Below are 45,952 nucleotides of genomic sequence, written 5' to 3' on the forward strand. Positions count from 1 at the left end.
ATCGGTTCGGCGACGAAGGAACGCAGGGGGGCGATGGATTTTTCAAAAGACGGGCCGGTGCGCAGCCCGTCGGCCGCAGGCCCCAGACGGTTGGAGAATTCCTCCCAGAACCGGTCATCGGACCAGTCCTCCACCCGATCCGACAGATCGCATTGCACATAATAGCGCGAGCGCGTCTGCGAGCGCATGGAGGCCAGCGCGAAGCCGCGCGCATGGTTGGCATAGATCAGTTCATGCGCGACGGGGGGCTGATCGACCAGGATCCCCAGCCAGCCGAACGGGTAGACACGCTCGTAGGTCTTGAGAATATCGGCCGGGATCGCCTGCCGCGAGACACCATGATAGCCATCACAGCCCGCGATGAAATCACAAGAGACCTCATATCGGTTGCCGTTCTGTGTGAAGCCGACACTGGGGTCGCCGCTTTTGAGCCCGTCGAGGGTCACATCCTCCACATTATAATAAAAAATCTGCCCCTCTTCGGTCCGCTTGTCGAAGAGATCCCTGGTGATTTCGGTCTGGCCATAGACCATGACCTGCTGACCGGTCAGCCCCTTCAGGTCGATCCGGTGACGCTCACCCTCGAAGGCCAGCTCGAACCCGTCATGGGCGATGCCCTCGCGGTGGAGCCGCTCGGCTACGCCCGCCTCCTCGAGTGTGGTCACCGTGCCCCATTCAAGGATACCGGCACGAATGCGGCCCTCGATATAGGCGCGGTCCTTGCGGTCGAGAACCATGGTATCGACGCCCGCATTGGCCAGAAGCTGGGCCAGCAGAAGGCCACTCGGCCCCGCGCCGATGATGCAGATTTGGGTTTTGATCGTGTTCATGGGGAGACCTCAGAATAGTCGGGTCAGCGCCAGCGACAGGCCGGGCACAAGCACCAGCAGGCCGACACGGACCAGTTCGATGGCGAAGAAAGGCGCGACACCTGCAAAAATGCGGGTGATTGGCGTCTGCGGAGAGAAGGATTTTATGACAAACACATTCATGCCAACGGGCGGGGTAATCAGCCCCAGCTCGACGACAATCAGCGCAAGGATGCCGAACCATATCTTCAGATCGGCATTGCCCATGCCGAAGGCGGCGGTTTCGGCGGTGATGTAATCTCCGCCATTCAGCTCGACGAGCACCGGCCAGAAGAAAGGCACCACCACGAGGATCATCGACAGGCTCTCCATGAAACAGCCGAGGATGATCAGCGCCACCAGCATCGCCACGAGGATCACATAGGGATCGAGCGTGGAGGCCGCCGCCCAGTCCGAGAGCGCCGATGGCAGCCCCGTGCGGGCAAAAAAGCCCTTCAGGATATCCGCCGAGAAGAGGATGAAATAGATCATCGCGGCGGTTTTGGCTGTGGCGAGTAGCGCGTCCTTCAGCCGTGCCCATGTCAGCCCGTCCTCGTCCGAGAACCGCCGCAACACGAGCCCGTAGACAAGGATCAGGAACACCCCGATCGCGGCCGCCGGTGTCGGCGTGAAGAGCCCCATGCCGAGGCCGAGAATGATCGTGCCGAAGATCGCGGCCACAGGGGCCAGTCTGTGGATCGCGTGGCGCACCTGCGCGGCAGGGATCTCGGTCAGTGGGGGCACAAGCGCGGGGTTGCGGGCGATGCGCAGGCGGATCACCACCAGAAACAGCACCACTGCCATAAGACCCGGCAGGATCGCTGCGCGGAACATCTCGAGGATCGACGCCTCGACCACGATGGCATAGATTACCAGCGCCACCGAGGGCGGGATCAGGATGCCCAGCGTGCCGCCGGCCGCCAGAACGCCGGTCGCCAGACCCTCGTCATATTTCAGCCGCCGCAATTCCGGCAGGGCTACGCGTGACATGGTCGAGGCGGTGGCGATGGAGGAGCCGCTGACTGCGCCGAAGCCGCCACAGGCAAGGATCGTGGCCATTGCGACCCCGCCACGGATCCGGCGGGTGAGCACCGCCAACCCTTGGAACAGATCACGCGACAGGCCGGTTTCGGCGGCGAGATAGCCCATCAGCACGAAGAGCGGCACGACCGAGAGATCGTAATTGGCCACCGAGTTCCACAGCGCGGTCTTGAACTGTTTCAGATAGGGCGCGAATTTTACAAAGGGTGAGGCGAGGCTCAGTGCATAGGTGCCGATGATGCCCGTCAGCAGCATAGCCAGCGCCACCGGAATGCGGAGCAGGATCAGGGCGAACAGCCCGCCAAGCCCCAGAAGGCCGATCAATTCAGGCGCCATGGGGCATCTCCGGTGCAAAGGTTTCCATCAAAGCCGCCAGTGCCCAGAGCAGGCAGGAGATCACGGCCGTGGGCATGAAGATCCAGACAGGCCAGCCCAAAACGGCGGTTTCCACATTGTCGCTGCGGGTTTCCAGCGTGCCCAGCACCAGCATATAGGCCATCCAGAGTGCGATGGCCGTAACCACCAGCCCCGAGAAAAGCGTGACCAGCCGGTTGGCCCAGCGGGGCGCCTTGTCCATGAAGACATCGACCGCCGCATGGCCGTGATGGAGCTGGCAATAGGGGAACATTGCAAGCCCTGCGACGCCGGCCAGCATGCTCACGCCATCCTCGTAGCCCGACAGTCCCGCGACATCGCCGCCCCAGAGCCCCGCGATCATATCGGCCAGAAAACCGGCTGCATTGAGAGCCGTCGCGCCAACAATGACGAGCAGCACGAGGCCGCCCGTCACTGCCCAAGCCGCGATGACCCCGTGGAAAAGGGATCTCTTGGTCATGGGTTACTCGCTATGGCTTGCAACGGCAGTTCTGGCTTTTTCGATCAGCGCGTCACCGTCGATCCCCAGCCCGTCGGCCTCCTTGGTCCAGCGGGCGGCGACGGCGGAGAAGGGGGCGTCGAACTCGGACGAGGCTTCGGGCGAGAGCGCGATGACGCTGTTGCCAGCCTCTTCGGCCATCTTCACGCCAACCGGCTCGATCTCGTTCCATGCCGCGCCCATCTCCTCGGCCAGTGCCGCGCCGGAATGGTCATCAATCACTTTCTGCAGATCGGGCGGGAGCGATGCCCATGCGTCCTTGTTCATCGCGAAAAGGAAAGTCGATGTGCCGAAACGGTGCCCCTGATCCAGCTCGATCGTGGTCTCGGTCAGCTCCGACAGGCCCAGCGGAATGGCCACCTCGAAGGGCACCAGCGCGCCATCCACAACCTTTTTCGAGAGGGCTTGCGGCAGGGCGGGCACGGGCATCGCCACCGGTTCGGCGCCCAGCTCCTCGAGCACCCAGGCTCCGGTGCGCGAGGGGCTGCGGACCTTCAGCCCCTTGAACCCCGCGACCCCGTCGATGGAACCACTTGCCAGATGCAGCGCGTTGCCGGCATGCACATGCACGAGGATCGGATGCACATCTTTGAAATCCTCGGCCAGATCGCCCATCATGTCCTGAATGGCCAGATTGGTCGCGCGGGCATCGCCGCCATGGACATCGGGTAGCTCGAAGACCTCGAGACGCGGGAAGGTGCCGGGCGTATAGCCGGGCAGGGTCCATGCCAGATCGACCACCCCGTCACGCACCTGCGAATAAAGCTCGGGCGGCGCCCCTCCAAGCGCCATCGACGGAAAGATCTCGAAATGGATGCGCCCGCCGGAGGCCTCTTCCACCGATTTCGCCCATGGCTCGAGCAGGAGCGTCTGCACGGGGGCCTTGGGGCTCAGGAAATGGTGGATCGAAAACTGGAAATCCTGCGCCTGCGCTCCGGCGGCCATCAGCGCGCCAAAAGCCGTCGCCAGACCCAATGCGGGTAGACGTGTTAGTTTCATGGTTCTCCTCCCATAAATATGGATCGAGGATCACCTTTTTCAGGGCTGGCGTGGAATGGACGTGGCGAACAAAAATTTGTATTATTCGATCAATCTGGTCCGGAGGAGCGAAAAAGGGGATGTCATGTCGCGGATGATCCCGATCTACGAACTCTATGGCGAACTGCTCTCGGGGGCGTTTACCGACCCGATCCATCACGAGACGATCTTCGAGCGTTCGAGCAAGAATGACTGGACGATCCGGCTCCACCGCCATGCGAAACTCGTGCAGGTCTTTTTGTTCCGCACGGCGGGAGTGCGGCTGCGGATTGGCGAGCTGGAGTATCACAGTAGCACGCCGCTGGTGCTGCTGGTGCCGCCCGAGACGCCGCACGGGTTCCGCTTCCCCGAGGCGATCGACGGGGATGTGCTTTCCATCCCCGTGGCCGAGATCGCGCCGCCAGTGCTCGACAAGCTCCGGCAGGTTATGCAGGTCTCGGGCGGGATCCTGACCGGCCCCGCTGCGCAGCGTTTCGAGGCGATCGATATGTTGTTGCGCCAGATCAGGGATGTCTACCACTCGATGGGCAGCGAGCGGGCGGCGCTTCTGGGGGCATTGACCCAAGCAACGCTCCTGTCGCTGATCGGGGAGTTGCGCCGGATCGCGCCGGTCGGCGGCACCGCGTTCCATAGCGAGATGAACCGTCACGAGCTGCAGGCGCAGGCATTTTGCGAGCTGGTCGAGGCGCATTTTACCCAGAGCATGCCGATCCCCGACTACGCCCGCGCCATGGCCGTCTCGCCGCCGCATCTGACACGCGTATGCCGGCGTATCCTCGGCACCTCGCCCAACGAGCTGATCCGCAAGCGCCGGATGCTGGAGGCCAAGCGCCTCTTGGCCTATACGCGGCTCTCGGTGCAGGATGTGGCGCAGCGTTCGGGCTTTGCCGATATCACCTATTTCAGCCGCACATTCACCAAGACCATAGGGATGACCCCGAATGCGTTCCGGCGCAGTGGCGAGGGGCGCCCCTGATGGATCGGGGCGGGTGGCGGCCCGATGGGCCACCACTTATCCGGGGTAGTCAGCACTGATCCTGCGCCTGCGCGGAGGTCGTGCACAGTGTGTCCTCGAACCAGTCACACAGATCCCCCACGACCTCTTCCGAGATCCAGTGACCCAGACCCTCATAGATCCGCAGACCGGCGTTCGGAATGCGCGAGGCCGCCTGCTGGCCCAGCTGCAAGGGAAGGCAGGGATCGGTTGTCCCATGGACCACAAGCGCCGGCAGGTCGAGCCGGCCCAGACCGCTCACCCAATCGGGGCTGTCGGTGATGGCCATGGCCTGTCGCAGGTAGCCGCCGCCATCGCCCCCGCCCAGATCGGACCGGTCGAGCAGCGCCTTCGCCCCCGCCCGCGTCCGCGGATCATCGGCAAGCATCGTTCCGCCCGAGTAATATTCGGCGCTCTCGCAATAGGTCTGCATCTGGCCCGCGCGATCGGGGGGCAGCAGGAAGAAGCGCTCGATCATCACGGTGTTCTCGGGGGTGCCTTCGGCCACCGGCTCGCCATCCGCGCTCGACAGCGACACAAGCGCCGTCACCCGCTCAGGCGCCCGCATCGCGACATGCTGCGCGATCATGCCGCCCATCGAGAAACCTGCACAGGCAAAGCGCCCGATGCCCAGATGATCGGCCAGCGCCAGCACATCATCGGCCATATCGCTAAGGTGATAGGGGGCAGCTATGGCATGGCGGCTGATCCAGCGAAACCCCTCGGGCACCTGCGCAAAGGGCTGTCCCATCCGCTGCGAGAGGCCCATATCGCGATTGTCGGGCCGGATCACGCGGAAGTTCCGGGCCAAACCTGCGACCAGTGTTTCGGGCCATTCCGTCAGTTGCATCCCGAGGCCGGTGACCAGAAAGATGGCAGGCGCATCGGCAGGGCCGTCCATGCGGTAGCACAGACGGACCCCGTTGACCTGCGCGAAACGGTCTGCCGCCTCGCTCACAGCCCGAGCCCTTCCCTGACGGCCGGCAATGCGGGGTTGCCGTCGCGGGTGGTTACGCCCGCCAGCCAGCCCTCCAGCATATCGCTATGCTCGCCGAGCAGCTTGCGGGCCGCCTCGGTCGGTGACATGCCGTCATTGAGGATATAGCCCATGCCGATATTCTCCATATCGACCGTGAACTTGAGCTGCGAGAGCAGCTTGCCGGTATTGGGGCATTCCTCCGCATAGTCTTTGCGGAACTGTGTATGAACAGTGGCACCACCAAAATCGGGGCCGTAGAACTTGTCACCGCCCGTCAGGTAGCGCATGTCGAACTCCGCATTCATCGGATGCGGCGCCCAGCCCATGAACACGATCCATTTGCCGCGTTTCACATCGCTTTCCACCTGCGCGAGCATGCCCTGCTCGGAGCTTTCGACGATCTGCCAGTCCTCAAGACCGAAGCCACCATTGTCGCGCGCGTCGATCATGCTGTCATTCGATCCCGGCGAGAGGCCGTAGAGCTTGTGGTCGAATTCGTCGCCATGCGCGGCGATATCGGCGAAATCATGCACGCCCGCCTCATAGACATAGGATGGCACGGCCCAGGTATATTTGGCGCCCTCGAGATTCTGGGTGACCGTCACGACCGAGCCATCTTCCTTGAACGGCTTGTAATACTGCACCATCGCCGGATCCCAGTATCCGAGGAAGGCATCGACATCCTTCTTGGCCATGAACTGGTAGATGATCGGGATGCTCAGCAGCTCGACATTGGCACTATAGCCCAGCTGTTCGAGAAGAACCTGCGCGATGCCCGAGGTCAGGGCCGTATCGGTCCAGCCCGGCTCGGCGAGCTGGACCTTGCTGCAATCGGCTTGTGCAAAGGTGGCGGAGGCAAGGAAAGCGCTGGCAGCGAGCGCCGCTCTGGCGGTCATCATATTCGTATATCCTATCCTGTGGTCTATAAGATGACTCTGCGGTCAATATACGCATTGTTAAGATAAGTTGACCTCGCGGTCAATCTACTCTACCGAAAACGTCCCGATATAAGAAGGAGGGCTGCTTTTGGGACGCAGACCGTTATCGCAGATCCGGCGCCGCGAATTTGCCCGAGCCGCGCATCAATGCCTTGCGCGTTACGGCATGGCGGGCACGACGCTTGCGCGCGTGGCCGAGGAGGCGGGGGTCTCGAAAGCCAGTGTGCTGCATTATTTCGGCAATAAGGACGATCTGCTTGAGGCGGCCTTGCGTCATGGCAACAGCGCCCTGCGTGACGAGGTTTCGGCGCTGATGAAAGTGGCGCGAAATCCGTGGCAGCGGATCTATGCGGTGGTCGAAGCCAACCTCTCGCCTCGTGCGTTCCGCCCCTCGATCGCGCAGGGCTGGATGTCGCTCAGCGCGGCCGTGCCCTATAACCGGCAATATCAGCGTATCCAGACGGTGATCTATGCCCGCACCCGCAGCAATCTGATCGGCCCCCTGCGCAGCCTGTCCGAGGCGCAGACCGCCGAAGGCATGACCGATGCGCTGATTTCCGTAATAGATGGTGTCTGGATGCGGTGCGGATTGAGCCTCGGCGGGATGACGGTAAAGGACGCCCGTGACCAGATCGAACTTCTTCTCGATGCGCGCTTTGCGGATACGCCCGAGCGCCGTGCCGCGCGCCAGAGCATGGCCGAGGCCTGCCGTGTGCTAATGCTGTCCAAGGGGATCACGGACTGATGGGGGCGGTTCTGCCGCCCGTCAGCTTCTGAACCGCAGCCGGTCGATCAGCAGCCTCAGGGCCGAGCTGAGGTTGTGCCGGCCCATATAGCACAGGTGATAGCCCGCAAAGGCCGGACAGAACTCCGCGAGCACACGCCGCAGCTCTCCGGTCGCGAGATCGGCGCGGACCTCCGGAAGCGGCAGGAAGCCGATGCCGTGGCCGGCGCGCACGGCCTCGCGCACCAGAGCCGGATCGTTGAGGATGAATGGGCCGGTCAGCTTTTTCACGATCTCGGTGCCATCCGCCTCGAATTCCCAGTCATAGACAGGGCCATCGGCACGGTGACGCATCAGAAGGCAGTCATGCCCTTCCAGATCGTCGGGATGGAGGGGGGTGCCGCGGCGTGAAAGATAATCGGACGCGGCCACGGCGGCCATTTCCAGCGGGGGCCCGACCGGCACCGCGATCATATCGGGGCTCAGATGCTCGCCCAGCCGGATTGCGCAATCGAAGCGGTCCTCGGCCAGATCGGAGAGCCGTCCGTCGCTGCTGATCTCGATCCGCACCTCGGGATAGTCGCGCACCAGCTGCGAGACCACCGGCCAGAGGTAATCGCGCGTGGCAGGCGCGCTCGAGGTCACGCGCACCAGCCCCGAGGGGCGCTCGCCCAAGGTGCGGATCTCCTCGATCCGGTTGCCCAGCTGCGCGAAGCTTGGCGCAAGCGCCGCCAGAAGCTGCGCCCCCGCATCGGTGGGTGTCACCTTGCGCGCGCTGCGGTTCAGGAGCCGGACGCCGATCCGGTCCTCGAGCCGCCGGATCGTATGGCTGACAGCGGATTGCGAGATGCCCAGCCGGTGTCCGGCGCGGGTGAAATTGCCCTCCTCGCTGACGGCCAGAAGGGTCGAGAGATCTCCGAGCAGTTCGCGGTCCATGAATATCTCCTGAAGTTCGGTCGTGCTGTGACCAGTTTGTCAGATGTTCTAGCGCAAATCTTGCACGAATTCATGAATCCAATTCATGGGACAGATGCCTGATGGCGGTCTTATCCAGCGGTCCGGATCGCGCCAGATTGGGGGCAGAGCGAATATGATGATGGAGTTTCCCATGACCGAGCACACAGATCCCGCAGATCCCGCCCGTCGCGACCTTCTTCTGGGGGCGGGCCTCGGGGCCGCAGCCCTGGGTATGCTCCCCCTGAGTGCCGAGGCCCTGCTGGCGCAGGCCACGCCCGAATGGGACAAGACCTTCCCCCGAAGCGCGCGTGTCGATCACCGCAAGGTCGCCTTTACCAACCGCTACGGCATCGCGTTGGTGGGCGATCTCTACCTGCCAAAGGAGCACCGTGGGGCGCTGCCCGCCCTTGCCATCGCCGGCCCTTTCGGCGCGGTCAAGGAACAGGCGGCAGGCCTTTACGCGCAGGAGATGGCCGAGCGCGGCTTTGCGGCGCTGGCCTTCGACCCGTCCTATATCGGCGAGAGCGGCGGTGTGCCGCGCTATGTGGCCTCGCCCGATATCAATACCGAGGATTTCATGGCGGCGGTCGACTTCCTTGGCCTTGCGCCGGAAATCGACCGCGAGCGGATCGGCCTCATCGGCATTTGCGGCTTTGGCGGCATGGCGCTGAATGCGGCCGCCCCCGACAAGCGGGTAAAGGCGGTGGCGGTGACCTCCATGTATGACATGAGCCGCGTGATGGCGCATGGTTATAACGATGCGATGAGCGGCGAGGCGCGTCAGGCCGCCCTCGAGGCGATGAGCCGCCAGCGCTGGGAGGATGCGGCCTCGGAGGCGGCGCCGGAACGGGCGGGCGGATTGCCCGACAGTCTGGAAGGGATCGATAATCCGGTCATCGCCATGTACCATGGCTATTACAAGACGGATCGGGGCTATCATCCGCGCGCGCTCAACTCGAATGGCGGCTGGAACACCACCTCGCCCCTGTCCTTCATGAATATGCCACAGCTGACCTATCTCGACGAGATCTCGCCGCGTCCGGCGCTGATCATCGCGGGCTCGGAGGCGCATTCGCGCTATTTCAGCGCAGATGCCTATGCGCGGGCGGCCGAACCGAAGGAATTGGTGATCATCGAGGGCGCAGATCACGTCGACCTCTATGACCGCAAGGAGATCATTCCCTTCGACCGGCTTCAGGGTTTCTTCGAGACCCATCTGGCCTGAGCGCCCTCCGCTTGCCTTCCCCGCAGGCTGGCCGCAACTATGCAGGGCACGCCCCGCCGCAACACAGCGGGCAGCCCTATCCGGTGGAGCGGTTTTCCGCGCCATCCAACCCGAGGAGACAACCATGAAAATCATCCGCGCAGGCAGCACGCCCTCCGCTCCGGGCCCCGAGGCCTATTTCACCGGCACCGTGCGCATCGACCCGATGTTCCAAGCCGACGCACCGGGCCGCACGAGCGGTGCCCATGTCACGTTCGAGCCCGGCGCGCGAACCGCATGGCACACCCATCCCGCAGGCCAGACCATCATCATCACCTTCGGGCGCGGGCGGGTCCAGCGCGAGGGCGGGCCGGTCGAGGAGGTGAGCACCGGCGATGTGGTCTTTTTCCCAGCAGGGGAGAAACACTGGCATGGGGCAGCACCGCAAACCGCCATGTCCCATATTGCCGTGCAGGAGAGTATCGACGGCTCCCCCGTGACATGGCTCGAGAAGGTGAGCGATACCGATTACGGTGCCTGATCGCGGTAGGCACGGGGAGCGCGGATTTCGGGTGGCTGTTCCTTGTCATCCACCCGCGCCGCGCGGGCATCTTCCATCCGGCAAAAGCTGAGGACCGCCTCCCCGAGGTGGAAGACGGGCACGGTTATGCGGCGCCTTGCGGAAAAGAATGCGAGCAGTTCTGCGGAGGGCGCGAAGACGAGCGCCCCCCCCGAGGGCCGCGCGGCGAGCCGGATCGCATCGAATTCAAGCACCCGCCCGACACTTGGATAGACCGCCTTGTAGACGCTTTCCTTGGCCGAGAAGACCGCAGCCGCCTGCCAGAGCAATGCATCGCTGCCATGATCGAGGAGCGCACGTTCGGACGGGCCCAACGCGACCGAGAGGATGTCTTGCGCGGTCTGCCACTCCGGCACGCCTTCGATATCGACCCCCCAATGGCAGCCGGTCCCGCGATGGAGCAGACAGAGCGTGAATGGCCCCCAATGGCTGAGGCTGCCCCGCGTGCCCGGAGGCCAGTCGCGGGGCGCGCGGGGCCGGCAGGGCACGCGGCTCGCGGGCAGGCCGAGTGCCTGTTGGCCCTGCGCCACGAGCCTGTCGGCACGCAGATGCGCGGGACCGTCATCATGGCCTGTCAGTAGAATGGTCATGGAATCGGGGCGGCACAGGAGCCTGTCGGCATGTCGCGGCAGGCGCATGGGTCAATGCTCCGGCCGCTGCGGCTCGAGCACGTCCTGTAGCTGGGCATGGACACGGGCGATGATCGCATTGATGCGGGCGGGCGAAAGACCCTCGCGCGTGGCCAGATCGCGCTGTCGTATCCCGCCCAGCCTGTGGTCCAGAAAGATGCTCCGGTCGCGGTCCGGCACGCGGGCCAAACCTTGCTCCAGGAGATCCAGGCGCTGACGGTCGAGCAATAACCGCTCGGGATCGGCCTGCGGGCAGGGCAGTTCGGTGACCGGCTCCGCTCCCGGTTGGCGCTTCGTGCGGCGATACTGGTCGATGGCGAGATTGCGGACCATGCAGCCAAGCCATGCTTGCGGACGGGCGATCTGCTCGCGCCGCAACGGACAGTCGAGGCAGCGCAGCGCCGCTTCCTGCAGGACATCCTCGGCCTGATCGCGGTTTCCCAGCACGCGCATGGCCTGACATAGAAGCCGTTCGCGTCGTGACTGTAGCGTATCGAGCAGATCCGCCCGCAGGGCGGTATCGGGCAAGGAAGGGGGAGCAGCAACGGGCATGGCATCACCTGACAAGGGGAGGGGTCATCTGCCGGGCGCGTCGCTGAGTAGATGGGCCAGACCTAGCACGGGCGGTGTTTTACAGACAAGGCTCTCCACAAGTCAGGCGGCGCTCTGACGCTGCGGCATGGGCAGGAGGCCGCCGGATGCGGCCTCCCCTCCCGCTCACTCGGCGGCGAGGCTGTGGCGGCGCGCCTGCGCCAGCCCGATCAGGCTCTGTGCCAGCTCGTCCGCGCGCAGCGCCAGCACCGACAGGAGCGTATCGCTCAGGCCATGGGTGCTCTCGCTGAACCCCTGCACGAAAATGCCGGGGGCAAAGCCGTTTTCCATCGGTAGGCGATAGCTCCGGTCGGGCAGATCGCCCGTCCAATGCGGCGCCAGATCGCCCAACAGCCGCCCGTCGATCCGACGTTCGAACCCCGTGGCGAGGATCACCAGATCGGCGGCGATCTCTTTGGGCCCCTGTGGCCCCGCAAATGCCAGCACCACGCCGTTTTGCCGCGTATGGGCGCCGGTGAGCCGCTGTTCGGGATGCACGCCCAGACGGTCCTCGCCGGTGACGCTCTGCTCGTAGAGCCGGTCATAGAGCCGCTCGATCAGATCGGCATCGGCAACCGAATAATTGGTTGCGGCCAGCGCCCTGAGGGTCTCGTGCCGCTCTGTCTCGGAGCGGGCATGGAACCGGTCGGTGCCTGCGGGGTCGAAGATCTCGTTGACGAAAGGCGTATCGTCGGACGGCCGCAGGGCGGTGGCGCGCAGCACCAGATCGATCCTCGGCGCTTCCGGGCGGCTGGCCAGATCATCGAAGATCTCGGCCCCGCTCTGGCCACCGCCGATCACCGCCACCCGCATGCCGGGCTTCAGGCGGGGCAAGGCGCGGGACAGGTAATCGCGTGAATGGATGACACGCGGATCATCGCGCAGGGCCTCGAGCGCGCCTGGCCAGCGCGGCTGACCACCGGGAGCGAGGATGAGGTTGCGCGCCGTCTCGGCCCATTGCCGCCCCTGACGGTCCTCGGCAATCACCGAGACCGCGTCGATCCGCCCATGGCGCTTCACGGGGGCAAGCCCCACCACCTTGCGGTCATAGGTGCAGACAGGAAGCTGGCCCGCCACCCATGCCAGATAGTCATTGAACTCGACACGGCTGGGGAAGAAGGTCTTGCGGTTGATGAACCGCCCGAGCCGCCCCTTGGCATGCAGATAGGCCACGAAGGAAAACGCGCTTTGCGGATTGCGCTGACTGACCAGATCCTTGAGGAAGGAGACCTGCATATCGGCGCCTTCAATCATCATTTCAGGATGCCACGCGAATTGCGGGCGCGCTTCGAGAAAACGGGTGCGCAGCCCCGCACCCCGCTCGTGCAACGCCACGGCAAGCGCGAGGTTCGAGGGGCCGAAGCCCATGCCGATCAGATCGAATTCACTATCGTGAGAAGTCATTACCAGTCTCCTTTATCCAGAAGGCGCGCGGCCGATAGCCGGAGCGGCTGGCCGTCTGTGGGCGCGGGGCGCGCCCATGCGCGGGTCTCGAAGAAATGCTGGCGGTCGAGGGCAACGAGGCTGGCACGTTTATGGGGGAAGTCGAAATCGCGCAGATGGGCAAAGCCCGCCCGCGCCAGATTGCGAAGCTGCTGGGCATGGCTGGCCTTCGGCTCGCCCATGATGCGGGCACAGCGCGGCTCGGACAGGAACATGTAATGCATGAGCGAGGGCAGCCATGCGGTGATATAGTCCGCCCCGCGCACGCTCTCCTCGCCCACCAGCACATGCCAGCCCCGATCAAAGGGGCCTGCCTCGTAATGCGCGCCGATCCGATTCTCGCGACACCAGTACAGCTCGAAATAGGCGAAGGGCATGTCATCGAGCATCCCGATCACCCCCGTCATATGCGGATCGGCCAAAAGCCGCTCGAGATAGGCCTGATGGGCCTCGAGGCTGCCCGCCTCCTCGAAAAAGGCCGCCACGCGCGGGTCGTTCTGCCAGCGGTGGAAGAGCGGCAGATCCTCCATCGTGAGGGCGCGCAGGCCGAATGTCTGGCCGAGCCAGGGGATATGGCGGCGATAGAGCATGCCTTCAGGTGCGGGCGGGCGCAGCGGGTGGCGGCCATGCGGGCCTTGCCGCCAGATCTGCGGATAGGCGGGCGCGTTATGGCAGAGCCACAGATCGGGGCGCTGCCAGAGCATTTCGGGCAGCACGAAATCGCCGCTCGCACAGGCCAGCGCGATGCCCTGCGCCCTGAGTTGCGGCAACACCGGCGCCCATTGTGGCCCCTCCAGACGCAGCGCTACTTCCGGCCCCTCCGCCGTCAGCCGCTCGCAGGCGGAAAGCGCCTTGGCGATCAGCGCGTGGGGGGGCATGGGCGCCTCGGGGGCCGTGAGCCCGAGCCGGCCCCCGCCATGATCGGTCACGCCGAAACGGGTGCCACAGGGCAGGGTCACGCTGGGCGCAATGGCGGAAAGATCCTCAGGCATCGGCAGTCTCCTCGACGGGCAGGGCAAAGGCCCAATGCAGGGCGCGGTTGATGGCGATGGGCAGAACCGACATATGGGTCTCGCCCGCATAGGTCTCGTAATGCGCCTCGATGCCCTTGGCGCGAAGGGCGCGGGCCATCTCCTGCGCGGCCTCCACGGTGCGGGTGCGGGCCTTCTCGGCCAGACGCGCGTCCGCCTCGGGGGCGCTGCGCTGGAAGGGCGCAAGGGCATTGCCCTCCCACTCGCCCGCCGACAGATGCACGCGGGGCGCTTGCCGGGGCGGGGTGAAGCCCGCCAGATGCTCGAGAAGGAAGCTCTCCTCCCATGTGATCGCGGGGCTTGCCGCAATCACATGGCGGAACGCAGACGGTTGCGTGAACATCAGCCACAGCGCGAAAAGCCCGCCAAAGGAATGGCCGAAAATCGCGCGGTTGTCCGGATCGAGCGGGGCGATCCTGTCGAGGAAGGGCTGGACATCTTCCATGAGGAACCGCGCCATCTCGGCGCCCCCGCCCGTGCGCACCTCCGGCCCGCCCTCATGGAAGGGCGGGTAGCTGCGGCCCGGCGGTGGCCCCAGATCCCAACTGCGGCGGAAACTGTTATAGGGCGCATCGGTCGGATAGCCCACCGCCACCAGCGCGCCCCAGCCAAGCCCCGTGCCCGTGGGCCAGAAGGCCTGTGCGCGCATCGCGTCGATGGCGGTGCCGATCACCGCATTGCCATCAAGCATCCATAGCGCGGGCCAGCCCGCCTGCGGTGCGGGGCCCTCGGGGAGCCACAGGAACACCCGCCGGATCGCGCCGGTGAGACTGTCCTCGAGGTCGAACCAGCGGGTGCGCGGGGCGAGCCCCTGTCCTTCGGCGATCGGTTGCGGGCTCATTGCGCGGCCTCCATTTGGCGGCTTGCTGCCAGCGCCTGCAGCAGATCGGCCTCAAGCGTCTCGACCGGTTCCAGCCCCACGGCCAGCCGGATGGTGCGCGGGCTGACCCCGAAGCGGCGGAAGGAATTGGCCGCCCCCGCCAGCCCGCAGGCGGCCTCTCCCGGCACGATGAGGCTCTCGGGCCCACCCCAGCTGACCCCGATGCGGATCGTCTCGAGCGAATTGCAGAAGCGCGCCACATCGATCCCCTCGTGCAGATCAAAAGCGAAGAGCCCGCTATAGCCGGCAAGCGCGGAGGCCGCCCATGGCGCGAGCCCCGGATGATGGACGGCGCTGATGGCGGGATGCGCGGCCAGTTTGCGCGCCAGCGACAGCCCCGAGGCCATATGACGCCCCATGCGCAGATCGAGCGTGCGCATGCCGCGCAGGATCAGGAACGCATCCATCGGCGACATGCGCGCGCCGTAAAGATGGGTGGCCTCGTGATCGATCCGCGTGATCAGCTCCCGCGATCCCGCCACCAGCCCGCCCAGCGTATCGCTATGGCCCGAGAGATATTTCGACGCGGCATGGACCACCAGATCGATGCCCAGCGTCGCGGGCTTCTGATAGAGCGGCGTGGCCCAGCTGTTGTCGATGACGCTGAGCGTGCCTGCCGCGCGGGCCGCCGCGGCCAGCGTGGCCAGATCCTGCTCGTGGAAGGTCCAGCTGGTGGGGCTCTCCAGATAGAGGAGGGCCGCCTGCGGCAGGGCCTCCATCAGGGCATGGGTGTCGCGCCCATCAATATAGACGGTCTCGATGCCAAAGCGTTTCAGCACGGTCTCGCAAAGCCGGAAGGCATCGGAATAGAGATGGCGCACGGCCACGACCCTGTCTCCGCTTTTCACGAAAGGCAGGATCGCGCCACAGATCGCCGCCATACCGGAGGCAAAGCCGCGCGCGGCCTCGGTCTGTTCAAGCCGCGCGATCAGCCCCTCCAGCTCGCTCACCGTCGGATTGTCGCCGCGCGAATAGATAAAACGGTCCGAGCGCCCGGCGAACACATCGGCGATCTGGTCATAGCTCTCGAAAAGGAAGGAACTGGACTGGAAGATCGGGGGCGCGGAGGCCGCCAGCGCATGGGGGCGGGCAGGGCTGATCAGGTCATCAGGCCCGTTCGCTGTGTCAGGCCCGATCTCTAGGTCAGGCCCGATCTCTAGGTCAGGATTGAGGGTCATGGGACATCTCCCTTGGTTGGAATGGGGTGGGGGCGCTGCGCATCATCCAGAGCGCGAGCGCACCGCCGAGGAGGGTGGCAAGGGTCAGTGCGGGGGCGAGCCCCGCCACGCCGAGGAGGGGCAGCATCAGCGCCAGAAGCGGCCAGAGCAGCCAGCCCGCAGGCGCAAGGCCCAGACAGCTGGCGCGCAGCGGGTCGATCCGTGACTGCAGCAGGATCTGCACCTGCAGGCGCAGCGCGAGGGCGGGCAGCCCCAGCGCGAGCCAGCGCAGGAGCGGGACGGTCTGGCCCGCAAGATCCGGACCTGGGGCAAGGAGCGCGGCGAGCAGGGGGGCCAGCAGGAGGATGGCCACGCACGTCCCCGCCCCCGCCCCGATCAGGGCGCGCAGCCCGTAGCGGAACACCGCGCGCAGGCGGGCGGGATCGCGCGCGCCGATGGCATGGGCCAGAAGCGGCTGGAGCCCCAGCGCGAACCCTTCCATCGGGAGCTGCACGATCAGCAGCAGTCTGAGCGCAAGCCCCAAGGCGGCCAGAGTGGCGGTATCGCCCAGCACGAGCGCCAGATGCAGGACCGCCATCATGCTGAGCGTGGTCAGCAGCACAGATCCCGCCTCCGGCAGCCCGATCCTCGCCATATCGGCCAGAGGGGCGATACGGTCCAGACAGGGGCGGCGTGAAAGGGGCGCAAACCACAGCGCCCAAGCGCCAAGCGTGACACTCTGCGCGCAGAGCGTTGCGATCGCCGCCCCCTCGAGCCCGTAGCCAAGCCCGAAGATGAAGAGCGGATCGAGCGCGATATTCAATCCGAAACAGAGCGCCAGAAGCTTGAGGCTCGTGGCAGAGGCGCCGCGCCCGATGGCCAGAAAATCGCACTGGATCTGCATGAGCGAGCCCGCCATGGTCAGGATGAGGAACGGGAAATATCCGCGGGCAAGCCCCGCGAGAGGGTCGGTCTGCTCCAGCCCCAGAAGGCCCAGAACCGGTGCCTGCGCCAGCCAGAGCGCGCTACAGAGCCCCGCCGCAAGCCCCAGCGCCGTGACCAGCGCAAGCCCTGCAACGGCCCGCGCCATCTGTGTATCCGCCGCCCCCAAGGCGCGCGCCGTCAGGCTGGCCGCGCCGATGCCGATCCCGATCCCGAGCGCCGCCACCAGTCCCGCAAGCGGTGCCATCAGCGAGAGCACGGCCAGAGGCTCGGTGCCAAGGCGCGCGACGAACCCCGCATCGACCACCTGATGAAGCGCATTGAGCGACAGCCCCGCCATGACAGGCAGGCCGAGCTTGCGGGCAAGTCGGGGAAGATCGGGATCTGAAAGGTCTGGGGGGGCCATCTGGGCGCCTCGGTTTGGTCGGTCCTGCTCTCAAGACGCGCCAGCCGCTCCGGAATTCACCCCCACCGGCAAAAATAATTTTTTCGCGCGGTGTGGTGAATTTCGCGCCCCCCGTGGCGTCTAGGGAAATGACCGCCGGCCCTAAGGCTCCGCTCGGCCGCTCCGATTGCATCGAAGGACAAAGACGATGACCGATCCTCTCTCCGCGCCGCTCTGGCGTATCCTGCGCAACCATGAAGGCCGCTTCGGGCTGTCGAAGGCCCATCATCCGGTGCCCCTTGGCTGGGAGCCGGTGGGGCCCGCGCTGCCGCATGAGGCCGCCCTTGCCGATCTGCGCCAGCGCTGGAGCGATATGCGCCCCCTCGCGCTGCAGGAGGTCCGCCCATGAGCAAGGATCTTCCGTTCGAGACCATGCGCGCGCTCAGCCCGATCGAGCGCCGGATTTATGCCCATGCCCGCGTGGGCGAACTGGCGCCGTTCACCCCCGAGATGCTGGTGCTGGAATTCGATCACGATGCGCAGAAGGGGCTCGATGCGGCGCTGGCGCAGGTGCTGGCCCGCCATCCGCTCTTTACCGCACGGCTCGAGCCGCAGGCGGGCGGCGAGGTGCTGCGCCATCAGGATGGCCGGACCCTGCCCGAGCCCTGCGCGCCCGAAGACTGTCTGCCCGCGGCGCTGGCGCGGCTGACACCCGATCTCGAGACGGCCCCTGTCCGGGTGCTAGTCAGTGGGAGGCAAGATGGCGGGCGGATCGTTGCGATCCGTGCGCATCCCCTTTTGGCCGATGACGGGGTGTTCGCCTCGGTCGAAGCCGCACTCTGGGAGGCCATGGGGTCGGGCCCGGAACCGCGTGATACCGCTCCGGCGGCCCCGGCGTCTCTCGAGGACCGCCGCAGACGTCTGGCGGGATGGAAGGCGCGGCTGGCGAGCTATCCTGTCGCGCAGCTCCCCGCCATGCCCGTCGATCCCGCTATAGCCGCGCGGGCGGCGCGCTCTACGGCGCAGGCGCAATTCGACCTGCCTGCGGGGCTTGCGCCCGAGGACGTCGAGACAGCACTGGCCACGGCCCTTGGTGTCGTGCTCGGACGTTATGGCGAGGGGGAGACCGCGCTGCGTTTCGTGCTGGGGCAGGGGCCGGAGCGCTCCGTGGACCGGCAGGGCACAATCCTGCCGCTTTGTCTGGCCCCCGAGAGGATGCGTGGCTTTGGGGCGGCCTGCACTGATACCGCCCGCCGGATCACGGAGGCGCGCGCCAATGCGCTGCCCGCAGAGCTGCTGGAGCAGGAAGAGTTGGCGCGCGAGGGCGGACCGCTCGGGGCGGTAGCGCTCTATCTTCGGCCCTTGCGCGCTCTGCCGCAGGGGGTCGGGCGGCGCGCGCGTGCCATGCCACCACTGGCCGAGGAGGTGGTGATTGTGGCCGAGCCGGGCGAGGGAGTGCTGCACATGACGGCCAGCGCCGATGCCACCCGCCATACGCCGGCGCAGATCGAGGCGCTTTTGCACCATATCGGGCGGGTGCTGACGCAGGGCATGGCCGCACCCGAGGCGCCGCTTGCCCGTCTGCCGCTGCTGACGCTCCCCGAACTCGACCGGCTGTCGGCCCCCTATCCCGATACCGGCCCCATCGATCCGCGCCCGACCCACGAGATCATCGCATGCCATGCGCGTCGGACCCCCGACAAGACGGCCATCATCTGTGGTGACACGCAGCTGACCCATGCGCAGATGGAGGGGCAGGCCAATGCGCTGGCGCACCGGCTGGTGGGTCTGGGGGTCGGCGCGGATGTGCCGGTGGCGATTGCCATCGAGCGCGGGGCCGAGGCCGTGGTGGCTATTTTGGCGGTGATGAAGGCGGGTGGGGCCTATATTCCGGTCGAGCCCGACCATCCGGCGGCCCGTAACCACCATATCCTGCGCGATGCGGGGGTGCGGGTAGTGCTGACGCGCAGGCGCTATGCCGACCGTCTGCCCGAAGGGCTCGAAGCGGCGGTGCTCTGTCTCGATGATCTGAGCGACGCGCCGCGCCCCGATGCGCCGCAGGTGCGGATCCATCCCGACCAGCTGGCCTATATCATGTATACCTCGGGCTCGACCGGCAAACCCAAAGGGGTGGCCGTCGAGCATGGGCCGCTCTCGCATCACAACCAGACTACCGCGCGGGTCTACGAGATGAGCGAGGAGAGCCGCGAGCTGCCCTTCCTGCCGTTTTCCTCGGATGGCGGGCATGAGCGCTGGATGGTGCCCCTGATGATGGGGGGCTCGGTGGTGATCCCCGATGGCCCGCTCTGGACGCCCGAGCAGACGCTGGACGCGATGCGCCGCCACGGCTGCAACAATGCCTCGATCCCCACCACCTATCTGCAGCAGCTGGCAGAATGGGCCGAGGAAACGGGCAGCGCCCCGCCGATGCGCCTTTATTCCTTCGGGGGTGAGGGGCTGGCGCAATCGACCTTCGACCTGTTGTCGCGCGCTCTTGGGGCCAAGACCCTGATCAACGGCTATGGTCCGACCGAGACGATCATGACGCCGATGGTCTGGAAAGTGCCTGCAGGCACACGGTTTACCGGCACCTATGCGCCTTTGGGCCGTGCGGTGGGCGACAGGCGGGCCTATGTGCTTGATGCCGAGATGATGCCCTGTCCTGCGGGCGTGGTGGGCGAGATCTATCTGGGCGGGACGGGGGTCGCACGCGGTTATGTGGGCAAGCCCGATGTCACGGCGGACCGCTTTGTGCCCGACCCGTTCGGGCCGGATCTGGATGGCAGTTCGGGCGGGCGGCTTTACCGCACCGGCGATCTGGGGCGCTGGCGCGAGGATGGCACGATCGATTTTCTGGGCCGTGTCGATCTGCAGGTGAAGATCAATGGCTACCGGATCGAACCGGGCGAGATCGAGGCCGCCCTTCTGGCCGAGCCCGAGGTGTCGGAGGCGCTGGTGCTTTTGCGCGAAGACGGCGGGCAGAAACGGCTGATCGGCTATGTGACGGGGCCTGCCACTGGCGCGGCCTCCGAGGAGCGTCTTGCGGCGGCGCTGGCGGCAAAACTCCCCGCCCACATGCTGCCCGAGGTGGTTATGGTGCTGGAACGGATGCCCACCAATCCCAATGCCAAGCTTGACCGCGCCGCCCTCCCGCTGCCCGAGGCGCGGGGACGGCCCTGTCTGGGCGTGGCCCCCGAGACAGAGGCCGAGGCACTGCTGCTGCCGCTCTGGCGCGATCTGCTGGGCCAACCTGAGATGGGCGTTACGGATGATTTCTTTGCGATGGGGGGCAAGTCGCTGCTGGCGCTCAAGGCGTTGGCAGGCATGCGCAGGCTCTGGCCAGAGACGGTGCTGACGATTGCCGATCTGTTCGACGCCCCCACGGTGCGCGCCCTCACCGCGCGGATCGGGGCGCGGGGGACCGGACGGCGGGCGATCGCCCTGCGGGCGGGCGGCACACGTCCGCGGCTCTATTGCTTCCCCGGTCTTCTGGTCTCGACCCGCGAATACCAGCGGCTGACCGATTATCTTGGCCCTGATCAGCCGGTGACGGGCTTCCTGTGCCAGTCGCTCAACGAGGAAAAGCGGCTCAATGTCTCGGTCGAGGAGGTGGTGGCCGAATATGCCGCCCATATCCGCGCCGAGGCACAGGGCCAGCCTGTGGCCTTCCTTGGCTGGTCATGGGGCGGGCTTCTGGCATGGGAGGCCGCGCGGCAATTGCAGGGCGCGGTCGATCTACGGCTGATCGGCATGGTCGATGTCTGCGATCTGGGGCCGGAATTCACTCCCGGTGTCGCGCCGCAATTCGGGGCGGGCGAGCGCGAGGCGCTCGAGGCCGATCTGGCGGCATGGCTGGCACGGACCAAGATGCGGGCGCAATGGGACCGGCTGATCGGGGCGATGGATGCCGAGACCTATGCCCAGTTCCTGCGCTTCATCGGCAACGAGGCCGAGCCCTTGCCCTTTGACGGGCCTGAAATCTCGAGCCGCGAGCACACCTTCTGGGTGCTGATCGACAATGCGCTGGTATTCCGCAGACACCGCCAGCAACCGCTCGATGTGCCGGTGGCGTCCTTTAGTGCGGGCGACAGCCTCTCGCGCGGGCTGAACCTGCTGGATTGGCGCAGGCTTAGCCCGCAGGCCACGGCGGCGCAGGTGATCGCGGGGACCAACCATCTGCGCATCATCGGCGAGACGGCTTTCCATACGCGCCTCAAGGCGCGGCTGGATCAGGCTTTCGCGGGGCTCTAGCCGCGCGTGTTGCGGGCCGGAGACACTGACGCAAAGGCAGTCCGGTCCGCAATGCTCTCGGGTGGTTGACATACCCGTGAGGCTGGATATGGTCCGCGCATCCTAGGTTGTCCCCAGGCGAGCGCTGACCTCCATGTCAGTTCCGGCGCGGTTGCGCCCTTGCTTTTGGGACATTCTTGATGACTTCTCCTCTCCATACCCCATCGCGCATGGTCCGGCCTATGGCGATTGCAGCCCTCATGGCCAGCACGGCGCTGACCCTTCTGCCGGTGCATCCGGCGATGGCGCAAGACAGCGCCGACGGGCAGAGCGCGGGCAGTGACACCTACGCCCTGCCGCCGATCATCGTGCGCGAGAACCTTGCCTATTCGGGCGCGGTCACAGGCTATCTGGCACCGGCCACCGAGACGGGCGTCAAATCCGGCGTGCCGCTGGCGGAGGTGCCGCAATCGATCACCGTTGTCACCTCGACCGAGCTCGAGGCCCGCAAGCCGCGTCAGGTCGAGGATGCGATCGCCTATTCGGCGGGAGTGAATGCCTCTACATGGGGCACCGATGACCGCTATGACCAGTTCTCGATCCGTGGCTTCGATATGGGGCCGAATGCGCTTTACCGTGACGGGTTGCCGCAGAAGGCGCTGAATTTCTCGGGCTTTACGTCAGACCCCTATATGATCGAGCGGGTCGATGTGCTGCGCGGTCCTGCGGGCGTGCTCTATGGCTCCAACGACGCAGGCGGCATGGTCAATCTGGTAACCAAGCGCCCTGTCTTCGGGCCACTGGCCGAGGTGGAGGCCAGCTATAACAGCAATGACACCGCGTCTGTCGGCTTCGATCTGGGCAATGTGCTCAACGAGAGCGGCACGCTTGCGGGGCGGCTGACGGGGCTTGTGCGTCGGGGCGAAACCGATGTGGAAGACTCGGCCAATGACCGCCAGTTCGTGGCCGGATCGCTGACCTGGGCGCCCACTGACGCCACCTCGCTCACCGTGCTGGGCCATGTACAGCATGACAGTCTGACGCCGATCCTTATGGGGCCGATCAATGGCGAAGATATCGATCCGAGCTGGGGCAGCCTGCCGGATGACTGGCTGTTGCACGAGCCCGATTACAACGAGATGAAGACCACCCAGCAATCCATCGGTTGGGATTTCACCCATGATTTCGGCGGCGGGCTGCGGCTCAACCAGCGCCTGCGCTATGCCCATCAGGACACCGATTACCGTCAGCTCGATTATTCCTACGCGGCAGAGGAAGGGGTCTATTACTACCCGTTCCACAATGTCGAGGACGCGCGCTCGCTGGGCTTCGATACCAATATCGAATACGGTTCGACCGTGTATGGCGCCGAGAACAGCCTGACGTTTGGCGCCGATTACCAGCTCAGCCGTTACAAGGTGACCCAGTATCTCGATGATAGCACCTATCTCGTGAGCTATGATGATCCGAGCTATGATTTCGATGTGACCGAACCGGGGCTCTCGTCGGTGACGCACTCGCGCTACGAGGAGCGCGGGCTCTATCTGCAGGACCATATGAAGTTCGATCAGGGCACCACGCTGACCTTCGGCCTGCGCCATAGCTGGTTCGAGACCAAGCAGACCGATGATCTTGCAGGCACGAGCGATACCCAAAAAGATCAGGCCACGACCTACATGATCGGGGTGACGCATGAGCTGGCCAACGGGCTGACCCCCTATGCCAGCTATACCGAGGGCTTCACCCAGAATATCGGCAAGACGATCACCGGTGCCGCACTCGATCCGTCCAAGAGCCGCCAGTTCGAGGCAGGGCTGCGCTATGCACCAAGTGCCGATCTGATGCTGAGCGGCGCGGTGTTCGACCTGCGCAAGACCAATGTGAAGGATTACGACACCACCGATCCGACATGGTCGAGCTTCTCGCAGGCCGGCGAGATCCGCTCGCGCGGGATCGAACTGGAGGCGCGGGGGCGTCTGACCCCGACGCTGCAGGGTGTGGCCAGCTATACCTATCTCGATACCGAGATCACTAAAAATGGCGATGCGAGCCTGATCGGCAATGAAAACGCGATGGCCCCGCATCACCAGATCTCGCTCTGGCTCGATCAGGACCTGTCCTCGTGGGTGGAAGGGCTATCGGTGGGCGCGGGCGCACGCTTCGTATCCTCTTCGTATTCGACGCAGGACAATCTGCGCAAGACGCCCGGACATACGCTGCTCGATCTGGCCGTCCATTACGAGGCGGAGCCGCTTTCGGTCGATTTCGGGGTCACCAACCTTCTGGACCGCGACTATTACGGCGTCTGCTATGACGGTTATGGCTGCGCTTTGGGCGAAGGTCGCGTGGCCACGCTGACCCTGAGCCGCACCTTCTGATCGACGACCGCCCCCTAGCCAGCCCGATTGCCAGCAAGGGACGCCGTAGCGGATATCGCCATGCGTTCTGTCTTACCTCTCCTTTTTTCCCTTTGCGCGGTCCTGATCGTGGCCGCGCTCTCGCTGTCGCTGGGAGCGCGTGTCATTCCCGTGGCCGATATCTGGCGCACCCTGACCGATTTTGATCCCGCGCGCCCCGCCGATCTTATCGTGCAGGGGCTGCGTCTGGGGCGGACGCTGACAGGGTTCACCTGTGGCGCCGCGCTCGCCGTTGCAGGGCTGCTGATGCAACAGATCAGCCGCAATCCGCTGGCCGATCCGGGGCTTTTGGGCGTCAATGGCGGCGCGTCTCTGGCGGTGGTGCTGTGTCTGTGGGCGGGAGTGGCGGGCGGGCCGGTCGCGCTGGGGCTTGTGGCCATGGCAGGGGCGGGGCTGGCGGCGCTTCTTGTCTTTGCCATCGGTGGCGGCAAGGCGGCGGACAGGGCCGCGATCTTGCGGCTGACCCTTGCAGGGGTGGCTGTTTCGGCGCTGGCGCTGGCGCTTGTCTCGGCCATCGTGCTGCTTGATCAGGGCACACGCGACCAGTTCCGCTTCTGGACCATCGGCTCGTTGGGGGGCGCCGATCCCGAGCGGTTCAATGTCCTGTGCTGGCCAGTGGTCGCAGGTGTGGGGCTGGCGCTTTTGCTGTCACGCAAGCTCGATGCGCTGGCGCTTGGACATGCGGGGGCACGGGCCGTGGGCGTGCGGGCAGGGCCTGTCCTGCTGCTGGGTCTTGGGGCCGTAGCCCTTCTGTCGGGGGCCTCGGTGGCAATGATCGGACCGGTAGGCTTTATCGGGCTGGTGGTGCCGCATCTGGTGCGCCGGTTGGTGGGGCCGCAGGTCATGGCGGGCGTGCTGGTGGCGGTCCCGCTGGGCGGGGCGGTGCTGCTGGCCTGCGACACGCTGGGGCGGGTGCTGGTCCGGCCCGCCGAGATCCAGACCGGTCTGATCCTCGCGCTGGCGGGTGGACCCTGTTTCCTCCTGCTGATCGGGAGGCTCGCGCGATGAGGGCGAAGGCGGTTCTTTCGCTGGCGCTTCTAGGGCTGGCGCTGGCGGATCTCTCGCTGGGGCGGTTCCTGTTCTCGCTCGGCGATCTGTGGGCCATTCTGGCGGCGGGGCCCGCGGGGGAGATGTGGGTGCTGCTGATTGATCTCCGCCTGCCGCGGGTCATGCTTGCGATCGGGGCGGGTATGGCACTGGGCCTCTCGGGGGCGCTCTGCCAGTCGCTCTTTCGTAACCCGTTGGCCGCGCCCGAGATGTTGGGGGTGACGGCAGGCGCCACATTCGGGGCGGTGCTGGTCATTCTGGCAGGGGCGCAGGGGATGGCGGTGACGCTCGGTGCGGGAGCAGGGGCGTTTGGCGGATTGCTGGGGCTTGTGGTTCTGGCTGGGCGGGCCTGTGGCCTGAGCCGCCTGATCCTCACAGGCGTCGGGCTCACGCTGACGCTGGGCGGTCTCACGGGACTTCTGGTGGCGCAGGCCGACGACCGGCTGGCGGGAGATGCGATCTTGTGGATGACCGGATCGCTCAACGGCAGCTACTGGGCCCGCACCGCACTTGTCTGGGCTGTGGTGCTGCCGCTGTGCGGGGCAGCGCTCTGGGCGCGCGGCGTTCTTTTGCGCCTTGAAATGGGTGACGAGCTGGCGCGTGCGCTGGGGCTCAGGGTCGCACCTGCACGGCTGGGGGTGCTTCTGATCGCCGCCATAGCGGTGGCCTCGGCGGTCGCCGTTGTGGGGCCGGTGGGCTTTGTCGGGCTGATGGCCGGACCTCTGTCCCGTGCGCTCTCGCGGCAGATGGGCGTGCGCACGAGCGGCCCCGATCTGGCAGGGGCGGCGCTGTGCGGCGCGCTGGTTCTGGTCGTAGCCGATCTGATGGTCACCGCCACGGCCCCTTGGGCTCTGATGCCTGCGGGGGTGTTCACAGGCATCTTGGGCGCGCCGCTTCTGGTGGTGCTGGTCGGGCGATCCGGCCGGAAAGGAGACGGAGCATGGGCATAACTGTCGAAAATCTTGCCATTTCCTATGAGCGGCACCGGGTGCTCTACGGGATCGACCTGACGCTGCCCAAGGGCTGCGTCACCGCGATCATCGGCCCCAATGGCTGCGGGAAATCCACGTTGTTGCGCGCGATCGGCGGCCATTTGCGGCCCGAGCGGGGACGTGTGAGGATCGAGGGCGATGATCTGGCGTCACTGCCGCCCAAGGCTCTTGCTCGGCGACTGGGGCTTTTGCCGCAGGCCCCGCTTGCGCCCGAGGGGCTGCGCGTGGGGGAGCTGGTCGCGCGCGGTCGTCTGCCGTGGCTCAGGCCGTTCCGCCCGCTTGGTCCGCGCGATCAGGCGGTGATTGCCCGTGCCATGGAGGCCACCGATATTGTCGCGCTGCGCGACAGGCCGGTCGAGGCGCTCTCGGGCGGGCAGCGCCAGCGGGTCTGGATCGCGATGGTGCTGGCGCAGGATACAGGCTGGCAGCTTTTTGACGAGCCGACCACATGGCTCGATCTGCCCCATCAGCTGGAAGTGCTGAAACTGGTGCAGGCGCTCAACCGTGCCGAGGGACGCTCGGTGGTGATGAGCCTGCATGATATCTCGCTCGCGGCCCGTTTTGCCGATCATATCGTGGCTTTGCGCGCGGGAAAGCTTGTGGCCGAAGGGCCTGCGGCGGAGGTAATCACCCCCGACACGCTGAAGCGCGTCTTCGATCTTGAAGCGGATGTGATCCCCGATCCGCGCCATGGCACGCCCCTTGTCCTGCCCTATTGAGAGGTGGTTATGCTCCGTCTTGTCCTGACCGTGCTGATCTGCCTGCTGCCCCTATGCGGGCAGGCGCAGGACTATCCGCGCGAGGTGACCCACAGGCTCGGCGTCACCCGCATCGATCACGCCCCCGAGCGCATCGTGACGATCGGCTATCACGAGCAGGATTTTCTCTATGCGCTGGGGATCGCGCCGGTGGGCGTGCATGAATGGTTCGGCAACAAGCCCTATGCCAGCTGGGTCTGGGCCGATGAGCCGCGCCGCGCGCTTGGCGGGCGGCCTGCGGTGCAATATGGCTACGAAATCGATATCGAATGGGTCTATGCCCAGAAACCCGACCTGATCATCGCAAGTTTCTATAACCTGAGCCCCTCGCTCTATCACGCGCTGTCGCAGATCGCGCCGGTCATCACGGGGCCTGCGGGCGAGGATGTGTGGAGCGTGCCATGGACCGACGAACTGCGTCTGATCGCGCGAGCTACAGCGCGCGAGCCGCAGGCGGAGGCGGTGATCGCGCGGATCGAAAACCGGATCAGCCGCATGGCGCAGGCCAATCCCGCCTTCCGTGGGCAGCAGGCCACGACCGGTTTCTATGCCTCCGACCATTTTGTGGGCTATGACGGGCGATCGGGCGCGAATGCCCTTCTCCAGCAGCTCGGCTTCGTGCAGCCGCCTGTTTTCGACGCGCTGGCACAGTCGACCGGCCAGTTCTCGGTGAGCCGCGAGCGTATCGATCTGTTCGATCGTGATGTGGTGCTGTGGCTGGTGGATCCGGCAAGTGCGGACGCGATCCGGCAGATGCCGCTCTACCGTGCGACACGTCTGGCCCGCGACGGGCGCGCGATCTGGGCCGATCCGGATCTGGCAGCGGCGCTCTCGTTCATGACGCCGCTCTCCATACCCTATGCGCTCGATCGGCTGGAACCGCTTTTGCAGGCGGCCACAAGGCAGCGCGACCCGGGGCCTTGAAGGCAAATCCTCCTTGTCCGGCGGCTCCGCCCGGCCGCCCTGCTCTATCTGCTCGATACCGATTCTTTACAGGTGACATATAGAGAGGACTGCAGCGCTTTCGGGAGGCGCGTGCGTGCATTTGGAGGAATGCTATGTCGTTGACGAGGAATCTGAGTATATCGGTCAAGCTGCCACTCATCATAATGGCGCTCGTGTTACTATCGGTTTCCTTTGTCTCAGTGCTTACGGGGCAGATCGTTCTTCAAAGATTGGGGGACGAGGCGACAGAGCGGTTGACCGCGGATGTAAAAGACCGTGCCAACCGTCTCGAGGTGTTTTTCGACCGGGCAGCGCTGGATATTGCCACAGCTGCCGCGGCGAACGAGACCACGCTGAGCCTGACGGATTTCAGTATGGTCTGGGGAATGATGGCCGCGAACGAGGAGATGGATCCGGCGCAGATCCTGACCAAGGCTTTCGTAACCGATAATCCCTATCCGGCGGGTGAGCGTGACAAGCTCGATACACCCACCGAGCGGGTGAATGATTTCAGCTATTCCGGACTTCACGAGCTCCATCATCCCGGTTTCCGCTCGATGATCGAGGTCTATGGCTATTACGATGTTTTCCTGGTCGATATGCAAGGGAATGTCATCTATTCCGTTGCAAAAGAAACCGATTTTGCCACAAACCTCGAAAGCGGGCCCTATAGCGAGACGGGGCTTGCGGAAGTGTTCCGTGCCGCGAGAGATCTCGAACAGGGCAGCGTTGCGTTCTCGGATTATTCCTTCTACGCCCCCTCGAACGGGATGCCTGCCGCTTTTATCGGCTCTCCGGTCATCGATCCGGGCGGAAACAGGCTCGGTGCCATCATATACCAGCTTCCGACGGATCAGATCGAAGCAATTGTAAATAATCCCAACGGGTTGGAGGAGACGGGGCAGGCCTATATCGTCGCGCCTGACGGGATATTGCGCTCGGAGCTGCGGTTCTCGGATACACCTGCATTGCTGACGCGCCGGGTCGATAGCATTCCGGTTCAGGATGCGTTGGCGGGCCAGACGGGCGCGATCGAGAGCGGAGCGCTCGATGGTCATCCGGCCTTTATCGCCTTTACCCCCGTGCAGGTCTTTGGGCAGACATGGGCAATTGTTGTCGAGAAGGGCGCGGACGAGGTTCTGGCAACCCAGCGCTACGCGGAGAAGATCCAGCTCATCCTCGTGCTGTGCGTATTGCTTGTCTCGGTGGTCGTGGCCATGCTCGTCTCCCGTAGCGTGACCAGACCACTTGGCCGTGCCTCCACCGCGATGCAGGCGATCAGCTTGGGGAATTATGCGACCCAAGTCCCCGATACCCGACGCGGCGACGAGATCGGCAAGATGGCCTGCGCGCTCGAGCAGTTCCGCACGGAGCTTGCAGCGGCGCAAGCGGCCAATGTGGAGAACCGGTATCGCAGTGCCGCGTTTCAGGCCTCCGCATCGGCCATGATGGTCGTCGATCATGATCTCAAGGTGTTTTTTGCCAATGCCGAGATCCACAACCTGCTGCGGCGCTCGGCAGGAGCCATCGCCGGGCATGGGGACGCGTTCGACCCCGACGACATTATCGGCACGCCGATCGGGATATTTTTCTCGGAAGAGGAGCGCAAGACCGTTCTGGCCGCGCTTTCGGATCCATCGCAACTCCCATGCCAGCTGCAAGTAAAGTTGGGCGAGAGCCGTTTGCAGGTCAAGCTGTCGACTGTCGAGGACGGGCAAGGCGAGACGATCGGGTTCATTGTCGAATGGGCGGATGTGACAGAGTCCTATCTGAATGCCGCAGTTCTGGGCGCGCTGGACAAAAGCCAGGTCGTAGCCAGTTTTTCTCCCGATGGTGTGCTGACATCAGGCAACGCGCAAATGTTGCGATCCTATGGCATAACCGAGGCGGATATACCCGCCATGCCGCGATTGCAGGACGCCGCGCCGGAGCTTGCAGAGGTCTACCGGAAGCTACAGTCAGGCGAGCCGGTGCTCGATGTCTTCCCCGGTCCGCCCGGACCCAATGGTAAATCGGTCCTGATCGAGGGGATATTTGCGCCGGTGCAGGACGAGACCGGGAATATCATGCGTCTGATGTTGATCGGCAAGGATATCACAGAGGCCCGGCATGCCCTGACGCAGGCGACGGCCGCGCGGGCGCAGATGCAGGCGGCACAGGAGAATGTCGTCCATGCACTCCGTAACGGGTTGAAAACGCTTGCGGATGGCGATCTAACCACCCGTATAGAGCAGTCTTTCGATATGGAATACGAGGGACTGCGTTCGGATTTTAACGAGGCGCTGCGCAAGCTGGAAACCGCCATGCAGGTCGTGCGCGAAAATTCGGTCCGCATCACCGGCGATGCGGCCGAGATCTATTCGGCGGCGAATGATCTTTCGCAACGCAGCGAACGGCAAGCGGCAACGCTCGAAGAGACCGCCACGGCGCTCGACGAGCTGACGATCTCGGTCCGGTCTTCGGCCGAGGGGGCAAAGCACACCAGCCAACTGGTTGAGGGCGCGCGCGATCATGCCGAGAAATCCGGCGCCGTGGTGCAGGAGGCGGTCGAGGCGATGGGCGAGATCGAGCACTCGTCCGAGCAGATCAACAAGATCACCGGAATGATCGACGATATCGCGTTCCAGACAAACCTCCTCGCGCTGAATGCCGGGGTCGAGGCTGCGCGGGCAGGTGATGCCGGTCGAGGTTTTGCGGTGGTGGCCTCGGAAGTCCGGGCACTGGCGCAAAGATCGTCGGAGGCCGCGCGGGATATCAAAGGCTTGATCTCGTCTTCGGAGCTACAGGTGAAACGTGGTGTCGAACTTGTCTCGCAGGCGGGGGCCGCTCTGGAGAAAATCGTGTCGAGCGTGGCGGAGATCAGCGTCAATGTAAGTGCCATCGCAACATCTTCGGGCGAACAATCGGTAGGGCTCGCCGAGGTGAACGAGGCGGTCAACCAGCTGGATCAGGTCACACAGGAAAATGCCGCACGGTTCGAGGAAACAACCGCCGCAACCCATGCGCTGACACAAGAGACCGAAACTCTGTCCCAGACGATCGCGATGTTCAAAGCCGGCCCGAAAACCGCCGCCGGGGGAGTGATGCAGCAGCCTAAACCGGTAGATGCCACACATCGTGAACCCGTCCCGACAGTTCCCCGACAGGTCCGGCCTGCCAAAGCCCGTCGCGCAGCTGCAGCATCCGTCAAGATGGCTGACGGTTGGGATGAGTTCTAGTCCGGTGGCGAGATCGGCAAGGTCCTCTGCACCATTACGAACCGAGAAGAAACGGAGCACCTATGACCGGTCCACGTGATGGCCGCCCCCAGCCGGAAGCGTCCCGTGCCCTGCATCAAGGCGGGATAGAAGCACAAGCGCTCCGGCGGTATCATGCCAGAACTCGAGATATGTCGGCGCAAAAGCGGAAATATCGGGCTTCCGGCCATCTGTCGCGATGCGCGATTTATGGATTTTTATCGAAGAGCGGAGGATGAGAGGGATCACTCGACAGCCAGCACTTCCCATGAAGGCTTAAACTTTTCGGAAGGTGGGCTTGCGCATGCCGGATCATGATGAGCCCGCGCTGGGGCTCACTGCGCGCCATTCGCCGCATGGGACATGCCGCCAATATCTTCGATATTCACCCTAACGTCATCCAAAGCCTCGAGCAGTCGGGCCGCCCGTGTAGCCCCCCACGTCACGGGGCGCGCGGGGGGGTGCGTAACGGAACGACGTTTCGAATTTGCGTTGATCGATAATCCGGAGAGTTGCGACGGCGGCACCCGATGATCTCGCCAAGCACGCTTGCAGCAAAAGAGCGACGGGTCGGCCCGGACCTCGCGCGGGACACCGATCCCGCGGGCCAGCCTGGCGAGAGGAGGTGTTTGGCCAGACCTTTGCTGGCGATTGCCCCCCCACGATCAGACCGGGCCGCAGCAGCTCCGGCCCAAATGCGGCAGCAGGGCGGACCGGTATTACCCTGCTCTGGAACAGGGGACAACCTGCACAGGTTGGCCGGAGAAGGCGCCGAGATCCACACATCCGGCGCCGCATAGCCGCCATGCCGAGGGGGTCTTGCCGGAGGCGGCAAGGACCAGCGCGGGCACCGGTGGCAGATCGGGCGTCCAGACCCACCAGCCCTCCTCGAAATGCCCTCCATCGCCCGGTTCCATGCCGGCGCCCGAGCCTTTGACCGCCGCCTTTGTCAGATGCAGGCGGTCGTCCGCGGTGATCTCCCAAGTCTCGCGCCAGTCCTCGCGCTCGACCGAATGGGTCCATTCCAGCGTAAAGCTGCCGCCGGAGCCAAGGGCGATCATCATCGCCCCCGCCATCACACAGCCGCTCATGCCGAGACCGGAGCCTTGCGCCGCCAGACAAAAAGCCCGAACACCGCTGCAAGGGCGAAGCCCAGCTCGTCGGTGACCGGCAGCGACGCCACGAGTGTGAAGGCCGCAGCCACCGCGATCAGCCGCTCCCAGAGCGCCAGCGGCCGCCCCAGCCAGCCGATAACGCAGGCCCCCCAGAGCGCCAGCGCGATCAGCGCCTTGAGCACGATATAGGCGACCGCGGGCCAGTAGCCGATGGTTCCCGCCAGCGCACCGCCATCCTGCAGCATCAGCGCGGGCGTATAGACGGCCATGAACGGCACCACAAAGCCCGCAGCCGCCACCTTGATCGACTCGAAGCTGATCTTCAGCCCGCTTTCCTTGGCAATCGGCGAGGCGGCAAAGCAGGCCAGCGCGACCGGCGGCGTCAGATCGGCCAGAATGCCGAAATAGAAGACGAACATATGGCTCACGATCAGCGGCACGCCCAGATCGAGAAGCGCGGGGCCGGCGATCGAGGAGGTGATGATGTAATTGGGGATCGTAGGGATGCCCATGCCGAGGATGATGCAGGTGATCATGGTCAGCACGAGGCTGAGAAAGAGGCTGTTCTGGCCGACCGAAACGATGAACTGGCCGAACGTATTGGCCGCCCCCGTCAGGGTCATCACCCCGATGATAACCCCGACCAGCGCACAGGCGATGCCAACGGGCAGGGCGGTCTTGGCCCCGTCGGCGAGGCTGTCGCGGCAGACCGCCAGCGTTTCGCGCCCGCCCTTGAAGGCCGCGCAGGCCGCGATCAGCACCGCCAGCACCAGCAGGAGCGCATGGATCCCGAAGCTGAAGAAGGCTGAGGCCGCAAGCCCGAGCACGATCCAGAAAATCACCCGGATCCCCGTTGACCCCATGCCCATGGCGATGGCCGCGCCGAGGATCAGCATGCCGGTCAGCGCAAGCCCGATGGTGCCCGCAAATAACGGCGTGTAGCCCGAGAAGAGCAGCCACACCAGAACGGCGAGTGGAAGGATCAGATACCAGCCCTCTTTCAGCGCCTTGCGGGCCGAGGGCATCTCCTCGGGCGAGAGGCCGCGCAGGTCGCGCTTACCGGCCTCCAGATGGACCATCCAGAACGCCCCTGCGAAATAGAGGATGGCGGGGACCAGTGCGGCCTTGACGACCTCGACATATTGCACGCCGAGCGTCTCGGCCATGATGAAGGCCACAGCGCCCATGACCGGTGGCATGATCTGCCCGCCCATCGAGGCGGTGGCCTCGACGCCTCCGGCAAAGGCCGCACGGTAGCCGAAGCGCTTCATCAGCGGGATGGTGAACTGGCCAGTGGTCACCACATTGGCAACGCCCGAGCCCGAGATCGTGCCCATGAGCCCCGAGGACAGCACCGAGACCTTGGCCGCGCCTCCCATCCTGTGGCCAACCAGCCCCAGAGAGACATCGGTGAAGAGTTTGATCATGCCCGCTTTTTCAAGGAACGAACCAAAGAGGATGAAAAGGAAGATATAAGTCGCAGAGACATAGGTGGGGATGCCGTAGATCCCTTCGGTGCCATAGGCGATCTGCTCGACCACCTGCTCGAAGGCATAGCCGCGATGGTTGAAGGGCGAAGGCAGATGCTGGCCGAACAACGCATAGGCCAGAAAGAGCCCGCAAATGACCGGAAGGGCCGGTCCCATCAGCATCCATGCGGCAATGAAAACGGTAAGCACCGCCATGCAGCCGAAGACGAGATCGGCGGGCAGGGGATCGCCCGCGCGCATGAGGAGTGGCGTATATTCGACCCATTGATAGGCTGCGACCGCAACACCGGCTGCGGCAAGGGCCCAGCAGAGCCCGCGAAGCGGCGCGCCCCAGCCGCGCCCGAGCGCCAGAAGCGGAAATCCGAGCGCCATCAGGAAGCCCACATGCACCGCCCGCATCACCTGGCTCGGCAGGTCGATGATATGGGCCGCGATGGAGATCTGGTAGAGCGAGAAGGCCACCGCCAACCAGAAGAGGAAACGTCCCGTCCGCCCCGGCGGAAAGCGAGACGCCAGCGGGTTATGCAATTCGGCCATAGCTTCGGCCCGGCCCTGTTCGGCCGTCATATGTCCGGTCATGTTGTCCTCCCGTCCTGCGGACAGCCCGACAGGTGTCGGACCGCCGCAAGGGTCCGCTTAGAGCAGGCCCTGTTCCCTGTAGTATTTCTCGGCGCCCGGATGCAGCGGGATCGGGGAGTTCTTGATGGCGTTCTGGATGTCGATGCCACCGGCTGCGGCATGCGCGGCCTTGAGCTGGTCGAGATTCTCGAACAGCAGCTTGGTCATCTGATAGGCCAACTCGTCCGACACATTGGTGCTGGTGACGAGAATATTGGTGATCGCCAGCGTCGGAATATCCGCGTCCTGACCCGGATAGGTGCCTGCGGGGATCACACCTGCCGCATAGGGCGCCCCAAGCGTATCGGCCACCTCGGCGGGGATCGAGACATAGGTCACATCCTGCGTCGAAGACAGATCCTTGAGCGCCGCCGAGCCGAGACCCGAGCTTTGCAGGGTCGCGTCAAGCTGGCGGTTCTTCATCAGTTCTACCGATTCCGCGAAGGGCAGATACTCTACCTTGCCAAGATCGTCATAGCTCATGCCAAGCGCGCCGAGGATCTTGCGGGCATTGACCTCCGTGCCCGATTTGGCCGCGCCCACCGACACGGATTTGCCAGCCAGATCCTTGACCGTGATCGCGCCGGCCTCCGCCGCTGCGGCGATCTGGATATAGTTGGGATAGATCGCCGCGATGGCGCGCAGCTTGTCGAGCGGCTTGTCAAAGCCGACATCGGCATTGCCGTCATAGGCATCCTTCACGGAATCGCCGAGCGCGAAGCCGATCTCGCCGCGGCCCTGCTGCAGCAGGTTCAGGTTCTCGACCGAGGCTTTGGTCGATTGCACCTGCGCGCGCGCGTCGGGGATGTTCTTGGCGTAGATATCGGCCATGGCCACGCCAAGCGGATAATAGACGCCCGAGGTGCCGCCCGTCAGCACATTGATGAATTCCGTGGCCATAACGGCAGGCGCGGAAATAGCGAGGCTCCCGGCGATCAGCGCGCCGAGCCCGAAGGTCTTGATCATGATGGTCCTCCCAAAGACATATCCGCAACAGAGCACCCTCCCGTGATGCCGCGAATGGAGGAACTATGGGCAAGCGATCCGCGCGGGGCAAGTGGCTATGGCCGTTCCTTGGCAAACTAATTCTTCCAGGCTTGTGGCATATCTGTGCCGGGGCGCCCGCAAGGCGGCCTGTGGCCGGTGACGCGCGGAGTTGACAGCGCAGCGTCAATGGCGTCACTCTTTTGCACGACAGTCATGCAAAAGTGGAATGATATGCGACGGCGGCGGTTTCTTCCCTCCCTGAAAACCCTGACCGCCTTTGATGCGGTCCTGCGCCACCGGAGCGTAACCCATGCCGCAGAAGAGCTGAACCTGACGCAAAGCTCGGTCAGCCGGCTTGTCTTCTCGCTCGAGGAGCAGCTCGGCAAGGAATTGTTCACCCGCGAAAGACGCCGCCTGATCCCCAATGCCGTGGCGCTGGCCTATCATAAGGATGTCGCGCGCGTACTCGATATCCTCGAACGTGCCAGTATGGCGGTGGTGGCCAATCCGCATGGCGGCACGCTGTCACTGGCGGTGCTGCCGACCTTCGCGACCCGCTGGCTCGGGCCGCGTCTGGGCGAGTTTCTCGCCGCGCATCCCGGCATATCGGTCAATCTTTCCACGCGGATAGGGCGCGTGGACTTTGCAGGGGAAGCCTTTGATGCAGCTATTTATTTCGGTTCGCCCGAAGGGGCGGGCACGCGCTGTCTGAAGCTTCTGGACGAAAGAATGACGGCCTGTGTCTCGCCCGAATTTGCCGCGCGGCACCCCCTCGTGCGGGCCGAAGATCTTGGCCGCCTGCCGCTTCTCAAACTCGAATCGCGACCCCATGCGTGGGCGGACTGGTTCATGGCGCAGGGCGCCGCCCCGCAGGAAGGCGAGGGAATGCTGATGGACCAGTTCTCGATGATGATCCAGGCCGCGATCTCGGGGCTGGGGGTTGCACTTTTGCCCGACTATCTGGCGCGCGCCGAGATCGAGAGCGGGCGGCTCGAAGCGGTCCTGAAACCGGCGGTTCCGGTCCGGGGCGCCTATTGGCTGACTTGGCCCGAAAGCCGCAACGAAACTCCGCCGCTTACAGCTTTCCGCGCATGGCTCAGCTCTCTTTGAGAGATATTATCATGCAGTGCCTGCATGGATATATGCGCAAATTCCGTTTTGCCAGCAACAGACCGCCTGCTAGCCTCCTCCGGACGTTCCTTCTTGCTTCCATCCGGAGACATCTCATGGCCGCTTCCCACAAGGGTATTCCCTATAACTGGTCCGATCCGTTCCTCTTCGACGAACAGCTGGGTGAGGAGGAACGGATGATCAGCGCGGCCGCACGGGCCTTCTGTCAGGACCGTCTGGCGCCCCGCGTGGAACAGGCCTATCTGGACGAGCACACCGATCCCGAGATCTTCCGCGAGATGGGCGAAAGCGGACTTCTGGGGGTCACGGTGCCTGAGGAATATGGCGGCGTGGGGGCCTCCTATGTGGCCTACGGGCTTGTGGCCCGCGAGGTGGAGCGCATCGATAGTGGCTATCGCTCGATGATGTCGGTGCAATCCTCGCTCGTGATGTTTCCGATCCTTGCCTATGGTTCTGAAGCGCAGAAGCGCAAATACCTGCCGCACCTCGCCGCCGGCACGATGATCGGCTGTTTCGGCCTGACCGAACCCGATGCGGGATCGGACCCGGCAGGCATGAAGACCCGCGCCATCAGGACCGAGGGCGGCTACCGGCTCACCGGCTCCAAGATGTGGATCTCGAACAGTCCGATCGCCGATATCTTCGTGGTCTGGGCCAAATCCGAGGCCCATGGCGGCAAGGTGCGCGGCTTTATTCTCGAAAAAGGCATGAAGGGCCTCTCGGCCCCCAAGATCGCGGGCAAGCTGAGCCTGCGCGCCTCGATCACCGGCGAGATCGTGATGGAGAATGTGGAGGTGGGCGAGGAAGCACTCCTTCCGGGGGTCGAGGGGATGGGCGGGCCGTTTGGCTGCCTCAACCGTGCGCGCTACGGCATTGCATGGGGGGTGATGGGCGCAGCCGAGGACTGTTTCATCTGCGCGCGCCAATACGGGCTCGACCGGCACCAGTTCGGCCGCCCGCTCGCCGCGACCCAGCTCTACCAGAAAAAACTCGCTGATATGCACAGCGAGATCACACTGGGGCTTCAGTCTTGCCTGCGTGTAGGCCAGCTGTTCGACGAGGGCCGTTTTGCCCCCGAGATGATCTCGCTGATCAAACGCAATAATTGCGGCAAGGCGCTGGATATCGCCCGTATGGCCCGCGACATGCATGGCGGCAACGGTATCCAGATCGGCTATCATGTGATGCGCCACGCCCAGAATCTCGAGACGGTGAATACCTATGAGGGAACGCATGACGTGCATGCCCTCATCCTCGGGCGGGCGATCACCGGTCTTCAGGCCTTCAGCTGAGGGGGCGTCATGCCACAGGATGCGCCACTCAAGGGGCTCAAGGTCGTCGAACTGGCGCGGATTCTGGCCGGTCCGTGGATCGGCCAGACGCTTGCCGATCTGGGCGCGGAGGTGATCAAGGTCGAGGCGCCCGAAGGCGATGACACCCGCCGCTGGGGCCCGCCCTTTGTGGAGCGGCCCGACGGGGCAGGGGGCACCGAAGTGACGGCGGCCTATTTCCATGCCGCCAACCGTGGCAAGCGCTCGGTCACCTGCGATTTTACCGATGCGGGGGATCTGGCGCGGCTCAAGGCGCTGATCGCTGGGGCCGATGTGCTGATCGAGAACTTCAAGGTTGGCGGGCTTGCGAAATTCGGGCTTGATTATCCCAGCCTGAGCGCGATGAACCCGCGCCTCGTCTATGCCTCGATAACGGGGTTTGGCCAGACCGGACCACGCGCGGCGCAGCCCGGATATGATTTCCTCGTTCAGGGCATGTGCGGGATCATGGACCTGACCGGCGCGCCCGAGGGCGAGCCGCAAAAGGTAGGGGTGGCTTGGATCGATATCTTTACAGGCCTTTATGGCGTGATCGGCATTCAGGCGGCGCTGGCCGAGCGCGCGCGCTCGGGGCTTGGCCAGCATGTCGATTTGTCGCTTCTCGATTGCGGCATAGGGGTTCTGGCCAATCAGGCGACGAATTTTCTCCTTGGAGGCGTCACGCCCACACGGCTTGGCAATGCCCATCCCAATATCGTGCCCTATCAGGTCTTTCCCGCATCCGACGGGCATCTGATCATTGCCTGTGGCAATGACCGGCAATTCGCCGCGCTCTGCCGAGCGCTCGATCTCGGGCCGCTCGGGACCGACCCGCGCTATGGCAGCAATGCCCAGAGGGTGGCGCATCGCGAGACGCTCTGTGCGCTGATCGCGGATCGAACGGCACAGGCGGAGAAAGCGCACTGGATCTCGGCTCTCGAAGGGGCCGGCGTGCCTGCTGGCCCGATCAACAGCGTGCCGGAGGCGCTTGATGAGCCGCAGATCCTCCAGCGGGGAATGCGGATTGCGCCCGAGGGCATAGCGGGCCTGCGCACGCCCATCTGCTTCTCGCGCAGCACGCTCTCATTGAGCCATGCGGCCCCGAAGCTCGGGGCGGGCGACGGGGCGTTCGGGGGTGGGCTGACGGAGGTTTCGGAAGACAGCAAATAAGATCCGCCTCGCCCTAACCGGTAGCCGCTCCACCGTCCTGTCTCAATCTGACAGGAGACAAGGGCTCATATATCTCAAACTTTAGATGAAGACTGTCTTCCGTGTACCTGATCTTCATACTTTATTCGACTTTGCGCTCTTAATCATGAGCAAGGCGACTATGTATTTGAGAGTGAAATGAGAGATAAGTTCCGGACCGTATCTGGTAAGCTCCTGTTGGCAGCGGGGGCTGCTATCTCCGCTATTTTGTTGGCATATACCGCCTTCAATGGCTGGCAGACCTCCGCACGCGTCAAAAGTCAGGTGATGGATCTTGCAATCCATAAAGCCGCATGGGCGGCAGAGCAGGTCGGAGGCTCCCTCACGCAGGCGACCTCCGCAGCGACAGCCCTCTCGGGGCTGCTCGAGGGCTATTTCGACCATGGCGGGGGCGAGACGACGCAGGTGATCGACATGCTGCAGGACGTCTCGCTACAATATGAAAACCTCTATTCCTCTTGGATGTCGGGGATGCCGGACGGGTCGACAGATGCGTTCGTGACAGGCGACAAAGGCCGAAACGAGGCGGGGATCTTCACCCCCTACTGGACGAAAAACGAACAGGGCACGGTCGATCTGATCACCTTCCCCGTCGATACGGATGCGGAATGGTTCAAGGCGCCGGTCGAGGAGAACCGCCCCATTGCAACAGAACCCTACAGGGCTGTGGATGGAACTCTGATGACGTCGATTGCCGTGCCGGTCCATCATGATGGCCGGACGATCGGGGTGGCGGGTGTCGATATCACCTTGGGCAAGCTGGATGCGCTTCTACGCCAGATGAAGACCTTCGAGGGCGGCCGGATGATGCTGGTCGATGCCGGTGCCAAATGGGTGGTTGGCGAGGACGAGAGCCAGCTGATGTCGGTCTATGACGCGCCGGGCAGTGACCTTGTCCGCGATGCACTCTCGGATGGCCAGCCGCGTGTCATCACGGGGTTCGAGGACGGGCGCACCCGCCTTGTCATGCCTTTTACCGCCCCGGGGATGAACCGGACTTGGGCGACCATCCTCGATGTGCCCAAGGCCGTCTTCGCGGCGCCGGTGATCAGCCAGCTGCTGTCTGCCGCATTGGGTGGGGCACTTATCTTGCTTCTGGCGTTGGGAGTGATCGGCGCGGCCGCATCGCGTCTGGTGCGCCGGCCGCTTGCCGGGATGCTGGCCTCGGTCGATGATCTGGCGGCGGGGCACTATAGCGCACCGGTTCCGGGCACGCGCGGGCGCGACGAGATCGGCGCGATGGCACGTTCGGTCGAGACCCTGCGACTGGGTCTGATCGAGAAAACGGAGCTGGAGGCCGAGCAGGCCCGCATGCGCGAGGAGGCCGAGGCGGCCCAACAGGCGCGGCTCGCGGAAGAGGCGCGCCAGCGGGAAGAAGCCGAGGCCCTTCGTCTTGCGCAGGCCGAAGCCGAAGCCCGTGCCGAGGCGGAAACCCGCGAAGCGCGTGAGCGCGCCGAAGCGGAGAAATCCGCCCGTGCACGGGAATTGTCGCAGGTCGTGGATAGTCTGGCAGGCGGGCTGCGTGCCCTCTCCAAGGGCAATCTCGATGTCACCCTTCAGGAGCGCTTTGCCGAGATCTACGACCCGCTGCGGATCGATTTCAATGACACGGTCCGGCATCTGACCGAGCTGGTCTCCTCGATCAGCCATGCGACACAGGAGATCAATGGCGGATCGCACGAGATCGCCCGCGCGACGAGCGATCTGTCCCAACAGACCGAGACGAGCGCCGCCACGCTGGAGCAGACCGCTGCAGCGCTCAACGAACTGACGGTGTCCGTGCGCTCGGCGGCCGAGAGCTCGCATCATGCCGACGGATTGGTGCGCGATGTCTCGCAAAAGGCCAGCGCCTCGATGTCGGTGGTCGAGAATACGGTCCTCGCGATGGAACAGATCAGCGCCTCGTCCTCGCAGGTGTCTAAAATCATCGATGTTATCGACGACATCGCGTTCCAGACCAACCTTCTGGCCCTGAATGCCGGTGTGGAAGCCGCCCGTGCGGGCGATGCCGGACGGGGCTTTGCGGTGGTGGCCTCCGAGGTGCGCGAACTGGCGCAGCGCTCGGCCAATGCGGCCCGCGAGATAAACGATCTGATCATGAAATCAGGCGATCAGGTGACCAACGGCGTGACGCTTGTCAGCCAGACCGGCGAAGCCCTGCGTGACATACTCGAGAGCATCAAGGTCGTCTCGGTCAATGTCGGGGATATCGCGGCGTCGGCAGATGAGCAGTCCTCGACCATTGGCGAGATCAATACCGCAGTCAACCAGCTCGATCGCGCCCAGCAGCGCAATGCCGCAGCCTTCGAGGAAACCACCGCCGCCTGCACCGCGTTGAACCGGCAGGCTCATGATCTGGCAGGGCTGGTCGGCCAGTTCCGCCTGTCCGAGGAGCACCGCCGCGTCGCCTGACGGTGCAGGGGCACAGGGGCGCGGCCGTCGCAACAGCCGCGCCATTATCCCCGCGCTTTTCGCTTCGGGGACCGGATCGCCTTGTTCATGCGGTGCTCGTGCATGATGCTGTCCGAGGGGATCTGGCTATCGGAAGGGGGGCAGGCAAAAGCCCACCCCAGCTTCTACTTGCCCTCACAGGCCCACGGGCTAGCTGCCGAAAAACGACGCATGCGGGGGGAGATGACACGAGAAGAGATCATGGTGGCCTATCGGGCCTATATCGCGTGCCTGAACGGGCGGGACTGGCAGGATCTCCACCAGTTTGTTGGCAAGGACGTGATCTATAACGGAACCCGCATCGGGCTGGAGGGCTATGCAGGGATGCTCGCTGCGGATGTTCGCGCGATCCCCGACCTTCAGTTCACGATCGCCGCGCTCGTCTGCGACCCACCCGTGATCGCTGTCCGGCTCGCCTTTGACTGCTCTCCGGTGGGGGATCTCTTCGGGCTGGCAGTGAATGGAAAGCAGGTGCGCTTCGACGAGCATGTCTTTTACGAATTTCACGATGGCCGGATCCAGAAGGTCTGGTCGCTGATCGACAAGGCCGCCATCGCCGCACAGATATGACACAGCGCGGGAGGGCCTCCCGCGCGCACCATCCCTGACAGATCGAGGACACCGGCATGACGACAGACGTTCTACACATTCCCGAAGACAACGAGATGTTCGCAAACTATCGCGCGGCTTTCGAGACATACGGGTTTTCGCCTGCGGTCAGATCCGGCGGGTTCCTGTTCATCTCGGGACAGGTAGGTGTCCGGCCCGATGGCAGCGTCCCCGCGGACATCGCGGGCCAGACCGAATGCGCCCTGCAAAGGATCGGCGAGCTGTTACGGATCGCGGGCTTCGGGTTTGCCGACCTCGTCGATGTTACCAGTTATCATGTGGATATCGCGGACACATTGCCGGCGTTCATTGAGGTCAAGCAGCGCTTCATCAAAAGCCCGTTCCCCGCTTGGTCGATCATCGGCATCTCCGGCCTGAGCCGACCCGAGCTGAAGATCGAGATCAAGGCCGTTGCCGCTTTGCGTGAATGAGCCGCTTCGGGAACGGAAACGTTATGACCGATGCTCTTCACGCATAGGCCATGCAGGATACGCATTAGACATCCGGCACGAGGCGGAGCTTGGTGGGGTCATCGACCGCCCGCGAGGGGCGGAGAGGCCAGTCACAGGACACCGGATACACCCATGTCGGATCAAAAATTCTTTGCCAATATCGAACGTTTCATCGGTAATACCACGCCGCATCTGGACCTGACCGACGGTCTGGCCGAGCGCATCACCCAGTGCAACTCGACCTACGCCGTGCGTTTCGGGGTCAAGCTGCGCGGGCGGATCTACAGCTTCGAGGGCTGGCGTTCGGTGCATAGCGAGCATATCGAGCCGGCCAAGGGCGGTATCCGCTATGCGCCTGATGCAACGATGGACGAGGTCGAGGCGTTGGCGGCGCTGATGAGCCTGAAATGCGCGCTGGTCAATGTGCCGTTCGGCGGCTCCAAGGGCGCGCTGCAGATCAACCCGTCGGACTGGACCGAGGATGAACTCGAGCGTATCACCCGCCGCTTCACGCAAGAGCTCGCCCGCCGCGACCTCATCCATCCGGGCCGTAACGTGCCTGCGCCCGATATGGGCACGGGCGAGCGCGAGATGGCATGGATCGCCGATGAATATCGCAAGACCGGCCGTGCCGATGCGATCAATGTCAGCGCCTGTGTGACCGGAAAGCCGGTCGCGCGCGGCGGGATCGAGGGGCGGGTGGAGGCCACGGGCCGCGGGGTGCAATATGCCGTGCGCGCCTATCTTGCCCATCCCGACATGCCGGCGGTTTCTGGGCAAAAACAGATCAGGGGGCTCTCGGTGGTGGTGCAGGGTTTTGGCAATGTGGGCTATCACAGCGCCAAGTTCCTGGCCGAGGATGGCGCGCGGATCGTGGGGATCGTCGAGCATGATGTGGCGATCTTCGATCCGAAGGGCCTCGATATCGAGGCGGTGGCCGCTCATCGCCGCGCGACAGGCTCGATTGGCGGGTTTGCGGGCGCCGAGACGGTGCCGAGCGCCGAGGGCCTGACCCATATGGCCGCCGATATCCTGATCCCCGCCGCCAAGGAGGCCGCGATCACCGAAGGCAATTGCAACGAAATCGACTACCAGCTGATCGTCGAGGCGGCCAATGGTCCGGTGACCGCCGCCGCCGAAGAGGTGCTGGGGGCGCGCGGTATCCGCATCCTGCCCGATCTCTTCGTCAATGCGGGCGGGGTTGTGGTGAGCTATTTCGAATGGGTCAAGAACATCACCCATATCCCCTTCGGCCTGATGGAACGCCGCCAGCAGATCGCCACCGGCATGTCGATGGTGAGCGCGCTCGAGCAGATGTCGGGGCGGTCGATGACCGATGATCTGCGTGCCTCCATCGCGCGTGACACGCAAGAGATCGACCTCGTGCGCTCGGGCCTCGAGGAGATCATGACGCGGGCCTTCGGCGAGATCGCGGCGCAGCATGCCCGTATGCCCCAAGTCAATCTGCGCACCGCCGCCTATGCCGTTTCCATTGCGCGGATTGCGGATTACTATCGCGCGATTGGCCTGTGACGGGCCGCTGGAACGGATGACGTGAATGGATATACGCTGGCTCGAGGACTTCCTTGCCCTCGTCGAGATGCGCAATTTCACCCGCGCGGCGGAGTTCCGCAATGTCTCGCAGGCCGCTTTCAGCCGGCGGATCCAGTCGCTCGAACATTGGGTCGGCACTGCCCTTATCGTCAAGGGGGCGGTGCCGGTCAGGCTGACCGATGCGGGCGAGGATTTCCGCGCCGAGGCCGCGGCTTCGGTCGAGCGGCTTCTGGGGGCGCGCGCCAAGATCCGCTCGAGCCAGTTCGCGCTGATGTCGCAGGTGCGTATCGCCACGCCCAACTGCCTTGCGCGATCGGATTTCAAGCGGGTGCTGAAGATGCTCAAGGGGCGGGTCAAGTGCTCCTTCTCCGTCATCGTCGGCAATACGCAGGATGTCACCGCGCGTTATATGGCGGGGGATGCCGATATCCTGCTGTGCCATGACAATCCCGCGCTTCCGAGCCCCATCCATACCGATGCGCAAGAGCGGCTGGTGGTGCGGCGCGACCGCTTCCTGCCCTATGCCGTCCTCAACCGGCACAAACGCGAGGCCTTCGGCTTTCCGGGCACCGAGAAAGCGCCGTTCCCGCTGATCGCCTATTCGCACAAGGCCTATTTCATGCGGCTCTTCGAGCATGTGCTCGAACGCGCGCCCGTCGATCCGGCCTACAGGATCAGCGTGCAATGCGATATGTCGGACGTCCTCAAGGAGATCATCATGGAGGGCCACGGGGTCGGCTGGCTGCCGGTCAGCGCGGTCGATGATGCGGCGGCGCGGGTCATCGGCCCGATCGGTGGACCGGAATGGGCGCTCGATGTGGAGATCTGCGCCTATCGCCCGATCCGGAAACTGGCTCCCGAGGTCGAGGCGCTCTGGGCGGCCCTCAAGGAGGAAATCCGTAATGGACATTGATGCGGCAGAGCTTCAGTCCTTTCTGACCGATCTGGATGCCGATATCCGTGCCCGCGCCGATTGGGGCGAGGTGGCCGATTATATCCCCGAGCTGGCCAAGGTGGCCCCTGCGCAATTCGGCGTGGCTGTCGCGCTGGCCGACGGGCAGGTGCTGCAAGCGGGAGCCGCCGATACGCGCTTCTCGATCCAGAGCGTCTCGAAGGTCTTCACGCTCGCTTGCGTGCTCGGGCGCAGCGGCGAGCAAATCTGGACACGGGTCGGGCGCGAGCCCTCGGGGACGCGGTTCGACTCGATCCTGCTTCTCGAGCAGGAAAAGGGCCGCCCGCGCAACCCGTTCATCAATGCGGGCGCGCTAGTGACCACCGATGCGCTTCTGGCAGGGCGTGCCCCGCGCGAGGCGCTGAGCGAGGTGCTGGCCTTCTTGCGTCTGGCCGCGGGGGATGAGGATATCCATATCGACCGCGCTGTGGCGCTTTCGGAGGAGCGCACCGGTTTTCGCAATATCGCGCTCGCCAATTATCTGAAGTCCTTCAATAATATGACCAACCCGCCCGAGATGACCTTGGGCACCTACTTTCACCAATGCGCCATCGAGATGACGGCCACGCAGCTTGCACGGGCTGGGCGGATGATTGCGCAGCTGCCACGGGCGCCCGCGATCCTTGCCCCCGAGAAAGCGCGTCGTCTCAATGCCTTGATGATGACCTGTGGCCATTATGACGGCTCGGGCGATTTCGCCTTCCGCGTAGGGCTGCCGGGCAAGAGCGGCGTGGGCGGCGGCATTCTGGTCATCGCGCCAGGAGTGGCCTCGATCGCGGTCTGGTCGCCTGGGCTGAACCTCTATGGCAACTCCCATATGGGAACATTCGCCGCCGAACAGATCGCCCGTTTCACCGGCTGGTCGGTTTTCGGATAAGAGGTCGACGATGGAATGAAGCAGGGGTGAGATGTTCACAGCGATCCCGGTTTCTAGCGGAAAGCGATCGTGTCCCAGCTGATGGTGTAGCTCATAGCGGGCCTCGTGCTGACTGGCGGGCCGAGCTGATCAGTCGCGCTGCGCTGCAGGCAAGCTGACCACGACATCATCGCAGATTGGCGCCAGCGTTTCCAGTGTCATGTATCGACCGCGCTGGACGGTCCATTCCTCGGTCTGCTCCATCAGGATCGCGACCTATGAGGCGGCGGATCGAAGCCTCATTAGGAAAGATCCCGACCACGTCCGTACGGCGCTTGATCTCGCCGTTTAGGCGCTC

Annotated in this window: 38 protein-coding genes and 1 pseudogene (1 of these 39 cut by a window edge); 21 read left to right on the forward strand and 18 right to left on the reverse strand. The window is 64.5% G+C overall.

Going from position 1 to position 45,952, the window contains the following annotated elements; all coding sequences use genetic code 11:
- The 4 genes in view from pobA to VSX56_RS14485 are tightly spaced (at most 9 nt apart) and all read right to left on the reverse strand, a layout consistent with a single transcriptional unit that may run on beyond the window.
- Positions 1-830, reverse strand: the 5' portion of a protein-coding gene (gene pobA / locus VSX56_RS14470) for a 4-hydroxybenzoate 3-monooxygenase (RefSeq protein ID WP_350938111.1). 346 nt of this gene lie to the left of the window's left edge; 830 of the gene's 1,176 nt are visible here — the first part of the coding sequence; the start codon lies at positions 828-830; its stop codon lies off the left edge, out of view.
- Between the two features lie 9 nt (positions 831-839).
- Positions 840-2,225, reverse strand: coding sequence for a TRAP transporter large permease (locus VSX56_RS14475; RefSeq protein ID WP_339115575.1), 1,386 nt, complete (start codon positions 2,223-2,225; stop codon positions 840-842).
- Positions 2,215-2,724 carry a TRAP transporter small permease gene (locus VSX56_RS14480; protein WP_350938114.1) on the reverse strand — a complete coding sequence of 170 codons (510 nt, stop codon included), beginning with the start codon at positions 2,722-2,724 and terminating at the stop codon, positions 2,215-2,217. Before VSX56_RS14480 ends, VSX56_RS14475 begins: the two co-directional genes overlap by 11 nt.
- A gap of 3 nt (positions 2,725-2,727) precedes the next feature.
- On the reverse strand, positions 2,728-3,762 hold the full coding sequence (locus tag VSX56_RS14485; RefSeq protein ID WP_350938117.1) for a TRAP transporter substrate-binding protein: 1,035 nt from the start codon (positions 3,760-3,762) through the stop codon (positions 2,728-2,730).
- Positions 3,763-3,886: 124 nt separating this feature from the next.
- Between VSX56_RS14485 and VSX56_RS14490 the strand changes: the two genes are divergently transcribed.
- Positions 3,887-4,777 carry a helix-turn-helix domain-containing protein gene (locus VSX56_RS14490; protein WP_350938119.1) on the forward strand — a complete coding sequence of 297 codons (891 nt, stop codon included), beginning with the start codon at positions 3,887-3,889 and terminating at the stop codon, positions 4,775-4,777.
- A 49-nt stretch (positions 4,778-4,826) separates the two neighbouring features.
- Here the strand turns inward: VSX56_RS14490 and VSX56_RS14495 are convergent, their stop codons facing one another.
- Positions 4,827-5,753, reverse strand: coding sequence for an alpha/beta fold hydrolase (locus VSX56_RS14495; RefSeq protein ID WP_350938121.1), 927 nt, complete (start codon positions 5,751-5,753; stop codon positions 4,827-4,829).
- Positions 5,750-6,673, reverse strand: a complete 924-nt coding sequence (gene choX, locus VSX56_RS14500; protein ID WP_350938123.1) for a choline ABC transporter substrate-binding protein — start codon at positions 6,671-6,673, stop codon at positions 5,750-5,752. Before choX ends, VSX56_RS14495 begins: the two co-directional genes overlap by 4 nt.
- Positions 6,674-6,800: 127 nt before the next feature.
- Here choX and betI point away from each other — a divergent pair, with 127 nt between their 5' ends.
- On the forward strand, positions 6,801-7,457 hold the full coding sequence (betI, locus tag VSX56_RS14505) for a transcriptional regulator BetI (protein ID WP_350938125.1): 657 nt from the start codon (positions 6,801-6,803) through the stop codon (positions 7,455-7,457).
- Positions 7,458-7,478: 21 nt separating this feature from the next.
- On the opposite strand, the gene VSX56_RS14510 is transcribed toward betI, so the two are convergent.
- A complete protein-coding gene (locus VSX56_RS14510; RefSeq protein WP_350938127.1) occupies positions 7,479-8,372 on the reverse strand; it encodes a LysR family transcriptional regulator in 894 nt (297 codons plus the stop codon).
- 172 nt (positions 8,373-8,544) lie between these two features.
- Here VSX56_RS14510 and VSX56_RS14515 point away from each other — a divergent pair, with 172 nt between their 5' ends.
- Both VSX56_RS14515 and VSX56_RS14520 read left to right on the forward strand, forming a co-directional pair.
- Entirely contained in the window at positions 8,545-9,618 is a 1,074-nt protein-coding gene (locus VSX56_RS14515; protein ID WP_350938129.1) for an alpha/beta hydrolase, read from the forward strand.
- Positions 9,619-9,742: 124 nt separating this feature from the next.
- The gene (locus VSX56_RS14520) at positions 9,743-10,138 is read left to right on the forward strand and encodes a (R)-mandelonitrile lyase (RefSeq protein ID WP_339115566.1); all 396 of its coding nucleotides are present in this window, start codon (positions 9,743-9,745) and stop codon (positions 10,136-10,138) included.
- Here the strand turns inward: VSX56_RS14520 and VSX56_RS14525 are convergent.
- The 7 genes from VSX56_RS14525 to VSX56_RS14555 all read right to left on the reverse strand — a co-directional run bounded on the left by VSX56_RS14525 (position 10,126) and on the right by VSX56_RS14555 (position 17,256).
- Positions 10,126-10,815 carry a 4'-phosphopantetheinyl transferase family protein gene (locus VSX56_RS14525; RefSeq protein ID WP_350938132.1) on the reverse strand — a complete coding sequence of 230 codons (690 nt, stop codon included), beginning with the start codon at positions 10,813-10,815 and terminating at the stop codon, positions 10,126-10,128. The two genes, VSX56_RS14520 and VSX56_RS14525, sit on opposite strands and share 13 nt — an antisense overlap.
- 3 nt (positions 10,816-10,818) lie before the next feature.
- Complete coding sequence (locus tag VSX56_RS14530; protein ID WP_339115564.1) at positions 10,819-11,358, reverse strand: RNA polymerase sigma factor; 540 nt, start codon at positions 11,356-11,358, stop codon at positions 10,819-10,821.
- Between the two features lie 165 nt (positions 11,359-11,523).
- Positions 11,524-12,801 carry a lysine N(6)-hydroxylase/L-ornithine N(5)-oxygenase family protein gene (locus VSX56_RS14535; RefSeq protein ID WP_350938134.1) on the reverse strand — a complete coding sequence of 426 codons (1,278 nt, stop codon included), beginning with the start codon at positions 12,799-12,801 and terminating at the stop codon, positions 11,524-11,526.
- Positions 12,801-13,832 carry a GNAT family N-acetyltransferase gene (locus VSX56_RS14540; RefSeq protein WP_350938136.1) on the reverse strand — a complete coding sequence of 344 codons (1,032 nt, stop codon included), beginning with the start codon at positions 13,830-13,832 and terminating at the stop codon, positions 12,801-12,803. The genes VSX56_RS14535 and VSX56_RS14540 overlap by 1 nt, the downstream gene beginning before the upstream one ends.
- Complete coding sequence (locus tag VSX56_RS14545; protein WP_350938138.1) at positions 13,825-14,712, reverse strand: alpha/beta hydrolase; 888 nt, start codon at positions 14,710-14,712, stop codon at positions 13,825-13,827. The genes VSX56_RS14540 and VSX56_RS14545 overlap by 8 nt, the downstream gene beginning before the upstream one ends.
- Positions 14,709-15,929: a PLP-dependent transferase gene (locus VSX56_RS14550; protein WP_350938140.1), complete on the reverse strand. Its 1,221-nt coding sequence runs from the start codon at positions 15,927-15,929 to the stop codon at positions 14,709-14,711. Before VSX56_RS14550 ends, VSX56_RS14545 begins: the two co-directional genes overlap by 4 nt.
- The gene (locus VSX56_RS14555) at positions 15,913-17,256 is read right to left on the reverse strand and encodes an MATE family efflux transporter (RefSeq protein ID WP_349295042.1); all 1,344 of its coding nucleotides are present in this window, start codon (positions 17,254-17,256) and stop codon (positions 15,913-15,915) included. The genes VSX56_RS14550 and VSX56_RS14555 overlap by 17 nt, the downstream gene beginning before the upstream one ends.
- Before the next feature lie 187 nt (positions 17,257-17,443).
- Here VSX56_RS14555 and VSX56_RS14560 point away from each other — a divergent pair, with 187 nt between their 5' ends.
- From VSX56_RS14560 to VSX56_RS14595, 8 genes are all read left to right on the forward strand, one after another.
- Positions 17,444-17,644, forward strand: coding sequence for an MbtH family NRPS accessory protein (locus VSX56_RS14560; protein ID WP_339115558.1), 201 nt, complete (start codon positions 17,444-17,446; stop codon positions 17,642-17,644).
- The gene (locus VSX56_RS14565; RefSeq protein ID WP_339115557.1) at positions 17,641-21,486 is read left to right on the forward strand and encodes a non-ribosomal peptide synthetase; all 3,846 of its coding nucleotides are present in this window, start codon (positions 17,641-17,643) and stop codon (positions 21,484-21,486) included. Before VSX56_RS14560 ends, VSX56_RS14565 begins: the two co-directional genes overlap by 4 nt.
- 179 nt (positions 21,487-21,665) lie before the next feature.
- Entirely contained in the window at positions 21,666-23,843 is a 2,178-nt protein-coding gene (locus VSX56_RS14570; protein ID WP_350938143.1) for a TonB-dependent siderophore receptor, read from the forward strand.
- A gap of 60 nt (positions 23,844-23,903) precedes the next feature.
- Positions 23,904-24,890, forward strand: a complete 987-nt coding sequence (locus VSX56_RS14575) for a FecCD family ABC transporter permease (protein WP_350938145.1) — start codon at positions 23,904-23,906, stop codon at positions 24,888-24,890.
- The gene (locus VSX56_RS14580) at positions 24,887-25,879 is read left to right on the forward strand and encodes an iron chelate uptake ABC transporter family permease subunit (protein ID WP_350938147.1); all 993 of its coding nucleotides are present in this window, start codon (positions 24,887-24,889) and stop codon (positions 25,877-25,879) included. Before VSX56_RS14575 ends, VSX56_RS14580 begins: the two co-directional genes overlap by 4 nt.
- The gene (locus tag VSX56_RS14585; RefSeq protein WP_350938149.1) at positions 25,870-26,640 is read left to right on the forward strand and encodes an ABC transporter ATP-binding protein; all 771 of its coding nucleotides are present in this window, start codon (positions 25,870-25,872) and stop codon (positions 26,638-26,640) included. The genes VSX56_RS14580 and VSX56_RS14585 overlap by 10 nt, the downstream gene beginning before the upstream one ends.
- Before the next feature lie 9 nt (positions 26,641-26,649).
- A complete protein-coding gene (locus VSX56_RS14590; RefSeq protein WP_349295037.1) occupies positions 26,650-27,603 on the forward strand; it encodes an ABC transporter substrate-binding protein in 954 nt (317 codons plus the stop codon).
- 134 nt (positions 27,604-27,737) lie between these two features.
- The gene (locus VSX56_RS14595; protein WP_350938152.1) at positions 27,738-30,842 is read left to right on the forward strand and encodes a methyl-accepting chemotaxis protein; all 3,105 of its coding nucleotides are present in this window, start codon (positions 27,738-27,740) and stop codon (positions 30,840-30,842) included.
- Between the two features lie 737 nt (positions 30,843-31,579).
- Here the strand turns inward: VSX56_RS14595 and VSX56_RS14600 are convergent.
- The 3 genes from VSX56_RS14600 to VSX56_RS14610 are packed head-to-tail and all read right to left on the reverse strand — an operon-like array spanning position 31,580 to position 35,049.
- On the reverse strand, positions 31,580-31,951 hold the full coding sequence (locus VSX56_RS14600) for a DUF1850 domain-containing protein (RefSeq protein ID WP_350938154.1): 372 nt from the start codon (positions 31,949-31,951) through the stop codon (positions 31,580-31,582).
- Positions 31,948-34,044: a TRAP transporter permease gene (locus tag VSX56_RS14605; RefSeq protein ID WP_434096040.1), complete on the reverse strand. Its 2,097-nt coding sequence runs from the start codon at positions 34,042-34,044 to the stop codon at positions 31,948-31,950. Before VSX56_RS14605 ends, VSX56_RS14600 begins: the two co-directional genes overlap by 4 nt.
- A 57-nt stretch (positions 34,045-34,101) precedes the next feature.
- Positions 34,102-35,049: a TAXI family TRAP transporter solute-binding subunit gene (locus tag VSX56_RS14610; protein ID WP_339115549.1), complete on the reverse strand. Its 948-nt coding sequence runs from the start codon at positions 35,047-35,049 to the stop codon at positions 34,102-34,104.
- Positions 35,050-35,283: 234 nt separating this feature from the next.
- Between VSX56_RS14610 and VSX56_RS14615 the strand changes: the two genes are divergently transcribed.
- The 9 genes from VSX56_RS14615 (at position 35,284) to VSX56_RS14655 (ending at position 45,615) form a co-directional block, all read left to right on the forward strand.
- The gene (locus tag VSX56_RS14615; RefSeq protein WP_350938156.1) at positions 35,284-36,180 is read left to right on the forward strand and encodes a LysR family transcriptional regulator; all 897 of its coding nucleotides are present in this window, start codon (positions 35,284-35,286) and stop codon (positions 36,178-36,180) included.
- A gap of 116 nt (positions 36,181-36,296) precedes the next feature.
- Entirely contained in the window at positions 36,297-37,493 is a 1,197-nt protein-coding gene (locus VSX56_RS14620) for an acyl-CoA dehydrogenase (RefSeq protein WP_350938158.1), read from the forward strand.
- A gap of 9 nt (positions 37,494-37,502) precedes the next feature.
- A complete protein-coding gene (locus tag VSX56_RS14625; RefSeq protein ID WP_350938161.1) occupies positions 37,503-38,681 on the forward strand; it encodes a CaiB/BaiF CoA transferase family protein in 1,179 nt (392 codons plus the stop codon).
- Positions 38,682-38,987: 306 nt separating this feature from the next.
- The gene (locus tag VSX56_RS14630) at positions 38,988-41,132 is read left to right on the forward strand and encodes a methyl-accepting chemotaxis protein (protein WP_350938163.1); all 2,145 of its coding nucleotides are present in this window, start codon (positions 38,988-38,990) and stop codon (positions 41,130-41,132) included.
- A gap of 222 nt (positions 41,133-41,354) precedes the next feature.
- Positions 41,355-41,741, forward strand: a complete 387-nt coding sequence (locus VSX56_RS14635; protein ID WP_339115544.1) for an ester cyclase — start codon at positions 41,355-41,357, stop codon at positions 41,739-41,741.
- 56 nt (positions 41,742-41,797) lie between these two features.
- Entirely contained in the window at positions 41,798-42,211 is a 414-nt protein-coding gene (locus VSX56_RS14640) for a RidA family protein (RefSeq protein WP_350938165.1), read from the forward strand.
- A 153-nt stretch (positions 42,212-42,364) separates the two neighbouring features.
- Positions 42,365-43,765: a Glu/Leu/Phe/Val family dehydrogenase gene (locus tag VSX56_RS14645; protein WP_350938167.1), complete on the forward strand. Its 1,401-nt coding sequence runs from the start codon at positions 42,365-42,367 to the stop codon at positions 43,763-43,765.
- Positions 43,766-43,790: 25 nt separating this feature from the next.
- A complete protein-coding gene (locus VSX56_RS14650) occupies positions 43,791-44,699 on the forward strand; it encodes a LysR family transcriptional regulator (RefSeq protein WP_350938169.1) in 909 nt (302 codons plus the stop codon).
- Entirely contained in the window at positions 44,689-45,615 is a 927-nt protein-coding gene (locus VSX56_RS14655) for a glutaminase (protein WP_350938171.1), read from the forward strand. The genes VSX56_RS14650 and VSX56_RS14655 overlap by 11 nt, the downstream gene beginning before the upstream one ends.
- Positions 45,616-45,744: 129 nt before the next feature.
- Here the strand turns inward: VSX56_RS14655 and VSX56_RS14660 are convergent.
- A pseudogene (locus VSX56_RS14660) lies at positions 45,745-45,952 on the reverse strand (transposase); the annotation flags it as partial.

The sequence above is a fragment of the Thioclava kandeliae genome (assembly GCF_040297545.1).
GTDB classification, from domain to species: domain Bacteria; phylum Pseudomonadota; class Alphaproteobacteria; order Rhodobacterales; family Rhodobacteraceae; genus Thioclava; species Thioclava kandeliae.

Bases quoted from the DNA above. Each gene is read 5' to 3' on its own strand.
- VSX56_RS14475 (WP_339115575.1), bottom strand. From the start codon at position 2,225: ATGGCGCCTGAATTGATCGGCCTTCTGGGGCTTGGCGGGCTGTTCGCC.
- VSX56_RS14480 (WP_350938114.1), bottom strand. From the start codon at position 2,724: ATGACCAAGAGATCCCTTTTCCACGGGGTCATCGCGGCTTGGGCAGTG.
- VSX56_RS14485 (WP_350938117.1), bottom strand. From the start codon at position 3,762: ATGAAACTAACACGTCTACCCGCATTGGGTCTGGCGACGGCTTTTGGC.
- VSX56_RS14490 (WP_350938119.1), top strand. From the start codon at position 3,887: ATGTCGCGGATGATCCCGATCTACGAACTCTATGGCGAACTGCTCTCG.
- choX (WP_350938123.1), bottom strand. From the start codon at position 6,673: ATGATGACCGCCAGAGCGGCGCTCGCTGCCAGCGCTTTCCTTGCCTCC.
- VSX56_RS14510 (WP_350938127.1), bottom strand. From the start codon at position 8,372: ATGGACCGCGAACTGCTCGGAGATCTCTCGACCCTTCTGGCCGTCAGC.
- VSX56_RS14515 (WP_350938129.1), top strand. From the start codon at position 8,545: ATGACCGAGCACACAGATCCCGCAGATCCCGCCCGTCGCGACCTTCTT.
- VSX56_RS14520 (WP_339115566.1), top strand. From the start codon at position 9,743: ATGAAAATCATCCGCGCAGGCAGCACGCCCTCCGCTCCGGGCCCCGAG.
- VSX56_RS14525 (WP_350938132.1), bottom strand. From the start codon at position 10,815: ATGCGCCTGCCGCGACATGCCGACAGGCTCCTGTGCCGCCCCGATTCC.
- VSX56_RS14530 (WP_339115564.1), bottom strand. From the start codon at position 11,358: ATGCCCGTTGCTGCTCCCCCTTCCTTGCCCGATACCGCCCTGCGGGCG.
- VSX56_RS14535 (WP_350938134.1), bottom strand. From the start codon at position 12,801: ATGACTTCTCACGATAGTGAATTCGATCTGATCGGCATGGGCTTCGGC.
- VSX56_RS14540 (WP_350938136.1), bottom strand. From the start codon at position 13,832: ATGCCTGAGGATCTTTCCGCCATTGCGCCCAGCGTGACCCTGCCCTGT.
- VSX56_RS14545 (WP_350938138.1), bottom strand. From the start codon at position 14,712: ATGAGCCCGCAACCGATCGCCGAAGGACAGGGGCTCGCCCCGCGCACC.
- VSX56_RS14550 (WP_350938140.1), bottom strand. From the start codon at position 15,929: ATGACCCTCAATCCTGACCTAGAGATCGGGCCTGACCTAGAGATCGGG.
- VSX56_RS14555 (WP_349295042.1), bottom strand. From the start codon at position 17,256: ATGGCCCCCCCAGACCTTTCAGATCCCGATCTTCCCCGACTTGCCCGC.
- VSX56_RS14560 (WP_339115558.1), top strand. From the start codon at position 17,444: ATGACCGATCCTCTCTCCGCGCCGCTCTGGCGTATCCTGCGCAACCAT.
- VSX56_RS14565 (WP_339115557.1), top strand. From the start codon at position 17,641: ATGAGCAAGGATCTTCCGTTCGAGACCATGCGCGCGCTCAGCCCGATC.
- VSX56_RS14570 (WP_350938143.1), top strand. From the start codon at position 21,666: ATGACTTCTCCTCTCCATACCCCATCGCGCATGGTCCGGCCTATGGCG.
- VSX56_RS14575 (WP_350938145.1), top strand. From the start codon at position 23,904: ATGCGTTCTGTCTTACCTCTCCTTTTTTCCCTTTGCGCGGTCCTGATC.
- VSX56_RS14580 (WP_350938147.1), top strand. From the start codon at position 24,887: ATGAGGGCGAAGGCGGTTCTTTCGCTGGCGCTTCTAGGGCTGGCGCTG.
- VSX56_RS14585 (WP_350938149.1), top strand. From the start codon at position 25,870: ATGGGCATAACTGTCGAAAATCTTGCCATTTCCTATGAGCGGCACCGG.
- VSX56_RS14590 (WP_349295037.1), top strand. From the start codon at position 26,650: ATGCTCCGTCTTGTCCTGACCGTGCTGATCTGCCTGCTGCCCCTATGC.
- VSX56_RS14595 (WP_350938152.1), top strand. From the start codon at position 27,738: ATGTCGTTGACGAGGAATCTGAGTATATCGGTCAAGCTGCCACTCATC.
- VSX56_RS14600 (WP_350938154.1), bottom strand. From the start codon at position 31,951: ATGAGCGGCTGTGTGATGGCGGGGGCGATGATGATCGCCCTTGGCTCC.
- VSX56_RS14605 (WP_434096040.1), bottom strand. From the start codon at position 34,044: ATGACCGGACATATGACGGCCGAACAGGGCCGGGCCGAAGCTATGGCC.
- VSX56_RS14610 (WP_339115549.1), bottom strand. From the start codon at position 35,049: ATGATCAAGACCTTCGGGCTCGGCGCGCTGATCGCCGGGAGCCTCGCT.
- VSX56_RS14615 (WP_350938156.1), top strand. From the start codon at position 35,284: ATGCAAAAGTGGAATGATATGCGACGGCGGCGGTTTCTTCCCTCCCTG.
- VSX56_RS14620 (WP_350938158.1), top strand. From the start codon at position 36,297: ATGGCCGCTTCCCACAAGGGTATTCCCTATAACTGGTCCGATCCGTTC.
- VSX56_RS14625 (WP_350938161.1), top strand. From the start codon at position 37,503: ATGCCACAGGATGCGCCACTCAAGGGGCTCAAGGTCGTCGAACTGGCG.
- VSX56_RS14630 (WP_350938163.1), top strand. From the start codon at position 38,988: ATGGATCTTGCAATCCATAAAGCCGCATGGGCGGCAGAGCAGGTCGGA.
- VSX56_RS14635 (WP_339115544.1), top strand. From the start codon at position 41,355: ATGACACGAGAAGAGATCATGGTGGCCTATCGGGCCTATATCGCGTGC.
- VSX56_RS14640 (WP_350938165.1), top strand. From the start codon at position 41,798: ATGACGACAGACGTTCTACACATTCCCGAAGACAACGAGATGTTCGCA.
- VSX56_RS14645 (WP_350938167.1), top strand. From the start codon at position 42,365: ATGTCGGATCAAAAATTCTTTGCCAATATCGAACGTTTCATCGGTAAT.
- VSX56_RS14650 (WP_350938169.1), top strand. From the start codon at position 43,791: ATGGATATACGCTGGCTCGAGGACTTCCTTGCCCTCGTCGAGATGCGC.
- VSX56_RS14655 (WP_350938171.1), top strand. From the start codon at position 44,689: ATGGACATTGATGCGGCAGAGCTTCAGTCCTTTCTGACCGATCTGGAT.